At 69.5% G+C, this 42238-nt stretch carries 35 protein-coding genes and 1 pseudogene; 17 read left to right on the plus strand and 19 right to left on the minus strand.

Annotated features, from left to right (window positions below):
* The first annotated feature begins 132 nt into the window (after positions 1-132).
* From ABZ260_RS06625 to rfbB, 3 genes are read left to right on the plus strand one after another with little or no spacing between them, the layout of a single operon-like run.
* Positions 133-5841 (plus strand): amino acid adenylation domain-containing protein, encoded by a 5709-nt coding sequence (locus ABZ260_RS06625; protein ID WP_355613693.1) that lies wholly within the window; start codon positions 133-135, stop codon positions 5839-5841.
* 3 nt (positions 5842-5844) lie between these two features.
* A complete protein-coding gene (locus ABZ260_RS06630) occupies positions 5845-6768 on the plus strand; it encodes an ornithine carbamoyltransferase (protein WP_355613695.1) in 924 nt (307 codons plus the stop codon).
* Between the two features lie 46 nt (positions 6769-6814).
* Positions 6815-7753 carry a dTDP-glucose 4,6-dehydratase gene (gene rfbB, locus ABZ260_RS06635; RefSeq protein ID WP_355555813.1) on the plus strand — a complete coding sequence of 313 codons (939 nt, stop codon included), beginning with the start codon at positions 6815-6817 and terminating at the stop codon, positions 7751-7753.
* Position 7754: 1 nt separating this feature from the next.
* On the opposite strand, the gene ABZ260_RS06640 is transcribed toward rfbB, so the two are convergent.
* From ABZ260_RS06640 to ABZ260_RS06655, 4 genes are all read right to left on the minus strand, one after another.
* Positions 7755-8438 (minus strand): response regulator transcription factor, encoded by a 684-nt coding sequence (locus ABZ260_RS06640; RefSeq protein ID WP_350961398.1) that lies wholly within the window; start codon positions 8436-8438, stop codon positions 7755-7757.
* A complete protein-coding gene (locus ABZ260_RS06645) occupies positions 8435-9595 on the minus strand; it encodes a histidine kinase (RefSeq protein WP_355613697.1) in 1161 nt (386 codons plus the stop codon). The genes ABZ260_RS06640 and ABZ260_RS06645 overlap by 4 nt, the downstream gene beginning before the upstream one ends.
* Positions 9596-9675: 80 nt before the next feature.
* Complete coding sequence (locus ABZ260_RS06650; RefSeq protein WP_350929992.1) at positions 9676-10641, minus strand: sulfotransferase domain-containing protein; 966 nt, start codon at positions 10639-10641, stop codon at positions 9676-9678.
* Between the two features lie 11 nt (positions 10642-10652).
* Positions 10653-12341, minus strand: coding sequence for a carbamoyltransferase N-terminal domain-containing protein (locus tag ABZ260_RS06655; protein ID WP_355613699.1), 1689 nt, complete (start codon positions 12339-12341; stop codon positions 10653-10655).
* 393 nt (positions 12342-12734) lie between these two features.
* Between ABZ260_RS06655 and ABZ260_RS06660 the strand changes: the two genes are divergently transcribed.
* The 4 genes from ABZ260_RS06660 (at position 12735) to ABZ260_RS06675 (ending at position 17188) form a co-directional block, all read left to right on the plus strand.
* Positions 12735-13964 carry a class I SAM-dependent methyltransferase gene (locus ABZ260_RS06660; RefSeq protein WP_355613702.1) on the plus strand — a complete coding sequence of 410 codons (1230 nt, stop codon included), beginning with the start codon at positions 12735-12737 and terminating at the stop codon, positions 13962-13964.
* 101 nt (positions 13965-14065) lie between these two features.
* Positions 14066-15097, plus strand: coding sequence for a class I SAM-dependent methyltransferase (locus ABZ260_RS06665; protein ID WP_355613704.1), 1032 nt, complete (start codon positions 14066-14068; stop codon positions 15095-15097).
* A 44-nt stretch (positions 15098-15141) separates the two neighbouring features.
* Positions 15142-16680 (plus strand): tryptophan halogenase family protein, encoded by a 1539-nt coding sequence (locus ABZ260_RS06670; protein WP_355613706.1) that lies wholly within the window; start codon positions 15142-15144, stop codon positions 16678-16680.
* A 40-nt stretch (positions 16681-16720) separates the two neighbouring features.
* Positions 16721-17188, plus strand: coding sequence for a flavin reductase family protein (locus tag ABZ260_RS06675; protein ID WP_355613708.1), 468 nt, complete (start codon positions 16721-16723; stop codon positions 17186-17188).
* A gap of 184 nt (positions 17189-17372) precedes the next feature.
* Here the strand turns inward: ABZ260_RS06675 and ABZ260_RS06680 are convergent, their stop codons facing one another.
* Complete coding sequence (locus ABZ260_RS06680; protein ID WP_355613710.1) at positions 17373-18440, minus strand: hypothetical protein; 1068 nt, start codon at positions 18438-18440, stop codon at positions 17373-17375.
* 110 nt (positions 18441-18550) lie between these two features.
* Entirely contained in the window at positions 18551-18937 is a 387-nt protein-coding gene (locus ABZ260_RS06685) for a GntR family transcriptional regulator (protein WP_355613712.1), read from the minus strand.
* Between the two features lie 172 nt (positions 18938-19109).
* On the opposite strand from ABZ260_RS06685, the gene ABZ260_RS06690 reads away from it, so the two are divergent.
* From ABZ260_RS06690 to ABZ260_RS06705, 4 genes are all read left to right on the plus strand, one after another.
* Positions 19110-19607, plus strand: a complete 498-nt coding sequence (locus ABZ260_RS06690) for a hypothetical protein (RefSeq protein ID WP_355613714.1) — start codon at positions 19110-19112, stop codon at positions 19605-19607.
* Entirely contained in the window at positions 19604-20155 is a 552-nt protein-coding gene (locus tag ABZ260_RS06695) for an SdpA family antimicrobial peptide system protein (protein WP_355613716.1), read from the plus strand. Before ABZ260_RS06690 ends, ABZ260_RS06695 begins: the two co-directional genes overlap by 4 nt.
* Positions 20149-21162: a sporulation-delaying protein SdpB family protein gene (locus ABZ260_RS06700; RefSeq protein ID WP_355613718.1), complete on the plus strand. Its 1014-nt coding sequence runs from the start codon at positions 20149-20151 to the stop codon at positions 21160-21162. Before ABZ260_RS06695 ends, ABZ260_RS06700 begins: the two co-directional genes overlap by 7 nt.
* Positions 21163-21317: 155 nt before the next feature.
* A complete protein-coding gene (locus tag ABZ260_RS06705) occupies positions 21318-22043 on the plus strand; it encodes an LmbU family transcriptional regulator (protein ID WP_355613720.1) in 726 nt (241 codons plus the stop codon).
* On the opposite strand, the gene ABZ260_RS06710 is transcribed toward ABZ260_RS06705, so the two are convergent.
* The 4 genes from ABZ260_RS06710 to ABZ260_RS06725 form a co-directional block, all read right to left on the minus strand.
* On the minus strand, positions 22040-22924 hold the full coding sequence (locus ABZ260_RS06710; protein ID WP_355613722.1) for a DUF4429 domain-containing protein: 885 nt from the start codon (positions 22922-22924) through the stop codon (positions 22040-22042). The two genes, ABZ260_RS06705 and ABZ260_RS06710, sit on opposite strands and share 4 nt — an antisense overlap.
* A 77-nt stretch (positions 22925-23001) precedes the next feature.
* The gene (locus ABZ260_RS06715) at positions 23002-25533 is read right to left on the minus strand and encodes an FtsX-like permease family protein (protein WP_355613724.1); all 2532 of its coding nucleotides are present in this window, start codon (positions 25531-25533) and stop codon (positions 23002-23004) included.
* Entirely contained in the window at positions 25533-26339 is an 807-nt protein-coding gene (locus ABZ260_RS06720; protein ID WP_355613726.1) for an ABC transporter ATP-binding protein, read from the minus strand. The genes ABZ260_RS06715 and ABZ260_RS06720 overlap by 1 nt, the downstream gene beginning before the upstream one ends.
* Positions 26340-26438: 99 nt before the next feature.
* Positions 26439-26669 carry a hypothetical protein gene (locus ABZ260_RS06725; protein ID WP_343963212.1) on the minus strand — a complete coding sequence of 77 codons (231 nt, stop codon included), beginning with the start codon at positions 26667-26669 and terminating at the stop codon, positions 26439-26441.
* A 241-nt stretch (positions 26670-26910) separates the two neighbouring features.
* On the opposite strand from ABZ260_RS06725, the gene rfbC reads away from it, so the two are divergent.
* On the plus strand, positions 26911-27507 hold the full coding sequence (gene rfbC / locus ABZ260_RS06730) for a dTDP-4-dehydrorhamnose 3,5-epimerase (RefSeq protein WP_355613728.1): 597 nt from the start codon (positions 26911-26913) through the stop codon (positions 27505-27507).
* Between the two features lie 100 nt (positions 27508-27607).
* Here rfbC and rfbD read toward each other — a convergent pair whose 3' ends face one another.
* Together rfbD and ABZ260_RS06740 are read right to left on the minus strand one after the other, a co-directional pair.
* Complete coding sequence (rfbD, locus tag ABZ260_RS06735; RefSeq protein WP_355613730.1) at positions 27608-28468, minus strand: dTDP-4-dehydrorhamnose reductase; 861 nt, start codon at positions 28466-28468, stop codon at positions 27608-27610.
* A gap of 393 nt (positions 28469-28861) precedes the next feature.
* Complete coding sequence (locus ABZ260_RS06740; RefSeq protein ID WP_350927639.1) at positions 28862-28993, minus strand: hypothetical protein; 132 nt, start codon at positions 28991-28993, stop codon at positions 28862-28864.
* Positions 28994-29936: 943 nt separating this feature from the next.
* On the opposite strand from ABZ260_RS06740, the gene ABZ260_RS06745 reads away from it, so the two are divergent.
* Positions 29937-31115: a cytochrome P450 gene (locus tag ABZ260_RS06745; RefSeq protein ID WP_355613733.1), complete on the plus strand. Its 1179-nt coding sequence runs from the start codon at positions 29937-29939 to the stop codon at positions 31113-31115.
* A 45-nt stretch (positions 31116-31160) separates the two neighbouring features.
* Positions 31161-31319, plus strand: a pseudogene (locus ABZ260_RS06750) (aldehyde dehydrogenase family protein); the annotation flags it as partial.
* Here the strand turns inward: ABZ260_RS06750 and ABZ260_RS06755 are convergent.
* On the minus strand, positions 31316-31660 hold the full coding sequence (locus ABZ260_RS06755) for a sensory rhodopsin transducer (protein ID WP_355613735.1): 345 nt from the start codon (positions 31658-31660) through the stop codon (positions 31316-31318). The pseudogene ABZ260_RS06750 and the gene ABZ260_RS06755 overlap by 4 nt on opposite strands.
* 177 nt (positions 31661-31837) lie before the next feature.
* On the minus strand, positions 31838-32575 hold the full coding sequence (locus ABZ260_RS06760; protein ID WP_355613737.1) for a cyclase family protein: 738 nt from the start codon (positions 32573-32575) through the stop codon (positions 31838-31840).
* Between the two features lie 201 nt (positions 32576-32776).
* Between ABZ260_RS06760 and ABZ260_RS06765 the strand changes: the two genes are divergently transcribed.
* Both ABZ260_RS06765 and ABZ260_RS06770 read left to right on the plus strand, forming a co-directional pair.
* Positions 32777-32965 carry a hypothetical protein gene (locus ABZ260_RS06765; RefSeq protein WP_355613739.1) on the plus strand — a complete coding sequence of 63 codons (189 nt, stop codon included), beginning with the start codon at positions 32777-32779 and terminating at the stop codon, positions 32963-32965.
* Positions 32966-33192: 227 nt separating this feature from the next.
* Entirely contained in the window at positions 33193-33795 is a 603-nt protein-coding gene (locus ABZ260_RS06770; RefSeq protein WP_355613741.1) for a hypothetical protein, read from the plus strand.
* Between the two features lie 160 nt (positions 33796-33955).
* On the opposite strand, the gene ABZ260_RS06775 is transcribed toward ABZ260_RS06770, so the two are convergent.
* From ABZ260_RS06775 to ABZ260_RS06795, 5 genes are all read right to left on the minus strand, one after another.
* Entirely contained in the window at positions 33956-34522 is a 567-nt protein-coding gene (locus ABZ260_RS06775; RefSeq protein WP_355613743.1) for a DUF6461 domain-containing protein, read from the minus strand.
* A gap of 1378 nt (positions 34523-35900) precedes the next feature.
* Complete coding sequence (locus tag ABZ260_RS06780; RefSeq protein ID WP_355613745.1) at positions 35901-36800, minus strand: proline iminopeptidase-family hydrolase; 900 nt, start codon at positions 36798-36800, stop codon at positions 35901-35903.
* Between the two features lie 96 nt (positions 36801-36896).
* On the minus strand, positions 36897-38324 hold the full coding sequence (locus ABZ260_RS06785) for an amidase (RefSeq protein ID WP_355613747.1): 1428 nt from the start codon (positions 38322-38324) through the stop codon (positions 36897-36899).
* A gap of 16 nt (positions 38325-38340) precedes the next feature.
* Positions 38341-39726 carry a DUF3089 domain-containing protein gene (locus tag ABZ260_RS06790; RefSeq protein WP_355613749.1) on the minus strand — a complete coding sequence of 462 codons (1386 nt, stop codon included), beginning with the start codon at positions 39724-39726 and terminating at the stop codon, positions 38341-38343.
* On the minus strand, positions 39723-41018 hold the full coding sequence (locus ABZ260_RS06795) for an MFS transporter (RefSeq protein WP_355613751.1): 1296 nt from the start codon (positions 41016-41018) through the stop codon (positions 39723-39725). The genes ABZ260_RS06790 and ABZ260_RS06795 overlap by 4 nt, the downstream gene beginning before the upstream one ends.
* 117 nt (positions 41019-41135) lie before the next feature.
* Between ABZ260_RS06795 and ABZ260_RS06800 the strand changes: the two genes are divergently transcribed.
* A complete protein-coding gene (locus ABZ260_RS06800) occupies positions 41136-41774 on the plus strand; it encodes a TetR/AcrR family transcriptional regulator (protein ID WP_355613753.1) in 639 nt (212 codons plus the stop codon).
* The last annotated feature ends 464 nt before the right edge of the window (positions 41775-42238 follow it).

The following is a 42238-nucleotide window of genomic DNA, read 5'->3' on the forward strand; positions in this document are numbered from 1 at the left end:
CGATCAACCAGGAATCACACGTTCCCGAAAGGACCACTCCGATGAGCTACTTCAACACCACGGGACTCGACCTGCCGTCTATACACCGAGACGACCGGCGAGCCCTGCCTGCACGAGCGCTTCGCCGCCCGGGTGCGGGAGCGGCCCGGCGCGATCGCGGTGACCTTCGACGGCCGGCACCTGACCTACGCCGATCTGGAGGCCAGGGCCAACCGGCTGGCGCACCGGCTGGTGGAACTCGGCGTGGGCCGCGAGGACCTCGTGGGGATCTGCCTGCCGCGCGGCGTCGACATGCTGGTCACCGTCCTCGCGGTGCTCAAGGCCGGGGCGGCCTACCTGCCGCTCGATCCGGATCATCCGGCCGAGCGGATCGACTTCCTGGTCCGTGACGCCGGCGCCCGTGTCGTGGTCACCGAGACCGCGCCGGCGGAACGGGTGTCCGGGCACTGGTCCGGACACTGGTCCGGACACTGTCTGTATCTGGACGACGCCGATGAGATCGACCGCATCGCGGCGCTGCCCGCCGAGGCGCCCGCGCTCCGGACGCACCCCGGCGATCTCGCCTACGTCATCTACACCTCCGGGTCCGCGGGCCGCCCCAAGGGGGTCCAGGTGACCCATGCCAACGCGGTCCGCCTGTTCACCGTGACCGAGGACGACTACGGCTTCGGCCCGGACGACGTCTGGGCGCTGTTCCACTCCTACGCCTTCGACTTCTCGGTCTGGGAGATGTGGGGCGCGTTCCTGTACGGCGGCCGCCTCGTCGTCGTCCCCTACGAGGTGTCGCGCTCGCCCTGGGACCTGGCCGTGCTCCTCGCCGACGAGGGCGTGACCGTGCTCAACCAGACACCGTCGGCGTTCCGCTCGCTGGTCGATCTGGCCAGGCGCGGTGAGGCCGCCCTCGACCGGCTCCGGCTCCGCCTGGTGGTCTTCGGCGGGGAGGCGCTCGACGTCGGCATGCTCGAACCCTGGTGGAACAGGTACGGCGCCGAGCGGCCGAGACTCGTCAACATGTACGGCATCACCGAGACGACCGTGCACGTCACCTACCGGCCCCTCGGCCCGGCCGATCTGGCGGGGGACCGCAGCCCGATCGGGCGGCCCCTCGGCGATCTCACCCTGCACGTGCTCGACGGGCGGATGCGTCCCGTGCCGGTCGGCGTGCCGGGCGAGCTCCACGTGGGCGGCGCCGGCGTCGCCCGCGGCTACCTCGGCCATCCCGCGCTCACCGCGGACCGTTTCGTGCCCGATCCCTTCGGGCCGCCGGGCTCCCGGCTCTACCGCTCGGGAGACCGGGCGAGGTGGCGGCCGGACGGCGACATCGGCTTTCTCGGCCGTCTCGACGACCAGGTGAAGATCCGCGGGTTCCGGATCGAGCTCGGCGAGGTCGAGGCGTGCCTGTCCGGCCATCCGGACCTGGACGACGCCGTCGTCACCGTGGACGAGAGCGTGCCCGGCGAACGGAGGCTCATCGGCTACGCCGTGCCCAGGGACAGCGCGCGGATCGGTGCGGCGGAGCTGCGCGCGTACACGGTCGAGCGGCTGCCCGGCCACATGGTCCCGGCCGCCTTCGTGATCGTCCCGAAGCTGCCGCTGACCGCCAACGGCAAGGTCGACCTGCGGGCGCTGCCCGCTCCCGACGGCTCGCGGCAGGAGCAGGGCAACGGCTACGTCCCGCCGCGGACCGAGGCGGAGACGGCGATGGCCAGGATCTGGGCCGAGGTGCTCGGCATCGAGCAGGTCGGCGTGGGTGACAACTTCTTCGAGCTCGGCGGCGACTCGATCCGCGCGGTCCGCCTCGTCGGGGCGCTGCGCGCCGGCGGCCTCGACTACTCCGTGCAGAGCCTGTTCCGGCATCAGAGCATCGCCGACCTGATCCTGGCGGGCGACGGCGACGCCACCCACGTCGAGCGGGCCGGCACGCCGCCGTTCGCGCTGATCGGCGCGGAGGACCGGGCGAAGGTGCCGGCCGGAGTGGTGGACGCCTATCCGATGGCGCGGGTCCAGGCCGGCATGGTCTACGAGCTGCTGGCCGACCCGGACGGCAACCCGTATCACAACATCACCAGCTACCTGATCCGTGATCCCGGCGTCTTCGACGTCGCGGCGTTCGCCGCCGCGACCGAGGAGGTCGTGGCCCGGCACGACATCCTGCGCACCTCGTTCGACCTGGCGACCTTCTCCGAGCCGCTGCAGCTCGTGCACGACCGGGTGGAGGTCGAGGTCGGGTACGCGGACCTGCGCGGGGAGTCGCCGGACGAGCGGGAGGCGAGCATGACGGCGTTCCGGGCGGCGGAGCGCGCACGGCTCTTCGACCTCGGCGCGGCACCGCTGCTGCGCGTCCACGCGCACCAGGCCGGTGACGACCGGTGGTACTTCTCGCTCACCGAGTGCCACGCGATCCTGGACGGCTGGAGCCACAACTCGATCATCACGGAGGTGCTCGACCTCTACCGGGCGATCCGCGACGGCCGGCCCACGCCTGCCGGGGAGTCGAGCGCCGTCAGGTACGCCGACTTCATCGCGCAGGAGCGGCGCAGCCTGACCGGCCAGGCCGACCGGGCGTTCTGGAGGGACCGGCTGGGCGGCGCGAACCGGTTGACCATCCCCGCCGCCTGGGCCGACCCGGACGGTCCGGGGGCGTACTCGACGGTCGTGCCGTTCCACGACATCGAGGCCGCGCTGCGGCGGGTGGCCACGTCGGCGGGGACGTCGCTGAAGAGCGTGCTGCTCGCCGCGCACGTCGCCGTGTGGCGGGCGGTCGCCGGTCCGGGACCGTTCTACTGCGGCCTGGTGTGCAACGGCCGTACCGAGGTCGAGGGCGGGGACCGGGTCCGCGGCATGTTCCTCAACCCGGTGCCCTTCGTCGCACCGACCGGGGCGGCCACCTGGCGCGAGCTGGTCGAGGCGGTGTTCGCCGAGGAGGTCGAACTGTGGCCGCACCGTCGCTTCCCGCTGCCCGAGATGCAGCGCGAGTTCGGCGACGGGCAGCGGGTGCTCGACGTGGCCTTCAACTACCTCGACTTCCACGTACTGGACCGGGAGACGGTCGACACCTCCGGCAGCACGGACGTCAGCCCGAACGAGTTCCCGCTGGCGGTCATGAGGGGCGCCCAGGGGCTGGTGATCGCCACCAAGTCGTCGTGGGTCGGGCGCCCGCACGCCGAACTGCTCGCCCGGATGTACCGGCGGGCGCTGACCCTGATGATCGCCGACCTCGACGGCGACGCCGGTGTGTCACTGCTCCCGGCGCGCGAGCGGGAACGGCTGCTGACCGGCGGGGTGGACCGGACCCGGGCACCCCGGCCGCGCCGGGGTGTCCACGAGCTCTTCGCCGAGCAGGCCGCGCGGATCCCCGACGCGGTGGCGGTCGAGGCGGCGGGGGCCACGCTGACCTATCGGGAACTGCGCGACCGCGCCTGGCGCTGGGCGGCCGGCCTGCGGGAGGCGGGCGTGCGCGCCGGGGACCTGGTCGGGGTGTGCCTGCCCAGGGAACCCGACCTGGTGGCGGCCGTGCTCGGCGTCCTCGCCGTGGGCGCGGCGTACGTGCCCATCGACCCCGGGCACCCGGCCGACCGGATCGCCGCGCTGGTGCACGACGCCGGGCCGCGGGTCGTGGTGAGCGGCACCGAGATCGCCGGGGCCGTCGTGGTCACTCCCGGCCGGATCGATCACGCCGAGCCGGCCGCCGAGCTGCACCGGCCCGATCCGGAGGAACTGGCCTACGTCGTGTACACCTCCGGGTCGACCGGACGCCCCAAGGGGGTGATGGTCCGGCACGGCGCGCTCGCCGACCGGGTCTGGTCGATGTGGCGGAACCTCGGCCTGGCCGTCCACGACGTGGCGGCCGCGGTCGTGCCGATGGTGACCGACGTGTGCCAGCTCGCCGTCTTCACCACCCTCGCAGGCGGCGGCCACCTGGTCCTGGCCGGTGAGGACCTCGGCCGGGACCCGGTATCCCTCGCCGGGCTGCTGCGCGGCAGCGGCGCCAGGTTCCTGCAGGCCTCGCCCACCACCTGGCGGATGCTGACCGAGTCGGGCTGGTCCCCGCCCGCCGGATTCCGGCTGCTGTCCGGGGGCGAGGCGATGAGCGCCGACCTGTTGACCCGGCTGCGCGCCACCGATGCCCAGGTCTGGGACATGTACGGCCCGAGCGAGGCGACCGTCTTCGCCTTCGGCACCCGGATGACCGATGACGGGCCGGTCTGGGTGCCGGCCGCCGACACCACCGTGTACCTGCTCGACCGGGACCTGGAACCGGTGCTCGACGGGGTGGCCGGAGAGATCTTCGTCGGTGGCGACGGGCTGGCCCGGGGTTATCTCGGCAGGCCCGCCACCACCGCGGACGTGTTCCTGCCCGACCCGTTCGCCGAGCCGGGCGGCAGGATGTACGCCACCGGCGACATCGGCAGGCGCGACCGCGGCGGCCGGATCGAGATCCTCGGCCGGCGCGACCACCAGCTCAAGATCCGCGGGTTCCGGGTCGAGCTCGGCGAGGTGGAGAACATCCTCGCCGACCACCCGGACGTCCGGGCCGTGGTGGTGCACCCGGTCCCCGGGCCGCAGGGTGAGCAGCGGCTCGCCGCCTACCTGATCCTCCTCGACGGCGCCGCCGTCGAGGAGGTGCGCCGCCACGCCGACCGGGTGCTGCCCGGGTACATGGTGCCGACCCACTTCGTGGTCCTGGAGTCCTTCCCCCGCCTGGCCAACGGCAAGGTCGACCGGGCCGCGCTGCCCGTGCCCGGTTCCGACCGGCCGAGGGTGACCACGCGGTACGAGCCGCCGGACGGTCCGGTCGAGACGGCGATCGCCGAGGTGTGGGCCGACGCGCTGGGCATCGAGCGGGTGGGCCGCGACGACGACTACTTCAAGCTGGGCGGCCACTCGCTCCTCATGCTCCGGATCGTCGCCCGGCTGGCCAGGGAGCACCGCGTCGAGGTGACCTTCCGCGACTTCCTGGAACACCGCACGGTACGCGGCCTGGCGGCCGCCGCCGCGGCGGAGCGGGAGAGGCCGTCGGTGCTGCTCTGGCTCAACGACCAGGACGAGGGCACGCCGCTGTTCTGCGTCCACCCCGGCGGCGGGAGCGCCCACTGGTACCGGCATCTCGCCGACGTGTACGCGCCGGAACGACCCCTGGCGGCCTTCGAGTGGCCCGGACTGCACGGCGTCCACGGTCACGCCACGAGCGTGCCGGAGATCGCGGCCACCTACCTGGCGGAACTGCGGGAGGCACGGCCGAAGGGCCCGTACCACATCCTCGGCTGGTGCGCCTCCAGCGGTATCGCCTGGGAGATGGCCCGCCAGCTCCACGAGATCGGTGAACGGCCCCGGCTGATCCTGATCGACCCGTTCGAGTACGCCTCGGCCGGGGTCAACCCGCTGCTGGCCAACCTGGAGGTGCTGCGCCGGGCCGAGGGGCTCCTCGCGGACCTGCAGGACGGGCCGGGCGGCGAGGAGGCGCGTGCCGAGATCATGGCCGTGCTGCGCGAGGTGATCGACGACGGCGACCTGCTGGTCGACGGTGCGGACCTCGACCTCGGCGAGGGCTGGACGCACTGGTTGCGCTCCTGGCGGGAGATGCTGGAGGCCCGCTCCAGCTACCGTTTCGCCGCCTACCCGGGCACGGTCGACCTGATCGTTTGCGAGGAACTCGCCGCGGGCGGCTACCAGACCATTCTCGGCCGGTCGTTCGACGACTACCTGGACCAGTGGCGGCGGCAGGCCGCGGGGGTGCGTGTCCACCGCGTCCCCGGCGACCACCGGACGGCGCTCTTCCCACCGCAGGTGTCCATTCTGGCGGCCGCGCTGACCGCGGTCATCGACAACCCCGAGGAGTGAGTCATGGTCGGTTCCCGTGATGTGATCTCGCTGCGCGACCTCAAGGACGCCGACATCGAGTCGATCGTCCGGCGCGGTGTCGACCTCGCCGCGGACCCGGAGGCGCACGACGCCCCGCTGCGCGGCCGGATCGTCGGCGTCTACTTCAGCAAGACCTCCACCCGCACCCGGACCTCCTTCACCACCGGCGCGCTGCGACTCGGCGCGCAGGTGATCACCTACGGACCCGGCGACCTGCAGCTCAACACCGGTGAGACGTTGGAGGACACCGCGAGGGTGCTCGGTGGCATGCTGGACGGCCTGGTCATCCGTACCGCCGGGCCGCAGCGGGAGATGCGGACGTTCGCCGAGCACTGCCCCGCCGTCGTCAACGCGATGAGCGCCGAGGAGCACCCCACGCAGGCCCTGGCCGACCTCACCACGATGTCGGCCAGGTTCGGCCGTCTCAAAGGGCTGCGCGTGCTCTACGTCGGTGAGGGCAACAACACCGCGGTCGCGCTGGCCTTCGCACTCTCCCGGTTCCCCCGTGTCGAGCTGGAGTTCCGCACTCCCCGCGGGTACGGCCTCACGCCGGACGTGCTCGCGGAGGCGGCCGCGCTGGCGGCGCGATCCGGCGGCAGTGTCCGCGAGAGCCACGACATGCTGTCGCTGCCCGCCCAGGTCGACGTCGTCTACACCACCCGCTGGCAGACCACCGGGACCAGCAAGCCCGACCCGCGATGGCGGCAGGTCTTCGCACCGTTTCAGGTGGACGCGTCACTCATGTCCCGTTACCCGGACGCCTGCTTCATGCACGACCTGCCGGCGCATCGCGGCGAGGAGGTGACCGCCGAGGTGCTGGACGGCCCGGCGAGTATCGCCTTCGAGCAGGCGCGTAACAAGCTCCACAGCGCCATGGCGGTGCTGGAATGGTGTCTGGCCCGGTAGCGCGTGTCATCTGCGCCCTACCCAGACAGAAAGGTGTGTCTCGCTCATGAGAATCCTCGTCACCGGCGGTGCCGGGTTCATCGGGTCCCATTTCGTCCGAACCACCCGGGACGCCCGGATCACCGTGCTCGACCGGCTCACGTACGCCGCGGACCCGGCCAATCTGGAGGGGGTGCCGCACGATCTCGTTCAGGGCGACATCTGCGACGCCGAACTGCTCAGCCGGGTGGTCCCCGGCCATGACGTCGTGATCAACTTCGCGGCCGAGTCACACGTCGACCGGTCGATCGAGGGGGCCGGCGAGTTCGTCCGCACCAACGTGCTCGGCACCCAGACGCTGATGCAGGCCTGCCTGGACGCGGGTACGCCGAGGGTCGTCCAGGTCTCGACGGACGAGGTGTACGGGTCGATCGAGACGGGCTCCTGGGACGAGGACGCCCCGCTGAGCCCGCGCTCGCCGTACGCGGCGGCCAAGGCGGGCGGCGACATGATCGCCCGCGCCTACGCGATCACGCACGGGCTGCCGGTGTCGATCACCCGGTGCGGCAACAACTACGGGCCGTACCAGTTCCCGGAGAAGGTCATCCCGCTCTTCGTCACCAACCTGCTGGAGGGCAGGAAGGTCCCGCTGTACGGCGACGGCGGCAACATCCGCGACTGGATCCACGTCGACGACCACTGCCGGGGCATCCGCCTGGTCGCCGAACAGGGCGAGCCCGGCGAGGTCTACCACATCGCGGGCACCGCCGAGCTGACCAACCTGGAACTCACCCAGCGGCTGCTGGACGCGCTGGAGGCCGACTGGACCATGGTCGAGCGGGTGACCGACCGCAAGGGGCACGACCGCCGCTACTCGCTCGACGACACCAAGCTGCGCGCTCTCGGCTACCGGCCGCTGACCGCGTTCGAGGACGGCCTGGCGGAGACCGTCCGCTGGTACGCCGACAACCCCTCCTGGTGGAAGTCCAAGCGCGCCGCCGGCTGAGTCACCGCGGGTCGTCGAGCAGGCCCGCGTCGTGGACGAGCAGCGCGATCTGGACCCGGTTGTTGAGGTCGAACTTGGTGAGGACGCTGGACACGTGCGTCTTCACCGTGGCCAGGCTGAGGTGGAGCATGGCGCCGATCTCGGCGTTGGACCTGCCCTGCCCGACCGCGATGGCCACCTCGCGTTCCCGGCCGGCCAGCTGGGCCAGCCGCTCCCGCGCCCGGGTGCGGCGCTCGTTCTCGCCGTCGTCGGCGACCCGGGCGATGAGGCGTCGCGTCACGGCGGGGGAGAGCACCGGGTTGCCCAGGGTGACCTGGCGCACCGCGGCCACGATCTCCGCGGGCGGGGTGTCCTTGAGCAGGTAGCCGGCCGCTCCCGCGCGCAGCGCGCGCAGGACGTGGTCGTCGGCGTCGAAGGTGGTCATCACGATGACCTCCGGGGCGCCGGGGCGGGCGCGGAGCTCCCTGGTCGCGGTCAGCCCGTCCATGACGGGCATCCGGATGTCCATCAGGACGACGTCGGGGCGATGCCGGGCGGCCATCGAGAGCGCCTCGCTCCCGTCGCCCGCCTCGGCGACGATGCTGAGATCGGGCGCGCCGCCCAGCATCATCACCAGCCCGGCGCGTACCAGGGGGTCGTCGTCGACGATGAGCACGCCGACCTGCCGCGGCTGCTGGGAGGTCATACCGGCCAGGGTAGCCAGGCCGACAGGCACCAGCCACCTTCGGCGGTGGGCCCGTGCTCCAGTCGCCCGCCGATCAGGGCGACCCGTTCGGCCAGGCCGACCAGCCCCTGTCCCGAACCCTCGCCGGGAGCGGGGGCGGGGGCGGGGGCGGCCGAGGAAGGGGCGTCGGGCGCGGAGTTGCGCACCTCGATCGAGAGCCACTGGCCGGGCGTCCCCGTCGTGTGCACCCACACCTGTGCCCCGTGGGCGTGCTTGCGGGCGTTGGTGAGGGCCTCCTGCACGATCCGGTAGGCGGTGCCGGCGCTCCGGCCGGGAACGGTCCCGGGAACCTCCTGGGTGAGGTTCACCCGCATCCCGGCCCGCCGGGACTCGGCGGCGAGTTCCTCGATGTCGGTCAGGGAGGGTTGTAACAGCTCGCCGACCGGGGCCCGCAGCACGCCGATGGCCTCCCGCAGGTCCTGCAGCGCCTGATGGGCGCTCTGCCTGATCACCTTGGCCGCGCGGGCGATGTCCTCCGCGGGAGCGTCCGGCCGGAACTCCAGCGCGCCCGCGTGCACGCTCAGCAGGGACAGCCGGTGCCCGAGGACGTCGTGGATCTCCCGGGCGATCGCCTCGCGGGCGCGCTGCTGGGCCTCGGCCTCGGCCCTGGCGGCGCTCTCCCGCAGCGACAGCACGAGCCTGCGCCGGTGGTGCACGAAAAGGCCCCAGCCGATGGCGGAGCCCTGGGTCGCGACCCCCAGCAGGAACAGCAACTCGCGCGGCGCGCCGACCTCCTGCCTGAGCACGGCGTAGACCAGCGCGGCGATCAGGCTCAACGTGAAGACGGCGAACGTGGTCCGCGCCGCCCGGTGCACCGCCACTGTGAACAGCGCCACCAGCATCGGGCCCCCGACCAGCTCGGAGAAGGCCGACAGGACGACGAGGGCCAGGGCCAGCTCGACCGGGCGGCGCCGCCGCAGCCACAGCGCGGCACAGCCGAGCACGCCGATCAACTGGTCGAGCTGGAACACCCAGGGCGACACGTCCTGGGTGGGCATCTGAATACGCTCGGCGGCCGTCATGATGCCGAAGGCCGCCGCGAAGAGGAACAGGCCGATGTCCACGAGCCAGTCGCGCACGCTGCGCCGGGACGCGGGCGGCACGGCGAATTCATCCATCCCGGGTAAGTCTAGGACGCGGCACGGGGGCCTGGCGGCGGTGCGGCTCCCGGCATCGCCGCCGGCCGGGGGATCTCGCCTCACTCGTAGCCGTACTGCTCCAGCAGGTCACCGAACTGCTCGTTGAACCTGGCCAGGTTGCGCGCGGTGAACCGCTCCTGCCAGCCGCCGCTGCGGCCCTTGTAGAAGCTCCACGAGTCGGGGTTGTAGACCCGGCCCGCGACCTCCTCCGCGTCCCGGTCGGAGCCGAGATGGCGCAGCACCCGGTTCACCGCGTCGAGCTGCCGCTCGCGGGAGCCGCCTCCCTGCGGCCCGACCAGGTCCTCGTACCGCACCTTGCAGACCTTCGGGTGATTGAGCAGCCAGAGCGCCTTCTCGAACTGGTCCCGGCCGAGGAACGACCGGTCCCGCAACGCGTAGTCGATCTTCTCTTCCCAGGTGGGCTTGCTGGCCAGGATCGCGCTGAAGATGTCGGCCTCGAAGAAGTTGCCGTACCCCTCCCTGGTCCGCCCCTCCAGAAAGTTGATCATGGAGACGACGGCGTCGCGCGGGTCACGGTAGTTGAAGATGAGCGGCGGGTTCGCGGTCTCCACCCACTCGCTCAGGAAGGTGCCGTCCACCCGCTCGATGTCCAGCTCGTGGAAGATCCAGCACAGGCCGGGCGGGGTGTCGGCGAACCGGCTGTAGGACAGGTGCGGGTTGGTGGCGAGCCCTTCGGCGAACTCGTACCTGGTGCGCCCGTACCGGTTGACCACCCGCTGGCCGAGCTGGCGCTGCCAGTGCCAGACCATCGTCCCCCAGAGCTCCTGGGCGCGCTCGGCGAACGCCTCGGTGCCCTGAAGTTCGAGGAACTCGTCGTAGTCGAGCTTGGAGAGGACCTGCGCCGCGATGGCCTTGCTCTGCTCCTCGTCGAACACGGGCACGGTGTGCGGCGCGGGCCGGGGCACGCCGACCATCTTGAAGCCCAGCTCCAGCATGAGTTCCTGCATCAGGTGGGTCCCGCTCTTCTGCAGCGAGATCACCATCGCGCGCGGTTCTCGGGTCATGTCCGGCTCCTTCACTCGCTGCCGTTGCGGACGCGGCGGTACAGGACGCCGTCGCTCCAGATGATGTCGATCCGGCCCCAGCGCATCGCGGAGACGACGTCGGGGAAGAATCCGCTCCCGCTCAGGCCGGCACTCGTGCCGCACAGCACCGGGATCCCGCTCCACTTGTGGTACTCGCGCAGGATGGTGGTCAGCGTCGGATCGTCGTCCACGCTGACCGTCTGCAACCGGGTCGTGCCGTCCAGGTGCTGGACGGCGGGGATCCGATCCACCCACTCCGGGCGGAGTCGGTGCTCGAACAGCGTGTACGGGTCCGGCGTCCCCGGATCGAACACGTCCCGCGCGTGGTCGGCCAGGCATATCGGGGTGACCGGCCGGTGCCCGTCGCGCTGCTTCACCTCGTTCAGCAGCCGGCGCATGCCCGGATCGACGGCGGGGGCCAGGATGCTGCGCGACCCCAGCGCCTGCGGGCCGAGCTTGGCCCGCCCGCTGAGCACGATGGCCGGCTTGCCGGTGAGGTGCAGCAGGCGGGCCAGCTCCTCCGGTCGGCACGGCGACACCGACCAGCCCGGGGGCAGGTGCGGGTGGCGGACCGGTGCGGGGCCGGCCCGCAGGTTCCACTCGAGCGGGCGCAGACCGTCCGCGCGGCCCAGGTGGGCCGCCGCGGCGCCGATCGCCGATCCCGAGTCGTCGGGGAAGGGCGGCACCCACATCTCGCGGATCGCCGGCTCCGCACGGAGCGCGGAGTTCCACTTGGTGTTGAGCGCGCAGCCGCCCGCGAAGCACAGGTTGACCGGCCCGTCTCCCCGCCACGCCCGCATCCGCGGCACCAGCCGCTCGATGAGGAGCTTCTCCACGAAGTCGTGCAGGCCGGCCAGGACGTCGGCGTCGCCGACCCCCAGCCGGTCCATCCGCTCGCGGAGCTCGCCCAGGTAGGCGTGTACGTACCGGTGGGACGGCTCGGTGGCGCCGCCGCAGCCGACGACCGCCTGCCGGTACTCCCGCGCCCGAGGCGTGTCCGCCTCGAAGTGCTCGTGGAACAGCGTGCGGAGCACCGCCTGGATCTCGTCCTTGACGGTGCCCATCGCGATGTACGCCATGAGGTCCCCCGCCGCGTGGGGGCCAGGCTCGCCCTCCCCGCTCTCCCGGGGAAACGGTCCGAAATGCTGGGTGGCCATGGCGTACACGTCGCCGATGAGCGGGAACAGCGCACCGTCGGCCTCGATCCGCCCGCCCTCGTCGACGTGGTAGAGCCGGGGGAAGGCGTCGCCGTCCCACACCAGGACCATGGCGGGCTCGCCGCGCAGGGCGAACGGGCTCGTGCAGTAGGCCGCCGCGATATGGCTCGTCACATGCGGATAGCTGGTATATGGTCTGGACTTCCCGCCCAGCAGGACGGTGCCCCGGTGGCCGGGCAGGGCGGGGTCGGGCGCAGACCCCGTCTCCAGGTACGGCGCCACCTCGACATCCAGCACCCGACCGCTTTTCGTGCCCGCCCAGCCGTCGACCACCCATTCGTCGACGTCGTCCACGTCGTATCCCCGGTCGGCCAGCAATTTCGGCAGGGTTTCCAGGTCCTGGACGCCGCTATAACGCGGGTTGTTGTCCAGTTGCTGGATCTCGATATTGAACTCGAGCCTGCCATCCCGGATCAGGGCGAGGCCGCCGCTCTTGGTCAGCTTGAGCCCGGCAGTAATCATCGGTCTCCTCCGCATTCGTCGCGCGGTTGCGCCGTGCCTGCCATTGATAGCGAATTAACAACGCAAAATGCTAGACGGCCGTCGGCGGGTGGCACCGCAGAGCGATCCCGTCACACCAGATAAACCCTGATGTGAACCGCCTCTTCGTCCCGCTGGCGGGACAGCGAACCGGCCCGGCCTCCGGAAATTAAATCAGTTCCCTGCCTGCTCAAGAAAGGCGAAACACCATCGCCACAGGGTGCTGCGGGAACGAAGTGTTTGCCGAAAGAGCATTGCTTGCGGAAACTTGTACGGAGCGATTCCCGTTCCTTGGTCGAGGACACCGCGGATGAGTCCGCCCATTGACACTCGGCCCACTCAACTCGCCGTCGGTTTGGTCAGTCAGGAGCTCATATGCCGAACACATCCCAATGCCGCGTGTGCGGTGGCACTGTTCATGAGTTTTTCGACTTCGGGCGCCAGCCGTTGTCCGACGCCTTCCTCGCCCCCGGCTCCGACCTCGGCCAGGAGTTCTTCTTCCGCCTCGCCACCGGCCTCTGCGAGGCGTGCACGATGGTGCAGCTCATGGAGGAGGTGCCGCGGGACCGCATGTTCCACGAGGAGTACCCGTACTACTCCTCCGGGTCGGCCTACATGCGCGACCACTTCGAGGGGCTGGCCAAGCGCCTGCTCACGACCGAGCTCACCGGCGAGGACCCGTTCATCGTCGAGGTGGGGTGCAACGACGGCGTGATGCTCAGGGCGCTCGCGGAGGCCGGCGTCCGGCACCTCGGCGTGGAGCCTTCCGGAGGCGTGGCCGACCTCGCCGCCGAGAAGGGGATCAGGGTCCGCAAGTCGTTCTTCGAGGAGTCGACCGCGAAGGAGATCCTCGCCGCGGAGGGGCACGCCGACGTCATCTACGCGGCCAACACGCTCTGCCACATCCCCTACATCGGGTCGGTCCTGTCCGGCGTCGCCGCGCTGCTGGCGCCGACCGGGGTGTTCGTCTTCGAGGACCCCTACCTCTCCGACATCGTCGAACGGACCTCGTTCGACCAGATCTACGACGAGCACTTCTTCTTCTTCACCGTGCGGTCGGTCGGTGCGATGGCCGCCGCACACGGGCTGGAGCTGGTGGATGTGGAGCGGCTCCCGGTACACGGCGGGGAGGTCCGCTACACGCTGGCTCCCGCCGGGTCGCGGCAGCCGTCCGCCGCGGTGGCCGAGCTGCTGGCGGAGGAGGACGCGCGCGGGCTCGGCGAGATGGCCACGCTGCGCCGGTTCGGTGAGAACGTGCTGAAGATCCGCGAGGACCTCACGTCACTGCTGCGCCGCCTTCGCGACGAGGGAAGGTCGGTGGTCGGGTACGGCGCCACGGCGAAGAGCGCGACCGTGACGAACCTCTGCGGCATCGGGCCCGACCTGGTCTCCTTCGTCTGCGACAGCACCCCCACCAAGCAGGGGCGGCTCACCCCGGGTACGCACATCCCGGTGCGGACACCCGCGGACTTCTCACGGCCCTACCCCGACTACGCCCTGCTGTTCGCCTGGAACCACGCCGAGGAGATCATGGCGAAGGAGCAGGAGTTCCGGGACGCGGGCGGCAAGTGGATCCTGTACGTCCCGGACGTGCGGATCGTGTGACCCCTCCCCGGCCCGCGAGCCGGGACCTTTCCCGCCTGTACCGGCTCGCTGAACGCGACGGTCGTGTCGCCTTCGCCGATGCCCGCTTGAAGGAGAGCTTGATGACCGCACACGCGACCGGATTCGGCCCGTCCTCCGACGGCACGGGGCTGTCCGCCGACATCTTCAACTCCACCGTGGCCGGGTTCGCGATCGCCACCGCGTGGGAGGTGGGCGCGTTCGACGTCCTGAACGACCGCGGCGTGATCGACGTCCCCGCGTTCTGTGAGAAGCACAACCTGCATCTGCCGTCCATGCGGAGCATGTTCGCCGCGCTCGGCTCGGCCGGCGTGGTGGTCCGCGACAGTGCGGACGACGGTGCGGACACGGTGCGTGCCGGGTCGGCGTTCGCCGAGGTCTACCGGGACAAGGCGTTCTTCCACTGGCTGACCATCGGCTGCGCCGAGCTGTTCGCGAACATGCCGGGCATCGTCCGCAACGAGAACAGGGTCGGTGGTTTCTACCGGCGCAACGCCGTGGCCATCAGCTACGCCTGCAAGGACATCAACCGGCATTCGTTCGACCCGGTCTTCTGGGAGGCGATGGAGGCGCTCGACTTCGACTTCGGCACCGTCGCGGACCTCGGGTGCGGCAGCGGCGGGCGCCTGGCGCAGATCGCGAGCCGCTATCCCAACGTCCAGGGCATCGGGATCGACATCGCGCCCGACGCACTCCGCGACGCCGCGGAGAACGTGGCCGCCGAGGGCTTCGGCGGGCGCTTCGACTTCATCGAGGCGGACGTGCGCGACCTGGCCCCGGACCCCCGCCTGGAGAAGGTGGAGGTGCTCACCTGCTTCATGATGGGCCACGACTTCTGGCCGCGAGAGCGGTGCGTGGCCTCGCTGCGCCGGCTGCGCGAGGCGTTCCCCAACGTCCGGAGGTTCCTGCTCGGCGACACGGCGCGGACCACCGGCATCCCCGACCGGGACAAGCCCGTGTTCACGCTGGCGTTCGAGACGGCCCACGACCTGATGGGCGTCTACCTGCCCACGCTCGCCGAGTGGGAGGGCGTGTTCGAGGAGAGCGGCTGGAAGTTCCTGAACGCCCGCGTCGTGCGGGTCCCCGCCGACTCCGTCGTCTACGAGCTGGCCTGACCGGGCCGAGATCCGGCCTTTCCAACGAATGTTGAGGAGCTTTAATGATCCGATCCGTGGTTATCGTGGGCGGTGGTACGGCCGGATGGATGACGGCCAGCTACCTGATGGCGGCGTTCGGCGACCGGATCGACGTGACCCTGGTGGAATCGCCCCAGGTGAAGCGGATCGGCGTCGGCGAGGCCACCTTCAGCACCGTGCGGCACTTCTTCGACTACCTCGGTCTTGACGAGGCCGACTGGCTGCCGAAATGCGCCGGGGGCTACAAGCTCGGCATCCGCTTCGAGAACTGGAGCGGAGCGGGCGAGTACTTCTACCACCCGTTCGAGCGGCTGCGGGTGGTGGACGGATTCTCCATCGCCGACTGGTGGCTCGAACTGGGCGACCGGAGCAAGCCGTTCGACCGCTCCTGCTTCATCACCTCGGCGCTCTGCGAGGCCAAGCGCTCGCCGCGGATGCGGGACGGGTCGCTCTTCGCCTCCGAGCTGGACGGCCCGCTGGGCCGGTCCACCCTGGCCGAGCAGCGGGCCCAGTTCCCGTACGCCTATCACTTCGACGCCGACGAGGTCGCCAGATACCTGGCCGACTTCTCCGTCAAGCGCGGTGTCCGGCACATCCTGGACAACGTGCAGCACGTCGCGCAGGACGAGCGCGGCTGGATCAGCCACGTGCACACCGCGGCCCACGGTGAGATCGCCGGTGACCTCTTCATCGACTGCACCGGTTTCCGCGGCATGCTGATCAACCAGACGCTCGGCACCGAGTTCCAGTCGTTCGAGGACGTGCTGCCCAACAACCGCGCGGTCGCGCTCCGGGTGCCGCGTGAAGAGGCCACGGACATGAGCCCGTACACCACGGCGACCGCGATGAGCGCGGGCTGGATGTGGACCATCCCGCTGTTCCGCCGCAACGGCACCGGCTACGTCTACTCCGACCAGTTCATCAGCCCGGAGGAGGCCGAGCGGGAGCTGCGCCAGGCCGCCGCGCCCGGCCAGGAGGACCTCCAGGCCAACCACATCCGGATGCGCATCGGCCGCAACCGGGAGTCGTGGGTCAAGAACTGCGTGGCGCTCGGTCTCTCCAGCGCGTTCGTCGAGCCGCTGGAGTCCACCGGAATCTTCTTCATCCAGCACGGCATCGAGCAGCTCGTCAAGCACTTCCCCGACGAGCGGTGGGACAGCGACCAGATCGCTGCCTACAACACCCGGGTCGCGCACGCTGTGGACGGGGTGAAGGAGTTCCTCGTCCTGCACTACAAGTCCGCGCAGCGCGACGACACGCCGTACTGGAAGGAGGCGAAGACCCGCGCGATGCCCGCCGGGCTGCGGGAGAAACTCGACCTCGCCCAGTCGCGCCTGCTGGACGAGGAGACCATCTACCCCTACTTCCACGGATTCGAGAGCTACTCGTGGAACGCGATGAACCTCGGTCTCGGCAACCTTCCCCGTACGCCGCCGCCGGCCTTGAAACACCTCGACCCCGGCAACGCCCTGGCCGAGTTCGCCCGGATCAGGTCGGAGGCCGAGGAGATGGTCGCCGCGCTGCCCAGCTGTTACGAGTACCTGGCCGGTATCAATGGCTGACCGGCATCACCTCGTGACGCCGGATGCCTTCCGCGGCTTCATGAGCTCCTACTTCACCGGTGTCACGATCATCACGTCCATCGACGGCGACGAGCGGCCGCACGGGCTGACCTGCAACTCGCTCACCAGCGTGACGCTCGACCCGCCGACGCTACTGGTCTGCCTGGACATCCGGAGCGGGACGCTGGCCGCGGTCAGCAGCCGGGGAGAGTTCACGGTGAACCTGCTCGACGACGGCGCCCAGAGCACGGCGGAACTCTTCGCCTCGCCGAAATCCGACCGCTTCGATCAGGTCGCCTGGGAACGGACGGCGCTCACCGGGCTGCCCTGGCTGGTCGAGGACGCCTTCGCGGTGGCCGAGTGTCAGGTGGCCGAGACGTTGATCGTGGGCGACCACGCGGTGCTCTTCGGCCGGGTCGTGAACGTGCAGGCCGGTCCTGGAAACCCGCTGCTGTACGGCATGGGGGCGTTCTCGGCCGGGAGGTCGCGGCCGGTGCCGGCCTCCTGACCCGGCCGATGGGCAACGACCTCGAAGGGAGGGAGCGGGCTTCGCCCGGCCGGCGCCGTGGCCGAGGGCACCACGTCCAGCATGACGAGTGTTCCGGGGACCGAGCCCGGTCTCGGCCGGCGTACCTGGCTCGGTATCGGCGCGGGGCCGGTGATCCTCGTCACCACCGCGCTCACCGGATGGTTCATGCGTCGTATGGCAAGTCGTGAGCCGTCGCTCCGAGCCCGGTCGCGGGCCACAGCCGCTGGGGTCTCCGCCTCTCCTGGAGCTCGCCGGTCCCGCCGGAGAGGTGGCGGGTCGTGATCCCCCGGGCGGTGGCCGGGCAGGTGGGGGGTCGTCCACGCAGGGCGCGCCTGATCTCCTCGGCGCCGCCGGCGGCGTCGTCGACGGTCACGATGAACTCGCCGCCCCCGCGTAGCGCCACCAGGAGCCCCTCGCCCTTGCGTATCACGATGGCGTGCCGTCTGATGCTGCGCAGCCGCCAGCCCCAGCCCCACTCCTGCGGATCGATCTCGATCTTCTCCGCGGTCTCGATCCGGCTGAGCGGGATGCGCCGGATGAGGCCGAACGGGATGTGGCCCCGGACCGAGAGCGTCTTTCCGTCGAAGGAGGCGACGATCCCGCCCCACAGATGCAGCGTGGTCAGCGACAGGAGGGCAGGTACGGCCATCCAGTACGTACCGGCGATCGTGAGCACGACCATGATGCAGGTGGCCGTGAACGTCTTCCACACCAGGTCGGGATTGCGGGACTGACCGATCCACACCATACGCCCCTGCCGGGAGCGGGCCCGGCCGATGACCGGCTCGGCCGGCAGGTCGGCGGCCTCACGCGGGCCCCGCCGCAGCGGATGCACGGCGATCGCGCCGAACACGAAGACCAGCGCTCCACCGGCGATCGTGATGGCCTCCGAGACCGGCGACGTGGTTGCCTCTCGCCAGGTCGGGGCGTCCAGGTTGGCGCCCACCGTGCCCAGCAGCACGGCGAGACACAGCGCGGTGGGCAGGGCCACGGCGCTGCCCGCGGCGGCCCTGCGCCCGAGCGAGCCCGCGGGCCGCAGGTAGGCGAGCAGGGCCAGGATCGACCACGCGCTCGCGCCGACTATCAGGATGTCCCGGATCAGTGGTTGCAGCGGGGCTGACTCATCGGGGTGCCCATCGGTAAAGTGGGCGGCCACCGGGTCGGGCAGACGCTCGCTGAGGAGGAAGGGGACCGCCAGCGTCAAGACGAACACGCTAAGAGGAGTGAGCACCACAATGAGTAAGAAACGTATTGCTGCTCGCCTATCTTCCTCCTGGAATCGCACGCTTCCCCCATTATTATAACATTTGTCCAAAAAGCAGACAAATGACACTATCTTGATCAGTCCGAGATAGTGTCATAACTTGTGTTGCTTCGGAAAGCGTGTAACACAAGATTCATCAGAGCACTCTCCGTGACGCCGGCTCGTCGCGCTTCGACGACGAGGCTCACGAGCGCTCTGTCCAGGCGCCGGTCTCCACTTCGCGTCGCGGAGGCGATGACCACGGTTCCCCTGCCGCGGCGTACCTCGACCATGCCCTCGTCGCGGAGTAGCGCGTAAGCGCGCAGCACCGTGTGCAGGTTCACCTGCAGGCTCGCCGCCAGAGTCTTGGCGGGAGGCAGATGGTCACCGGGCTGCAATGTTCCTGTGATCAGCTCGCGCCGCAGGCCCTGGGCGATCTGGTCGAAAAGAGGGACTGCGGAGTTAGGGTCGATGTTCAGCTGCATAAGGTCTCAAGGTCGGGCGCCTCCGCCGTAGGCAAAAAGGTGGTATGGCGTCTGGTCAGGCTATCGGCCCCTTTACTGCTTGTTATAGAAATTATAGGATAACTTCCGTCTTGCCTGATGCAGGTGTTGTTACGGGGTGCCAATGCAGCATAGACAGTTATCTATAGGCTTATTGTGCGCTATAAGCCTCCTGAGCGCCTCCAGTGCGCTGGGGGCCACAGAGGTCAGACGTTATGACGGGGAAGCCCTGTTCCAGGGAATTTTCCTGGGGCAGGGTCAGGTAGCGGAAACATATCCGGACCTGCGTGCCCCATCCTCGACCGGGGTCTGGCCCGCAGCCAGGGCCCAGCAGCTGGTCGCCCAGATAAAGCGCGCCGAGCCGGGTTTCTTCGCCGCCTTCGAGACCGCGATCACCAGCGGCGACCGGATCCGTATCGAGCAGGCCGCGTCCTCCGCCGGCGCGCTGGCCGCGAAGGTGCCGGTCGGCGACAGCGATCCCGCGTCCGCCCCCAACGTCGCCTACTCCTTCATCGTGGTCGATTCCACGCTGCTCAAGCAGACCAACACCATCTGGAACACCAACCGGATCTGGAGCGTCGTCCCCGAGGGCGGCACCGTTCTGGCCCAGGAACGCTGGGTCGACGACGTGGCGAAGACCCTTGCCCGGTGAACGCCGACGTCAGGCTGGGCGTCTCCACGGTCGCACTCGGCCTCGGCTGGACCGCCCTGATCCTCTATGTCGTCATCGGCCAACTGCCCAGTGCCGCCCTCCGACTGCCCGCGCAGCGAACGGTGAGCGAGGCGGCACGGCTGGTCGCTCCCCAGGGGTGGGCGTTCTTCACCAAGTCCGCCCGCGAACCGAGGGAGACCGTGTGGCGCGCGTCCGCCACCGGAGCGTGGCAGCCCGCCACGCTCGGGCCGCACGCCGAGCCGCACAACCTGTGGGGGTTTGACCGACGCTCCCGCGCCGAGGGGGTCGAACGCGGCATCCTGCTCGCGGCGGTACCCGCCGACCGGTGGCGCGACTGCCAGAGCGAGGTGACCGGATGCCTCGGACTGCCCGGTGCGGCGGTGCCGGTGCGCAACCCCTCTCCCGATCCGATCCTCTGCGGAACGCTTGAGGTGACACGGCAGAAGCCACTGCCGTGGGCCTGGGCGGACGCCGCGGCGCACACCCACATGCCGGTCTCGGTGGTGCGATTGGAGGTCGCATGCTGAGTGGACTCGGCGCGAAGGCGCGAGGGATCGCCGAGACGAGCCCATGGACGAACGTGTACGGGCTCGCAAGGACCCTTCTCGCCCTCTGTACCCTGACCACGCTGCTCGCCAGCGAGACCTCCTCGCTCTTCAGGCCCGCGCAGGGCGTTCCCGGCTATCCGTACTGTGACGGCGTCGCCGCCTACGGCCTGTTCTGCGTCGTCGACGCCGACCGGGCGCACCTGGTGGCCATCGTGGTCCTCGCCGTCGCCGCCTCCGGGTGGCGGCCGCGGTTCACCGCGCTGCCGCACTGGTGGGTGGCCGTGAGTTTCCAGGCGTCCGCGACGATCCCCGACGGCGGGGACCAGGTCGCCGCGGTGCTCACCCTCCTGCTCCTGCCGATCGCGCTGACCGACGGACGCGCCTGGCACTGGGGACGCCCCCAGGCCGTCGGTGACCCGGTCGCCTCACTGGTCGCCTGGTCGGCCCTGCTGGTCATCCGTGTCCAGGTCGCGGGCATCTACCTGCAGTCCTCGGTGGCGAAGCTGGGCCGGGAGGAATGGGCGGACGGCACCGCCCTGTACTACTGGCTCAGCGATCCGCTGTTCGGTAGTCCCGGCTGGGCGGCGGGGGTTCTCGAACCGCTGCGCGTCTCATCGGTCGGCGTCACGCTGCTCACCTGGGGACCGGTGGCGATCGAGTTCGCCCTGGTCATGGGGCTGGTGTCGCGGCGTGCCGTCCGGCCGTACCTGCTGGTGGCCGGTCTCACCCTGCACACCCTCATCGGGCTGCTCATGGGGCTGGGAAGCTTCGCCCTGGCGATGTTCGCCTGCCTCGTCATGTACCTGAGACCGCTGGATCGGCCGTTCGCGTTCGGGGACGCGACGCTTCCAATGGCTCTTCCACACCGACTGCGCGTCCTTCCCGGCTCCGTTTGGCAGGCGATGGCACGTGTCGCCCGTCAGCCCAGGGACGCGAATGTTGCCGAGGCCGGCCTCGGCTTGACCGATACCGACGCACGCCGCTGAACACCTGGCGGCCGGCCAGAAGACGGCCGGCGCCGCGGCACCTATTCGAGCTGCGCACATTCGTGGCCTGACTCCGCGCACGCGGAGCGATCACGATTCGGCCGTTCACGCCGTGCTGATTCGAAGAGCAGCGATACGGGGAAGGAAGGAAAACGATGAGCGAGCCTCTCGTTCGGGGAAAGAAAGGCGGCGAGAGCCGCGTGACACAGGTCCTGTCTCAGGAGAACGGGATCAACCGCCGTCTCGGGCTCGACCGGACGGTGATACCGAGAAGAACCGGCCTCCAGTTTCCGACCCAGATTCCGTTCGCCAACTGGGAGAGCATCGGCCGCCAGCTCTCCCTCATCGCCGACTCCTCCGCGTGGTGGCTGGGCGACTGGCTGGTCTACGGGGAGAAGCAGTACGCCGACCGCTACCGGACGGCCATCGAGCGGACGTCGCTGGACTACCAGACGTTGCGCAACTACGCCTGGGTGGCCCGCCGCTTCGGCCTGCCCCGGCGCAGGGACAAGCTGAGCTTCGCCCACCACGCGGAGGTGGCGGCGCTGAGCGTGCCCGAACAGGATCTGTGGCTACAGCGCGCCGAGCAGCACGCCTGGTCCAGGAACCGCCTGCGCAAGGAGCTCAGGCAGGCGGCCGCCCTGAGAAACGGGGAGGGCGAGGCACCGAGCCCGCCGACGGGCGGTGACGGAGGTGACGGCGAGACCTCGGGCGGCTCCGGGCTCGCCGTGAAGCTGCAGCTGAGCCCGAGCCAGGAACAACTCGAACGCTGGGAGTTCGCCGCACGCAAGCACAACTGCGATCTGGTCAACTGGATGGTCCTGGCGCTGGAGAAGTTCGCGCGGGAGGTCACCCAGGAGGGGGCGGGGGTCCCTGGCTAGAGCTCCATCCGGCGCAGCAGCGACCGCTTGGCCGAGCTGAACTCCTCGTCGGTGAGCACCCCGGAGCGGTGCAGATCGCCGAGTTCGGCCAGGCGGCGCACCAGGGCGTCGTGATCCTCCAGCTCGGCCAGGCGCTGCCGCCGATCGTCCGGCCGGCTCGGCGGCAGCGCGGGCGGCTCCTCGGCACGGGGCGACAGCCGGGCCAGCACGGCGGCGGCGACCAGGACGGTCGAGCCGCCGTACCGCTGCACGCTCCAGGCCAGGCAGTGCAGGTCCTTCTCCGCTGCCACGGCGGGGGCGGTGCCCCTGAGACGGAAGCGGAGGCGGCCATAGCCGATGCCGGTCTGCGGGGCCCACTCCACGCCCTCCACATCCCGCAGCAGGAACGTCTGCGGGCCTGCCTCCTCCTTGACCGACTTGGCGAACACGCTCCATTCCAGGCGAATCCGCTCGCCGTCGAAGTTCACCGTGCCGTCACCCGCCGAGGCCGACACCGGTACGGCGGGGCCGGGCAGCAGGAACGACTCGCAGGGACCGCTCGGCACCTGCTCCAGCATCAGGTGGGTGCGCACCTCGTCGGCGAAGTACTCGGCGGCCCCGGTGCGCCCCTTGGGGACGGCCAGCCGGTACGGGTCGGCGGATCCCGACAGCCGCCCGGTGACCACGTCGGTCAGCGGATCGGCTCCGGGCCGCAGGCGGAGTTGCAGGTTGCCGCCCTTGCGCGAGGGTTCGAACGACGCTCCGGAGATCGCCGCGAGGGGGATCTCCAGTTCGCCGAGCGTCTTGCGCAGTTCGTGGACGTCGCTGTCCCCGCCTGGCACGATCCTGAGGATTTCACTGTCGAACGTCCATGATCCGTCCGGAACGGAGATCTCGGCCATGTCGTCACCCTAGGACATCAGGGAGCGTCGCCGTACGCCCCCGGCAGAGGTCGGTCGTGTCACAACACATCGACGGCTCACTGGTGCTGGATGGCCCGCAGGACGTTCATCCGCGAGGCCCGCCGGGCCGGCCAGATCGCCGCCACGACACCGATCAGGACGGCGCTGAGCAGGTAGAGCCCGAGCCGGCCGTACGGGATGTCGAGTACCTCGACGCCATCGGCCGCCATCACCCGCTGCAACGCCCAGCCGAGCGCGGTCCCGAGAGCCAGACCGGCCACGGCACCGAACAGCGACACCATCACCGACTCGTAGCTGATCATGGATCGGGTCTGGCCGCGGCTCATCCCGACGGCTCGGAGCAGCCCGATCTCGCGGGTCCGCTCCATCACCGACAGGCTCAACGTGTTCACGATGCCCAGCGCGGCGATGGCGATCGAGAGCACCAGCAGGACCACGATCAGGTTCAGCACCTGATCGATCTCCTGGCGGGCGTCGGCCCGTACGGCCTCGCGATCCTTCAGTTCGACGTTCGGGTAGGCGCGCAGCGCCGACCGCACGGCCGCGAGGGCCTGCTCCTCGCCACCGTCGTCGAGGTCGACGAACGCCTTCTGGATCAGACCGGCCGGAGCGTGCGCCTGGTAACCGGCCGGACTCACGACGAAGGACATGCCCAGGACCTCGTTGGCGGCGAAGAGGCCGCTCACCCGCAGGGTCGCGGTGGACCGGTCCGGGTACCGGCCCGTGACGGTGCTGCCCACCTTCCAGCCACGCTCCGCGGCGAGTGCGCTCTGCACGAGCAGCCCGTCGGCGGCCAGGGTGCCGGTGCCGTCCTCGATCTTCAGGTTGGCCGGACCCGCCAGCGCGACCGGGTCGGCGACCAGGACGGGCACCTGCCCGTCGGCGATCCCCATCGTCCCGTGCCGGACCGCGGTGACGCCGCGCACGCCCGGGACGGCGGCCACCCGGTCCACCGTCTCCTGGCTGAAACCGGTGAGACCGCGCGGGTCCAGGGAGAGGTCGGCGCCGAACTGACGCGCGATCCTCTGGTCGGCGGACGCGCTCATCGAGCCGGCCACCACCGTCGCCACCGAGACGAGCGCGAGCCCGACCATCAGCGCCGACGCCGTGGCCGCGGTACGGCGGGGATCCCGCCGGGCGTTCTCCCGGCTCAGCCGCCCGATCGTGCCGCCGAGCCGGGAGATCGGCCAGCCGAGCAGCGCGATGACCGGCCGGCTCAGGAACGGGCTGAGCATTGTCAGGGCGAGCAACGTCAGCAGACCGCCGCCGATCACCAGGGCAGTGCCCCCCGCCTTCCCGGTCGCCAGGCCCGCGGCCAGCGCTCCCGCGCCCAGCAGTGCCATGACGACGCCGGCGACGAGACGCAGGGTCATCGAACGGCGGGTGAGCGCCACGTCGTCGCGCATCGCCGCGACCGGCGGGATCTTCGCCGCGCGGCGCGTCGGCAGGTAGGCGGCCAGCAGGGTGACGAGCATGCCGACCGCGTACGCCCAGATCACGGTCGAGAGCCCGACCACCGGCGTGCGCAGCGGAACCTGGGTGCCGCCGGTGAACCGCTCGAACAGCAGCCTGAGCCCGTAGGACAGTCCCACGCCGGTGAGCAGGCCCAGGGTCGAGCCGAGGAAGCCGATCCCGAGTGCCTCGCCGAGAACCGCCCGGGTCACCTGGGCGCGGCTCGCGCCCATCGCCCGGAGCAGCGCGAGCTCCCGGATCCGCTGCACGACCAGCATGGTGAACGTGTTGAGGATGATGAACGATCCGATGAAGACCGCCACCCCGGCGAACACCAGCAGGAACCGGCTGATCAGCTCGAAGAGCGAGCTCAGCTGGGACTTGACCTCCTCCACCTCGTCCGCGCCGGTCTTGGCCTCGTACTGCGCCGGGAGCGCCGCGCCGACCTGCTGGAGAAGCTGCTGCTGCGAGACACCCTCGCGCGGCCGTACGAAGATCGCCGAGTACTGCCCGGGGCCGGTCAGCAGGGCCTGCGCGGTCTCCGGGGCGAACATCACGTAGGTGGCGGCACGACCGACCTGGTCGTTGACCGCCCTGAAGACACCGGCGACGCGCATGGACTTCGTCGCCCGCGCGGTCACCACGCTGACCGGGTCGCCGACCTTGAGCTGCCCCTCGGCCGCGGTGCGCTCCTCGACGACGACGTCGTCGGCCGCCGAGGGCTCCCGGCCGGAGAGTATCTGCAGGCCCGCGCCCGGTCGCTCCAGGTACGCCGCGCCCAGGTGCGCCGCGCGGTCCTCGCCGACGATCCGCCCGTCCTGGCGGACGAGCGCCGCGTACCCGTCGTACTGTCCCCTGAGTTCCGCGGCGCCGGGCACGCTCTGCTGCAGCGTGCCGACCAGGGAGGCCGGTATCGTGGCCGGTGTCGCGTTCTCACCCTCGGCCGGTTTGGGCCGGACGACCACGGTCGTGGTCTCGGTCCGCCCCGCGAAGATCGGGTCGAAGCTCTGGGTGGCGGTGTCCCGGAAGATCATCGTGCCCGCGACGAAGGAGACCCCGAGCGTCACCGCGAGCACGGAGAGCAGTAGCCGGACCCGGTGCGCCAGGAGATTGCGCAACGTGAGTTTCGCGAGCATCAGATCCGCCCCTGCTTGCCGGGGGCCGTGGTGCTCGTCCTCGCGGGTTCGAACCTCTTCAGCCGCTCCAGGACCTTCTCCGCGGTGGGTTCCGGCATCCGGTCGACGACGCGGCCGTCGGACAGGAAGATCACGTGATCGGTGTACGCGGCCGCCACCGGGTCGTGGGTGACCATGACGATGGTCTGGCCGGTCTGCCGCACCGACTTCTGCAGGAAGCCCAGCACCTCGGCGCCGGACCGGGAGTCGAGGTTACCGGTGGGCTCGTCCGCGAAGATGACGTCCGGCTTGCCGGCGAGCGCCCGCGCGCACGCCACCCGCTGCTGCTGGCCGCCGGAGAGCTGGTTCGGACGGTGGTCCAGTCGCTCGCGCAGGCCGGTGGTCTCGATCACGGAGTCCAGCCATTCCTGATCGGGCGTGCGGCCGGCCAGCCGGATCGGCAGGACGATATTCTCCAGCGCCGTCAGGGTGGGCAGCAGGTTGAAGGACTGGAAGATGAAGCCGATCCGGTCCCGGCGCAGCCGGGTGAGCTGCTTCTCGTTCAGGTCCGTCACGTCCTGGTCGCCGACGAACACCCGCCCGGAGTCCACGCTGTCCAGCCCCGCCATGCAGTGCATGAGGGTGGACTTGCCGGAACCGGACGGCCCCATGATGCCGGCGAACTGGCCGCGCGGGATGTTCAGCGACACGCCGTCGAGGGCCGCCACCGCCGTGTCTCCGGTGCTGTACCGCTTGGAGATGTTCTCCGCGCGGGCGGCGACGGGCTCACCCGTCTCCTCCGCCAGCACCGCCGTCGAGTTCTTCATTTCCGGCTCCTCGGACAGGTGTGTAGTGGTCGTGACAGTTCGTTCATGGCCTCTGCTGATATCCCGGTATTGAATGGGTGGGACGGAGAGCGCTGGGCGTTAGGACGCCGGAGCCCTTTCCGCGGCAATGATCACGACAATCCCGAGAACCGCCAGGATCAAGTTCGCGTAGATCTCGTAACCTTCGAGGAAGGCCACGTTATTGACGACGACGCGGTTGAAGAAGTTGAGCACCGCGCCGAGGATGGGCTGGACAGCGATCTGGTCGATGGCCCCGCTTACGCCTTCGAGGATCATGATGAACCCGATGAGCTGTAAGGATTTACGCACGATTCAACATTAAGGCCGAGCGTGGCGGCGGGAATCGGTCGTCGGCATCTCCCGTCCCAACCGAAGTCGCCGATGCGGAGCCTGCTTTCCGACTAAAGTATGAGCCGCGTCGACTTTGGTATAACGACCGTCGGCGGGACACCCGAATCGGACCGCCTGCCGTCAGCATTGGATCGTGGCGGAAAAGGCCACAGCACGTTCTACACGGTCCGGTAAACGGCCGGGATCAGGAGCAGCCGAGATGCAGCCACTGAAAATCGAAGGCGCATGGATTGACGACCCGAAAATCCACATCGACGATCGGGGAGGTCTCCACGAATGGTTCCGCGAGGAGGAGTTCCATGCGGTCACCGGACGGCGGCTGCGGCTCTCCCAGGCCAACTGCTCTGTTTCACGCCGGGGCACCCTGCGCGGGATTCACGTCGCCGACGTACCACCGGGCCAGGCGAAGTACGTCAAGTGCGTGCGAGGGGCGATGCTGGACGTGATCGTGGACATCCGCGTCGGCTCACCGAGGTTCGGCCAGTGGGAGATGGTGCGCCTGGACGACGAGGACCACCGGGGAGTGTTCCTGTCCGAAGGACTGGGGCACGGCCTGCTCGCGCTGACGGACGACGCGACCGTGATCTACCTGTGTTCGGAGGGCTACAACCCGACCAGGGAGCGTGGCATCCACCCACTCGATCCCGAACTGGGCATCACCTGGCCGGCGGACGTCGAACCGCTCCTGTCGCCCAAGGACGCCGCGGCGCCCACCCTCGCCGAGGCGCGCGCAGGCGGTCTCCTGCCCTCCTACGAGGAGTGCCTGGCCTTCTACGCCTCGCACGCCCGCGGGTAGGAACTCGCCGGCCCGTCGTGACGGTTCCCGGCCATCGCGCCGGCCGGGAACCGTCACCAGGTCTCCGCGGCACACCATCGATGGGTGAGCGCGCACCTTCTCAGCGGAAGGGCTTCGCCAGCTCGGGGTGGGCCGTGCGCAGCGCGTCCCGCCAGGGGCGGAGCGGCTCAAGGCCCAGCTCCCGCAACCGCGCGTGGCCCAGGATGCTGAAAGCCGGTCGCTTCGCCGGGCGGACGAAGGACTCGGAGGTCGTCCGGCGCACCCGCTCGGGATCGGTGCCGGACAGCCGGAAAACCTCCTGGGCGAGCTCGAACCAGGAGGCCTTCCCGGAGTTGGTGATGTGGAACACCCCCGCCGCGGAGCTGAGCTCGCCGAGCGTGACCAGCCGGTCCGCGAGGTCCGCGGCCCAGGTCGGCTGCCCGAACTGGTCGTCGACCACCTCGACGGTCTCCCGTTCCGCCATGAGACGGAGCATGGTGCTCACGAAGTTCGGTCCGTGGGCGCCGTACAGCCATGCGGTCCGGACGACGGCGGCGGAAGGCAGTGCGTCGAGGACCGCCTTCTCCCCGGCCAGCTTGGTCCGCCCGTACGCGGTCTGCGGCTCGGCCGGGTCGTCCTCGCCGTACGGGACGCCCGCGTCACCGGAGAAGACGTAGTCGGTGGAGACATGGACCAGCCGGGCACCGTGCCGCGCGCAGGCCTCGGCGAGCAGCCGGGGGCCGTCGGCGTTGACCAGGTAGGCCTCTCGCTCCCGTTTCTCGGCGTCGTCCACCGCCGTCCAGGCGGCGCAGTTGACCACGACCCGCGGGGTGAGTGTCTGGAAGGCCGACTCGACCTGGTTCCGGTGGCAGATGTCCAGGTCCCGGCGGGTTCGCGCGGCGACGTCATACCCTCGTCCGCGCGCCAGCGCGACCACCTCGTGCCCGAGCATGCCTGCCGCCCCCGTGACGAGCCAAGTCATGGCGTCCTCTTCCTGAGCGATCGGCCGCGCAAGTGTCTCCCGGTATCGTGGCTCTGATCATTCTAAATGTCGATTTGATCAATGACGTTCACTGTCGCGACGTGCCGTCTTCCGCCGTCGTACCCGCCGCAATGCCGGGCGATGACGGCGCGCGGCGCGCCGCACCGCGTACACGCGAGCAACCACCGAGCAGACACAGGGCCTTTGAGCATTATTCGCCATCGCCCGGCACGGGTCCCTGATCCGGCGAATCACTGGATCAGGCCTCGTGATAGGAGTTCCGAACAGGTGAGGGCGGGACGCCTGCGGCGAGGTGGTCACCCCCGCCGCAGGCGCGGTCTTCAGCGCGCACCGGCAGGCGAGACGCCGCGGCCGGTCGCCGGGAGACAAGGGTTAGAAGGCGGTGGATCCGCAGGTGAAGGTGGCGCAGGAAAGGTAATCCAGGCAGGTGATGCGACCACACGGATACAGGCTGCTTTCCGCGGCGGCGGGGAGCAGGTCCAGGGCCTTGATGTCGAGTTCCATAAGAGGTGTCCTTTCGTTCATGGAAGACACCGCGGGTACCGCGGCGGCCTTCATCCCGCCGGTCCGGCCGGTGGGAGTCTGCGATGCGATCAGTGGCTCGCTGCTCAACGAGCATCTCCCCCCGGCTGTCAGATCCGAGCGCGGACTCATCGGCGCATAAGGGCCGGGTACCGCTTGGATCGTGATGACATGCCAGGACGAGGACCCCGGCGACGGTAGCCCGCGAGTCTTATAGGTCGCTTAACTCTTCTTTTCGCTCGCTTACGGCCGGAACTGAATCGCCCCGGTTTCGAGGGAACCGCCGTGGCCGTGTTCACGGGCCATACTCACGCCGAGTCTCCCCACCGTGAGTGTGCGATCGATCCTTATAGGGATCGTCACGCACGCCGACCCCCTCGCGGGCTCCGATCGCTCGGCGGGGGCAGGGGCGATCGTGATGCTCATTCCCTGCGTCCTGCTTGTTGCGATCACCGCCGTCATCTGGGCGCGCACGCGACGGACCGGTCCGCCCCTGACGCCGGGGAACATTCCGTCCGCCCGGTGATCGTCGGTGGTCGGCCCGCCGCACGCGGCGCGGTTCGCTCAGCCGTGCGTCAGGAGGAACATCAGAGCCTCCATGAAAGCCGGATCGGTTCAGCTGGTGAGTGTTCGGGATGCCTCCACCCTGTCGGTCAGGCCGGAGACGTCGACGGCACGGTTCGATCGCCAAACGAGCCCTATCAGTCCCTCTCTTCCCACGGGGCCGCAGGCAGTGCTGCCTCTTCACGCCCTGCCGCTTTTGGCCTGGTTAGGCATGGCGCGGCGGCGGTACCATCTGGCTCCCACCCGAACCGGAGGGCCGCGGAGTCGGCGGAAGCCTCTGTGCACTTTCCAGCGAGAAGAGCACCATATGTCGTCCTCGTCCGTTTCCAGGTGTCCGGTTCTCGATCCCATGGCCCGTGCGATGCACGCGGAGGCTGCCGCGTTACGCGCTCAGGCGCCGGCGGTGCTCGTCGAGCTTCCGGGGCCCGTCTACGCCTGGTCGGTCACTCGGCACAGCGTCATTCAGGCGTTGACCGGTGACCCGCGCGTCTCGCGTGATCCCCACCGGCACTGGCCCGGTCTGGCCGACGTGCCCGAGGGCTGGCCGCTGGCCACGGGCGTCCTGAATCAGAGCTTCCTCAACGCCTACGGCGAGGAACACCGTAGGTCCCGGCGCCGCATCGCCCCGTCGTTCTCGCCGCGGCGGGTCGAGCGGATGCGTCCGCACGTCCAGGCGACCGCGGACCGCCTGGTCGAGGCGCTCGCCGCCCTGCCGCCTGGGGCGACGGCCGACGTGCGGCAGGCCCTGGCACTGCCGCTGACCATGACCGTCATCACCGACCTGTTCGGCGTTCCGGACCACCTGCGCGAGAAGCTCGGCACCGCGATCGACGCCACTACGGATTGGTCGGCCGACCCGGAGCGGGCGCTGGCCGCCCAGGCCGAACTCCACAACCGGTTCACCGAGTTTGTGCGGTACAAGAGGGAGCATCCGGCCGCCGACCTGACCAGCGACCTGCTCCTGTCGTCCGAGCCCGACGAGGAGCCGATGCCGGAACCCGTGCTGCTCGCCACCCTCTTCGTCACGATCGGCGCGGGCTACGAAACCGCCGTCAACCTCATCACCAGCGCCGTCCAGGCCCTGCTCACCCACCCCGAGAACCTCACCCGGATCCGCGAGGGAGGCATCAGCTGGGAGGACGTCATTGAGGAGACGCTGCGTGCCGAGGGCCCGGTCATGCACCTTCCGCTGCGTTACGCCGTCGAGGACATCGATCTCGGCGAGGGCGTCGTCATCGGTAAGGGTGACCCGATCATCATCGGCTTCGCCGCCGCCGGGCGCGATCCGGAACTCCACCCGGACCGCCCGGACCACTTCGACCCCACACGGACAAGCAAGGAGCACCTCGCGTTCGGCCATGGACCCCACTTCTGCCTCGGCGCGCATCTCGCGCGTCTGGAGGCGGAAGTCGCCCTGACCACGCTGTTCGAGCGCCTGCCGGACCTCGCCCTCGCCCACCCCGGGGAGCAGCCCGCCCGCATGCCGTCGTTCATGATCAACGGCCCCGTGGGCCTGGAGATCGTTCCTCATCCGGCGTGACGTCACGGAAGGCGGTGTCGCCGATCATGTCGTCGGCTCGCAAGCGGCGGAAAATCGCTGCCGGGGCCTGGCTGGTACTACCCGCCGACCGTGATCACGGAGGTCTCGCCGGTCATGCGACTGTGGCGCGAGGAGGCCTTCAGCCCGCTTCAGCGCCGACGAGATGCCGGAGGGTTGATGAACGAGTACCGCAGAGCAGCCTAGGGATCTTGTGAAGCGCCAGGTTGGAGCCGGTGCGCAAATTTTGGCACGGCACAGGCGTCGAGGGCTGCAACTGGCTGGCCGGCGGTGGTCATGAGCGTAAGGGCGGTGCTGCGGGTGTCGACTCGCGTGTATTGGAGAGAGACGGCTGCCGAGGCCCTGACGACGATCCCGTAGTCGGTGCCGACAGGGATCTCAAAACCTTCCATGTCCAACGGGTCGTCGAGCCGGAAGTGCCTGACCCGACCGGCGCCACATACAAGGCCCTCAACGGTGACGGGTGGCCGATCGGTGAAGAACACGTCGACGGCGAGTTGGGCGTCTTCGTCGGTCCGATTGAGCACGCACAATGCCTCGTGTCCGGGGGGCCCGGATCACCGATCGGTGGCCGCCAGCAGTCCGGGAACACCCAGGTGTGAGTTAGCTCGGTCATCAGACACGCGCCGTGCTGGGCCAGGTCGCGCGGGCGCGAGCGGAGTTCCAAGTGTCGATCATGTTTTGCTCCTGGGGCGTCTCGACGGTCAGAAGAGGGCGAGGGGGTTGATCAGGCATCCAGTGGCCCCTGTGAGCCTGATCGGGGCCGCGGTGAACAGGAACTCGTACCGTCGACGCATCGCACACGCTGAGGCCAGGTCGTCCAGACCGAGCGCATCGAAGAAGTGCAGGCCCATCGCTGTGATGCCGAGGACGTGCACCGGAGCTTCGACGCTGGGGACTCGGGACGGCTCGACATCGCCGTCGCCGTCGAACCCGAGGGCTGAGACTTCCCGCTCCGCGAACCAGGGCATGGCGGCGACGTCGAGCCCTGCCTTTGCCTGTGCCGAGTCCCACGGTCCATCTTGCTCGCGGCGGGCGAACTGGCCGGTGCGGATCAGCACGATGTCGCCGGTCCGCACATTGACGCCGCTGCTGCGTTCGGCGGCCTCGAGCTCGTCCCGACCGATCGCGTGACCTGGGTCCAGCCACTGTCGGCCGTGCAGGGCGGCGATGTCGAGCAAGACGCCTCGACCGGTGATGCCGGCCTCAGCTACCTCCAGGCCGCCGGCGTCCTGGAACCAACTGACCGGTACGCCGTTGGTCCCGGCGCTGGGGCGGATCAGGCTGTCGGAGCTGTCCCTGCGCGATGTACGGCGCATGTTCACCGCGCTGGCCGGACACCGGAACCGGTACGGCAGATCCCTATCGGCGGCGTCGCTGGAGCGGATCCGCGCCACGCTGCGGGCCGCGCTGAACGAGGCCGTCTGGGAAGGGCTGATCAACAGCAATCCCGCCCGCGCTGTGAGGCTGCCGGCCGCATCACGTCCGAAGGCGCAGGTGTGGACCAAGCGGCGCGTGGCGGCCTGGAAAGGCCACCGGCGAGAGGCCCACGGTGGCGGTCTGGACGATCCCGCAGCTGGTGGCCTTCCTGGACGGCGTCCGAGAGGATCCCATGTTCCCGCTGTGGTGGCGGGCCGCGCTGGGTGGATCTCAGCCTGGAGACGGCCGAACTCTCCGTGGCCCAGCAACTGGTGCACGTCGGCGGGAGGCTGGTGCCGTTCCCGCCCAAGAGCGCGGCCGGCAGGCGCACGGTCGCGCTGGATCCGCAGACGGTCCGGTTCCTGCGCCGCCACGAGTGTGACCGACGGGCGCTGTGGCCAGGCCGGGGATGATACGGCACTCATCTTCACTCGCCAGGACGGCAGCCCGGTGGCGCCGGACTATCTGACCTACCGGTTCCATAATCTGGTACAAGAGAGCGGGCTACCGCCGGTGCGGCTGCACGACCTGCGGCACGGCGCGGTGACGATGGCGCTGGCCGCGGATGATGGGGGAAATCTCGCTTGCCGGGATTCGGGGGGCAGGAGACACTGCGGCATGCATCCCTACGGGCAGGCCGATGAGCTCGACCAGGCCGTCGCGCATCTACACGGCGTTGCGCGACGGTGGTCTCGACGCCGAGCCCCTCGTCGAGCTGGCCCGCCTGACGGAGGAGTGGGACGTGCCCACTCCCGTCACGCGGGAACTCCTCGAACGCCCCGCCGTCGAGTTGACGGACGCCGACCTGGCCCGGCTGGGCGAGGCCCTTCTCGACGAGATGGGCTTCGGGCCGACCTTCGCCCTGGAACCGGGCCTGCTGGTGCCGCTGGAGGAGGCGCTGAAGGTCGTGGAGCGTGACGTCCGCGCCGCGGGGATCACCGGGACGCTTCGGATGGTCCTGCCCGACTGGGACACCATGGGCATGGCATGGGTGGAGTTCCAGGGCATCTGCCATGGCAACGGCCTCGGGCCCGGAGGGGACGCCCAATGGGTGCTCCGGTACGTGGCCGACGCCACCCAGGAGGTGGTCGTGGAGGCGACCTGGAAGATGTGGCCCGCCTGCCCGGTGCACGACCGGGGCCTGTGCGCCGAACTGGAGAACGAGATCGCTGTATGGCGTTGCACGGGGGGCGGGACGCACACCGTCGCGCCAGTGGGTGAACTGCTGCCCAAACGGTGTTAGCGGTCTTTGGCCAGCCGGCTTGGGCCCAACTCCTAACGAATTAAAAGAGGAGGGCTTCCTATGCGGTGTGTGGTGCCGTGACCTGAAGTTTCGCGCCGCATCGGGTATGACGGGCCGGGATCGTTCCGCGCATGTTCCGGATCTTCATGAGCCAAGGGTGTCAGCGGTAGGGATAGATATGGTCGGTGGATCCGATCAGAGCCGGACCGGTGAAACGGGCAGAAGACAGGTGGACACCCGTGGCACGTTCGGCAAGGGCCAGAGCGCTGCAGACGGGATCGTCGGAGAAGTCGATCTGGTCACCGTCGATGTCCACGCCGAGGTCCTCGACATCCGCATGGAGGCGGTCGGGGTCGGACCCCCTCCTCAAGGAATAGGCGTACAAGCTGAACGTGGTGATCTGCCGGCGGTCGACGCAGTAGGTGAAGCCGTCGTTGTTGATGGTCATGAACACCGAGGCCGCGGTCGTACCCGCGGACAGCAGATGGGCCTTGTCGTAGACGGTTCTCGCCCAGCCGTATTCGATCAGGACGGTTCCGCCGCTGGCCGCGTAGGCTGCGACGCCCTGTCCCGACTCGCTCAGAGAGCCCGGGGTGACGTGGATCCGCCGCAGTGCTTCCCGAGGGGACAGGGCCCGCACGAAGCCGGCGCAGAGCCAGGTCTCGTCGGTGTCGTCACTGAACTTCTCACAGAGCCATTCATAGGTCGCTGCCGTGGCGCCGCCCATTCATCTGCCTTCCGTGGAAGCCGTATCGCGGTGATCATGGCAGAGGGGGCCGACAACTTCGCTCGTTGTCCATGCGCTGTCAGCGCCGGGGCCCTGAGATCCGGACATGGACGCAATGAATAAACAATGGGATGACTTCCGGATGAAGTACCCCGGTCGTGGGGTCAATGTCAGGGAGAAGTGCATGAGGGAGGACGGGGGGATAGGCGTGAAGGCGCCCTGGAGGTGTGGTCCATTGACGTATAGTCCCGCTTGATCCTTCGCGGGTTGTTCTGAGACGGTGAGCCAAGATGAGGATGCGTTATCGCGCCAGTGTGGCGATCATTCTGATAGTCGCAGGGGCCCTGTTCACTGTGCACGTTCAAACGAACGGGACCCCCAAGGACGTCTCCGGCAGCTCCGAGCATGGTGGCCGCCGAGGCGAGGACGTCACCCCCTCGCCGACCGCGTCACACAGAAAACCCTGCGAGGCCCCCGCAGCCGAGCACGACGTCTGCGCGAGCGGGAAGCCCCGACGACTTGAGCGGGAAGCCTTCATAGCGGACTGCGTGGCCGCCGATGTCGTCGGGCTCTGGTCGAACACGTGCGCCGAGGCGGCGGAGCCGGTGGCGGAGACGTATTCAACATGCCGATCTGTTCGGAAGACATTGCTGCAGTGCGAGAATTCCGCCGTGTACACGGCGTGCGTCTATCGTGGAGGTGGAGCGATCTGCGGAGATTCCGAGCCTGTTTATCAGGCATGTCGCACTCGTGATGACACGGACATCCCGCGTAGCGTTTGCATCGAGGGCACCATCGAATACCGAAAGTGCCGGCACGGATGGGGGGTCACCGTGAGCGGCGATGTCTGTGTGCCGGCCACGGCCGCCTACGAGAATTGCAGGACACATTCATCCGTTACTGCTTGCCAACACGTGCGAGATGAGTACGCACGAATTCATTACCGTTGAACCCTCTCATCCCTTGTGCCTGCCGATAATGTCATCCGCGCAGGTCATCCAGCTTGCCCGGCTCCTCCAGGCTTGTGTCCGCTTCGGGCTCTGGAAGGGGGCCGATCGCGGCAGGATGCTCACTTGTGCTCTTTCGCCTGCTCTGTCTGACCGTCACGAACGCCTTTGCCGCGCTGCGGTTGCTGCCGATGGGGGATAGGGAGAAGGACGCCCAGATCCTTGCCCTGCGCCACCAGGTCACCGCTCTTGAACGGCGACTCGGCGCGGACACCAGGGTGAAGTTCGCTCCGGAGGATCGTGCCTTCCTCGCCGCGCTTCTGACGTCTCTGCCCCCGCGAGGTCCTACGCCGGCTGCGACTCCCGCGTGCGCGGGGTCGGCCAGATGCCGCCCGTACTGGATCTTGTACACGCCGATGAGCCGGTTCTGCTCAGTGCAGCCCGTCGAGGAACTCCTCGACCACCGAGCGGAAACGCGCCGGCTCCTCGATGTGCGGCATGTGGCTGGACTCCTCGAACACCACCCAGCGCGAATCGCGGATCCGTTCGGCGAAGGGCCGGACGGTCGCCGGAGTCGCCTCGTCGTGACGACCGCTGATCACGAGAGTGGGAGCGGCGATGGCGGGGAGGCGATCGACGATGCTCCAGTTTCGCAGCGAGCCGATCACGTGGAACTCAGCCGGTCCGTTCATGGTGTGATAGACGGTCGGGTCGGCGTCGATCGCCGCCAGTGTGGCTTCGAGTTCCTCCGGCCAGGGATCCAGCCGGCACACGTGGCGCCGGTAGAACACCCGCATCGCCTCGACGTACTCCTCGCGATCGGTTGTGCCCGCGGCCTCGTGCCGGAGCAGTGCGGCCTGGACATCGGCGGGCAACGCCGCTCGGAGCTCGGCCGCGGCGTCCGACCACAGCCGCATCGACGCCGGCGAGTTAGCGAGGATCAGCCCTCGGAGTCCGGCCGGCCGTCGTACGGCGTGCTCCGCGGCCAGCATCCCGCCCCAGGACTGCCCGAACAGCACATAGTCCTCCGCGATGCAGAGCCCGTTGAGCAGCGCGTCGAGCTCGTCGAGGAAGCGTTGCACCGTCCACGAGCCAGGATCGGCGCCGGGCAGACGCGTCGACCGCCCGTTACCCAGCTGGTCGTAGTGCACGACGGCCCGGCCCGGCCCGGCGAGCTCGGTGAGCGAGAGCAGATAGTCGTGCGTCGCGCCCGGGCCGCCATGGAGCGTGACCAGCGGCGGTCGGTCGCCGACGGAGCCCGTGACGCGATACCAGCTCCGCTGCTCCCCGACCTCGATGAAGCCCACTTCCGTAGGCTCGGCGTAGACCATGCCCATCCTTTCGCTTCCTGTGCTCCGGTCGATGTGTGTCGTCTGCGTGCTGCCGTCCTCCGCCGACAGTTCGGCCACGTAGGCCCGGCATCGGTCTCACCACTGCGGCGGGTGCCGCTCAGGCCAGCCGATCGCCTCCTCGAGCCGGGCGGCCAGGCCGAGGAGCAGCCGTTCGTCGCCGTGGCGTGCACCCGTGAGCTGCACGCCGACCGGCAGGCCGTCCGGCGTGACGTGGATCGGCAGCGAGACGGCCGACAGCCCGCTCGTGTTCTGCAGCGGTGTGTACGCCGACCACCGCAGCATGCGCAGCACGGCCGGCTCGGAACCACCTGTGTGGAAGTAGCCGAGGGGTACCGCCGGTCCGTTCGACACCGGGGTGAGCGCGAGGTCGAACGGACGCAGTCCGGCGATGAGGCTGCTTGAGAGCGCCGCGAGGGCCGTGATGGACCGCACGAAGTCGGCAGCGGACAGGCGGTCGCCACGCTCGAGCATCCAGCGGGTGTCCTCCTGCAGCGCCGAGGTGGCCGACGGCGGCAGCCCGGTGAGCATGCTCGACACGACGCCGGCGATGTAGTCGAAGAGTGCGTCCACGCCGGACGGGTCCCATGGCGCCGGGTTCGCGACCTCGATGAGCTCGTGACCGAGTTCGTCGAGCAACGCGGCGGTTCGCTCGACGGCGAGCACGGTCTCGGGGTGCGGCTCGTCGAGACCGCTGTCCGTCCAGACGGCGACTTTCAAGGACCTGCGCGGTGGCTGCGCGGTCGCAGCGAGGAACGATCGCCCGGCGCGCTGCGGCACCTCGTGGAGGCCGGTCGTGTGCTCGACCGCCATGACGTCGAGCAGCAGCGCGGCGTCGGCGACCGTCCTAGCGAGCGGGCCATCGGTACTGAAGGCGAAGAAGGAATGGGCGGGGGCGGCGCTCACGACTCCTCGCCCGGGCTTGATCCCGACGAGTCCGCAGACGGCCGCCGGGGTGCGGATGGAACCCGCACCGTCGCTGCCGTGTCCCACGGGCACGAGCCCGGCTGCGACTGCGCTCGCCGCACCGCCGCTCGACCCGCTCGCGGAACGGCCGAGGTCGTACGGGGTCACCGCCGCACGGCCGACGACGGCGGTCTCGGTGTAGCAGGGGATACCGAACTCCGGAGCGTGTGTCGTCCCGAGCGTCACCGAGCCCGCCGCGCGGATGAGACCGACGGCCGCCGCATCGATGTCGGCCGTCTGCGTCGGGATCGCCATGCTCCCGTTCGTCACGGGGACTCCGGCGATCGGCTGCAGATCCTTGAAGGCGATCGGCAGTCCGAGGAGCGGCCGATCCGGTCGTGGTCCGTCGGCGAGCAGCCGGTCCGCTTCGGCGGCCTCCCGGAGTGCGAGCTCCGGCGTCGTGACGACGAAGGCGCCGAGCGGGCCGGCCAGGCGATCGATGCGATCGAGGTAGTGCTCTGCGAGCTCGACGGCGCTGATCGTGCGATCGGCCAGGGCTGCGCACTGCTCGACGGCGGTCAGTTCGTGGAGGGCGGTCATCGTTGAGTTCCGTTCGTCATTGGGTGGCCGTCCAGCGCTGCGACTGCTGTGCGGCGAGCTGCGTCAGATCGCCGAGGGCGACGTTGTAGTCGACCACGTGCAGCCCGAGCCCCGAGGTGCTGCTGCCAGGGGGGAAGAGGGCGGCGCCGCCGGTGACCTGCAGCCAGCTCGCCGTACCCGAGCCGTCCGACTGCACCCGGCACTGCCCGGTGAGCGTGTCCGGGTAGCGGACGAAGCCGGTTGGCCGGTTCTGCAGTGTGAAGCCGGAGAGCACCAGCGAGAGGTGCCCGTTCGGCAGCACGACGGTGCCCTCGAGGAGCCGGTTCGTCGGCAGGTAGGCGTCCAGTGGCAGAGCGGCATCCGAGGCAGAGCCGGCGAGGAGGGCGGCAGGGTTCACGCAAAGGATGCGATGGTCCGGGGCGGTGTTGCGGCCGAAGAGCGCGTCGGGCGCTGGTGCCTGGCCATCCGGGCTCGCGTAGCTCGAGTAGGCGACGATACAACCGGTGGGCATCGGTGCGCTCGTCGAACTGCGCTCGCAGGACGGTAGATCCTGGAAGGTCGAGGCGGGATCGGGTGCGGGCGCGGCACCAGGTTCGTTGGCGACCTGCACGTTCCCGCCCAGCAGGTAGGCCGCGACGAGCTGCTCGCGTTCCGCCGTGTCGCCGTCGAAGCGCTGCTGCAGCAGGGTGATCAGGTCGGCGGAGCCCTGGGAGTGCCCAAGTAGGATCACGCCTCGACGCTCGTGCGTGACGGGGTCGGTGTTGAAATGGTCCCAGTAATCGGTCCAGGCGTTCGCGATGTCCATCGCCCCGGTGGAGTAATCGGTGGAAGTGCCGGTCAACACGCCGGCGGCCAGGTTCAGTAGGGGCGCTTGCCGATAGACGGGCACGAACATGCGGCACAACCTGGAGAAGCGAGCCACCTGTGTGAGTGTGACCGCGAGGTGCGTGTCGTTCGCGACCGGCGGAAGTGATCCAAGCTGCAGGAGAGGGTTCGGCGTCAGGTCCACCGTCGGGTAGACAGAGAAGCAGTCCATCGCAGGTACGGCGGGGGCGGTGAAGGGCTCGACGGAGACGGCTCCTGCGGTGGTGATCGTCGTCGCGTCGAGCGTCACGTCGTGGCCGCTGCCGAGGTATCGCTGTGTGAACGGCGTCCCGGCGGTGCCGCGCTGCGGGTTGCCGGAGAGGTCCTGGTTGCAGGGGTTCGCAGCGACCCCGGGTCGGCACAACCAGACGGTGCTCGCCAGCGGCAGCGCGGCGGAGCTCGATGCGGACGAGTTCGCCGAGGCCGCTGCGGGTGCCGGGACGATGCCGGCGCCGAGGAGGGTGAGCAGAGACAGCGCCGAGGCGACTCGCCCTCGGAGCCCCGTCCGTGATCCGGGCGTGCGTGCGCCCGCGCTCATCGGACGCCTCGGATCGGCTGGATCGCGAGCGCCCCGAGCATGCTGAAGGCGGCCGCGCCGATGAAGAGTGACGTGTAGTTGCCTCCGGAGCCCGTGCCGGTCCCGATGGCCAGGAAGATCGGGGCGATCGCCGGTGCCACCATCTGCGGGACCGCGTTGGCGATGTTGAAGACGCCGAGGTCCTTCGCGGCGGTCGCTCCTCCGTTCGGGAGGACCTGGGCCACGAGCGCGAGGTCGACCGCTAGGTACGCGCCGAGCGCGAGTCCGCCGATGACCATGCCGATGAGGAACGTGCCCCAACTGCCGGCCGTGGCGATGACGATCATGGCCACGCCGTACACGGCGGCCGAGCCGAGCACGAACACCTTCCGGCGGCGGAGCCGGTCGGACAGCCATCCGCAGCCGATCGAGCTGACGACCACGGTCGCGGTGAGCACGAGCGTCGACTGCAGGATGAGCGAGGGGATCTGCGCTGTCTCGACGCCGAGCTGATCGGAGAGGTAGTACACCTGATAGGTCTGCAGGATCGCGAAGCCGGTCATCATGAGGAACCGGCCGAGCCAGGCCCAGGCGAAGTTGCGGTGACGGATTGGGTCGACCCAGAAGCTGCGGGCGAAGGCGCGCAGGTCGTAGCGCAGGCGGTCCGCGGAGTCGAGGCGACGATCGCGCAGCACCACGGCCAGGACGATCACGGTTGCTGCTGCCAGCGCGCCGGGGAAGAGGAACATGAGCGCGACCGAGCTGCCGACGGACTGCACGAGGAAGACACCGGCGACCACGCCGACCGCCTGGCACATGCCGACGAGCCCGGAGACCTTGCCGCGCTGGAGATCGGGGACGTGGTCGATCAGCAGGGCGGCGAGGGCTGCGTTGAGGGCGCTGAACCCGGCCTGGGTGATGCACCAGCCGACCAGCATCACCGGGATCGTCGCCGCGGTCGCGAGGAGGCAGAGCCCGGCCAGACCGACGACCAGTCCGCCCAGCAGCCAGGGGCGGCGCATACCCCAGCGGGAGGTGGTCCGGTCGCTGAGCTGACCGAAGAACGGGCCCGACAGCAGGGCGACGACCGCCGCGACGCCGAGCACGAGGGAGAGACTGCCCGCCGCATTGTCCGGATCGATCTGCTTGATGCGGATCGCGAGGGTCACGGAGAGGGGAGTGAGGGTCGCGACGGCGACGCCGAGCACGGCGGCCACGAAGGCTGCGATGAAGCCGGTGCTCGCTGCCGGGGGACTGGAGGGCGGGGTGGGATCCGCCGCCGTCGTGATCTGGTCGTCAGCGTTCGTTGCCATCTCTGAACCGCCTTCTGCGGTGGTGCCCTAATCGATGAGGACGAACCTTACTAACAGCTCAGTAAGTTTGACTAGACCGAAACTGACAGACCACTAACTTTGGCGTATGATCGCCCCGTGGCCCCGAAACCGGCACCCGAGAGCGATCGACAGGTCTCGCCGTCGCCTCGCGGCGTGCGGCGACGCGAGCAGATCGTGGACGTGGCGCTCACCCTGTTCGCGAGCAGTGGCTATCGCGGAACCGGGATGACCGAGGTCGCCTCGCAGGTAGGGATCACCGAGCCAGGGGTGCTGTACCATTTCGGCACGAAAGTAGGCCTCCTGCACGCCGTGATCGAGCAGCGCGCGAAGCTCAGTCAAGCCTTCGCTCGTGACGTCGCCGAGCAGGGCGGACTCGCGGGCATCCGCGAGATCATCGCCCTCGCGCACCGCAGCGCCCGCGAACCCGACCTGATCAAGCTCTTCGCCGTACTGCTGGCCGAGAACTTCGAGGACGACGGCCCGGCCCACGACTTCTTCGTGGAGCACTACCGAGCCCTCCGGGTGAGCGTCGTCGAGCTCATCGAGGCCGGTCAGCGGCGCGGTGAGCTTCGCGCGGACGTCGATCCGGCGCTCAAGGCCGTCGAGATCCTCGGCACCCTCGACGGCATGGCCAACCAGTGGCTGCTCGACCCGGAGGCCGTCGACTTCGTGGCATGCGTCGAGGCCTATGTCGCGACGCTCGAGCGGGATCTGGCACTCGCGCCCTCGTCGTGATGTGACTGCGGATGATCACCTGACCGTCGTCGAGCAGATGCTTGACCGGCCGGATGTCCGGCAGGGCCTGGTAGGTGAACGCGAGCCTCCCCGGCGACACCTCGCCCAACCCTTCCGGCGCTTCGGCGCGCGACATCGGCTTGATCAGTTGCTCATGCATGCTCATCACGACGCGCCGGCATCCGCGGCACCCGCATGGAACCCGATAACCGGTTCAGGATAGATCCGCACACCACATCGAGCCGCTCACCCGCCACGGCTGGAGCCGCTGTCGGGCCTGGGGCCACCTCGCTCGCCACCCACAGGCTGTGGATGAAGCGGATCCGCGCGGAGCCGGTGGGCTGCGGATCTGAGGTGATCCGGCTCCATGCTAAGCGCCTATCCAGAAGTTCTGCGCGTAACCGGGCGTGAGATCGCCGGGGCGTGAGGGCGTTGACACGGGCCTCGCCGGGGGTTGGATCGAG

The sequence above is a fragment of the Streptosporangium sp. NPDC006013 genome (assembly GCF_040614275.1).
Classification (GTDB): Bacteria; Actinomycetota; Actinomycetes; order Streptosporangiales; family Streptosporangiaceae; genus Streptosporangium.

Excerpts from the sequence above, each read along its gene's own strand:
- ABZ260_RS06640 (WP_350961398.1), bottom strand. The coding sequence starts at position 8,438 with ATGACCTCCCAGCAGCCGCGGCAGGTCGGCGTGCTCATCGTCGACGAC.
- ABZ260_RS06720 (WP_355613726.1), bottom strand. The coding sequence starts at position 26,339 with ATGAAGAACTCGACGGCGGTGCTGGCGGAGGAGACGGGTGAGCCCGTC.
- ABZ260_RS06710 (WP_355613722.1), bottom strand. The coding sequence starts at position 22,924 with ATGGCCGAGATCTCCGTTCCGGACGGATCATGGACGTTCGACAGTGAA.
- ABZ260_RS06795 (WP_355613751.1), bottom strand. The coding sequence starts at position 41,018 with ATGGCAACGAACGCTGACGACCAGATCACGACGGCGGCGGATCCCACC.
- rfbD (WP_355613730.1), bottom strand. The coding sequence starts at position 28,468 with ATGACTTGGCTCGTCACGGGGGCGGCAGGCATGCTCGGGCACGAGGTG.
- ABZ260_RS06685 (WP_355613712.1), bottom strand. The coding sequence starts at position 18,937 with ATGCAGCTGAACATCGACCCTAACTCCGCAGTCCCTCTTTTCGACCAG.
- ABZ260_RS06630 (WP_355613695.1), top strand. The coding sequence starts at position 5,845 with ATGGTCGGTTCCCGTGATGTGATCTCGCTGCGCGACCTCAAGGACGCC.
- ABZ260_RS06675 (WP_355613708.1), top strand. The coding sequence starts at position 16,721 with ATGAGCTCCTACTTCACCGGTGTCACGATCATCACGTCCATCGACGGC.
- ABZ260_RS06665 (WP_355613704.1), top strand. The coding sequence starts at position 14,066 with ATGACCGCACACGCGACCGGATTCGGCCCGTCCTCCGACGGCACGGGG.
- ABZ260_RS06740 (WP_350927639.1), bottom strand. The coding sequence starts at position 28,993 with ATGGAACTCGACATCAAGGCCCTGGACCTGCTCCCCGCCGCCGCGGAA.
- ABZ260_RS06715 (WP_355613724.1), bottom strand. The coding sequence starts at position 25,533 with ATGCTCGCGAAACTCACGTTGCGCAATCTCCTGGCGCACCGGGTCCGG.
- ABZ260_RS06770 (WP_355613741.1), top strand. The coding sequence starts at position 33,193 with ATGAGCTCGACCAGGCCGTCGCGCATCTACACGGCGTTGCGCGACGGT.
- ABZ260_RS06700 (WP_355613718.1), top strand. The coding sequence starts at position 20,149 with ATGCTGAGTGGACTCGGCGCGAAGGCGCGAGGGATCGCCGAGACGAGC.
- ABZ260_RS06790 (WP_355613749.1), bottom strand. The coding sequence starts at position 39,726 with ATGAGCGCGGGCGCACGCACGCCCGGATCACGGACGGGGCTCCGAGGG.
- rfbC (WP_355613728.1), top strand. The coding sequence starts at position 26,911 with ATGCAGCCACTGAAAATCGAAGGCGCATGGATTGACGACCCGAAAATC.
- ABZ260_RS06785 (WP_355613747.1), bottom strand. The coding sequence starts at position 38,324 with ATGACCGCCCTCCACGAACTGACCGCCGTCGAGCAGTGCGCAGCCCTG.
- ABZ260_RS06655 (WP_355613699.1), bottom strand. The coding sequence starts at position 12,341 with ATGATTACTGCCGGGCTCAAGCTGACCAAGAGCGGCGGCCTCGCCCTG.
- ABZ260_RS06775 (WP_355613743.1), bottom strand. The coding sequence starts at position 34,522 with ATGGGCGGCGCCACGGCAGCGACCTATGAATGGCTCTGTGAGAAGTTC.
- ABZ260_RS06780 (WP_355613745.1), bottom strand. The coding sequence starts at position 36,800 with ATGGTCTACGCCGAGCCTACGGAAGTGGGCTTCATCGAGGTCGGGGAG.
- ABZ260_RS06670 (WP_355613706.1), top strand. The coding sequence starts at position 15,142 with ATGATCCGATCCGTGGTTATCGTGGGCGGTGGTACGGCCGGATGGATG.
- ABZ260_RS06645 (WP_355613697.1), bottom strand. The coding sequence starts at position 9,595 with ATGGATGAATTCGCCGTGCCGCCCGCGTCCCGGCGCAGCGTGCGCGAC.
- ABZ260_RS06660 (WP_355613702.1), top strand. The coding sequence starts at position 12,735 with ATGCCGAACACATCCCAATGCCGCGTGTGCGGTGGCACTGTTCATGAG.
- ABZ260_RS06745 (WP_355613733.1), top strand. The coding sequence starts at position 29,937 with ATGCACGCGGAGGCTGCCGCGTTACGCGCTCAGGCGCCGGCGGTGCTC.
- rfbB (WP_355555813.1), top strand. The coding sequence starts at position 6,815 with ATGAGAATCCTCGTCACCGGCGGTGCCGGGTTCATCGGGTCCCATTTC.
- ABZ260_RS06705 (WP_355613720.1), top strand. The coding sequence starts at position 21,318 with ATGAGCGAGCCTCTCGTTCGGGGAAAGAAAGGCGGCGAGAGCCGCGTG.
- ABZ260_RS06650 (WP_350929992.1), bottom strand. The coding sequence starts at position 10,641 with ATGACCCGAGAACCGCGCGCGATGGTGATCTCGCTGCAGAAGAGCGGG.